Source organism: Roseomonas aerilata DSM 19363, assembly GCF_000711725.1.
In the GTDB taxonomy this organism is placed as follows: domain Bacteria; phylum Pseudomonadota; class Alphaproteobacteria; order Acetobacterales; family Acetobacteraceae; genus Roseomonas; species Roseomonas aerilata.
Genome location: NZ_JONP01000001.1, coordinates 279,540 through 334,123 on the forward strand (window position 1 = coordinate 279,540; position 54,584 = coordinate 334,123).

Below are 54,584 nucleotides of genomic sequence, written 5' to 3' on the forward strand. Positions count from 1 at the left end.
ATCTCAACAGCGGGCGGTCCGAGGTGCTCGGGCAGTTCCCGGGGATGACGCTCTCGCCGCGCTTCAGCCCGGATGGGCGGACGGTCGTGCTCTCCTATGCGCGGAACAACGACGCGAACATCGTGGCGGTGGATGTGGGCTCGCGCTCTCAGCGGCAGCTCACCTCCGGCAACGGGCTGGACGTCTCGCCCTGCTACAACCCGGACGGCACGCAGATCGTGTTCAACTCCGACCGGGGCGGCGACCAGCAGCTCTATGTCATGGACGCGGGCGGCGGCGGGGCGCGGCGCATCTCCTTCGGGCGCGGGCGCTACGCGACGCCGGTCTGGTCGCCGCGCGGGGACCTGATCGCCTTCACGCGCATCTCGGGTGGGCAGTTCGGGATCGGCGTGATGCGGCCGGACGGCTCCGGGGAGCGCATCCTGTCGGAGGGCTGGGGCATGGAGGGGCCGACCTTCGCGCCGAACGGCCGGGTGCTCGCCTTCTATCGGGAGAGTCAGGCGCGCGGGGCGCGGGGCGAGGGCTACTCGGCCCGTCTTTCCCAGATCGACATCACCGGCTTCAACGAGCGGCAGATCGTCACGCCGACGGACGCGACCGACCCGTCCTGGTCGCCGCTGCTTGCCTGATTTTTGCTACACACCCTTAACGATTTTTAGGAGAAGTAGAGAGATGAACGCGAAGATCCTGGGTGCGCTCGGCGCTCTGGCCCTGCTGGCGGCCTGCTCGTCCGACGACGCGAGCAACGCGGCGGCGACGGGTGCGGGCGGCTCCGGCGGGCTGGCCGGCGGCGCCGGCATGGGCAGCGCGCGCCCGGGCAGCCAGGAGGACCTGGTGGCCAGTGTCGGCGACCGCGTGTTCTTCGACACGGACAGCACCCAGGTGCGCGCCGATGGCCGCTCCACGCTCGAGCGGCAGGCCGCCTGGCTCGCCCGCTACCCGCAGGTGAGCGTCTATATGGAAGGCCATGCGGACGAGCGCGGGACCCGCGAGTACAACCTCGCCCTCGGCCAGCGCCGCGCCAACGCGGCGCGCGACCTGCTGGTGGCGAGCGGCGTTTCCGGCCAGCGGATCCAGACCGTGTCCTACGGCAAGGACCGGCCGGCGGCGCTGGGCTCGGACGAGGCGTCCTGGGCGCAGAACCGGCGCGCGGTGACGACGGTCCGCTGACCGCGGTTGGATGGCCTTCGGGCCGGCGCACCCGTTGCGCGCCGGTCCCGGGGGCGATGACACTGGGCCCGGCCATCCGGGCCGTGGAGGGGTGAGGATGCGCGGACGCGGGTCTTGTCGCCGGAGCGGGCTTCTGCCGCTCCTGCTCGCAGGCGTGGCTGTGGCCGGGCTGATGCCCGGCGCCGCCTGGGCGCAGGCGGAGAGCCGGGAGGGCCTCTACCTCCAGAACCAGATCTTGCAGCTTCGGCAGGAGATGGAACTGATGCGGCGCGCCGGACCTGTCGCGCCGCAGGTGGTGGCGCCGTCGCGTGGCGGCGTGCCCGCGGGCGGGGGGGAGCTGGTCGCCCAGCTGCTCGAGCGCGTGGCGGCGCTGGAGGACGAGGTCCGGCGCCAGCGGGGCCTCGCCGAGCAGGCGGAGTTCCGCAACCGCACGCTCCAGCAGCAGGTCGAGAAGCTGCAGGGCGACGTGGAGTACCGCTTCAACCAGATCGAGAGCCGCGGCGCGGCCGGGGCGGCGCCGGCGGGGCGAGCCGGGGGCGGGCAGCAGGGCGCGCTGAACCCGTCGACACCCTCCGCGCCCGCGGCACCGCCAGCACCGGCTGGGCAGCCGGCGGCGCCCACGCCGCGCACGCCGGAGGTGGCGCTGCGCGAGGGGCAGACGGCGCTGGAGCGGCGTGACTACGCGGCGGCCGAGGCGGCGGCGCGGGAGGTGCTGGCCGCGCGCGCGCCGACGCGGGCGCAGGATGCCGGGATTCTTCTCGGCGATTCGCTGATCGGCAAGCGTGACTACCAGAACGCGGCACTCGCCTATGACGAGGCCTATCGGCGCGCGAAGACCTCCGGCCGGGCACCGGAGGCGATGGTGGGGCTGGCGAACGCCTTCAATGGCTTCGGCGCCAAGCGCGAGGCCTGCCAGACGCTCGACGACCTGCGCAGCCAGTTCCCGCGCGTGCCGGCGAGCCTCGCGGAGCGCGTGGCGGGGGCGCGGCAGAGGGCCGGCTGCCGCTGAACGCGGTTGCTGGCCTGCCCGGTGGCTGGCCTGGAGGCCGGTTTCTCGGCTGCCATGGCCGGGCTGGGGCCCTTCGGGGCGGCGCCGGTGCTGGGCATCGGGGTTTCGGGCGGGCCGCACAGCCTGGCGCTGGCGGTGCTGGCGCGTGGCTGGGCAGCGGCGCGCGGCGGGCGGGTGATCGCGCTGGTCGCGGACCATGGCTTGCGGGAGGACAGTGCGGCGGAGGCTAACGGAGTGGTCCGGCGCCTGTGCAGCATGGGCATCGAGGCGCGACTGCTGTCGCTGGGGCTCTCCCCCGGGCCGGGGCTGCACGAGCGGGCGCGGGCTGCGCGGCTGGCGGCTCTGGCCGAGGGCTGCGAGGCGGCGGGGGCGCCCTGGTTGCTGCTGGGTCACCACCGCGCGGACCAGGCGGAGACGGTGGCCTTCCGCGCGCTCCGTGGTTCCGGCGAGGCGGGGCTGGCGGGCATGGCGGCGGCGCGGCCGGCGGGTGGGGTTCTGGTGCTGCGGCCGTTGCTGGGGGTGGGGCCCGGGGGAATCGAGGAATTCCTGTCCGGGCGGGGGCTGGTGCCGGTGCGCGACCCCTCCAACGGCGACCCGCGCTTCGCTCGGGCGCGGCTGCGGGCGGTGCTGGGGGCTCCCGACGGGCCCGGCGTCGCGGCGCTCGCTGAGGCGGGCGCGGGATTCGCGGCGCGTCGGGAGAGGATGCGGCGGCTGGTGGCGGCGCGGCTGGCGGAGGCGGCGCGCTTCGAGCCGGAGGGCTGGGCGCGGCTGGACCGGGGCGCGCTGGGAATGGATGCGGTCGCGGAGGCGGCGCTCTCGACACTGGTTCGGGCAGTTGGCGGGGGCGGGCATCCGCCGGGGCGGGCGGCGGTCGCGGCGATGCTCGCGCGCGGTGGGGGCAGCCTGGGTGGCGCGGTCTGGCGGGGAGCGGTGCTGTGCCGGGAGCCGGCACGCTGCGCGCCGCCCGTGCCCGCTCTGCCCGGTATCGTGTGGGACGGGCGGTGGAGGGTGGTCGCGGCGCCTGAGGGGGCTGTCGTCGGGGCGCTGGGTGAGGGGGCCGGAAGGGGCCGGATGCCCGCTCTGGTGGCGGCGGGGCTGGCGGCGGTCAGGGATACCGCCGGGCGGCTTCTCGCCGCGCCGGGTCTCCCTGACGGGTGCCACGAGGCTGTGAAGGTCGAATTCCGCCCTATTACTGGACCGGTCGCGTGAAACCGGCTTCATCTGGTGGTTCCCTGTTAGCGATCGCATCCCTATCTTGTTGTGCGAGCCGGTTTCGCCGGCCAAGGATCGGGACCTCCAAGTGAACAATTTCGGTCGCAACCTCGCGCTCTGGGTCATCGTGGCCCTGTTGCTCGTGGCGCTGTTCAATCTGTTCCAGCCCTCGGGCACCTCCTCCGCGCGCGGGATGCAGGTGGCCTATTCGGACTTCCTGAACGAGGTTCAGCAAGGGCATGTGCGGGACGCCACCATTCAGGGGCGGATCGTTTCCGGCCAGCTCCAGGACGGGCGGACCTTCAGCACCTACACGCCTGAGGACCCGCAGCTGATCCAGCGGCTGACGGAAAAGGGCGTGCGCGTCGTCGCGCGGCCCGAGGAGAGCGACGTCAACCCGCTCTTCCAGATCCTTATCTCCTGGTTCCCGATGCTGCTGCTGATCGGCGTCTGGGTCTTCTTCATGCGGCAGATGCAGGGCGGCGGAGGCCGGGCCATGGGCTTCGGCAAGTCCAAGGCGAAGCTGCTGACGGAGAAGTCCGGCCGCGTGACCTTCGAGGACGTGGCGGGCATTGAGGAGGCGAAGGGCGAGCTGGAGGAGATCGTGGAGTTCCTCCGCGACCCCCAGAAGTACCAGCGCCTCGGCGGCAAGATCCCGAAGGGCGTTCTGCTGGTCGGACCTCCGGGCACGGGCAAGACGCTGCTGGCGCGCTCCGTCGCGGGTGAGGCCAACGTGCCCTTCTTCACCATCTCGGGCTCCGACTTCGTGGAGATGTTCGTGGGCGTGGGCGCCAGCCGCGTGCGCGACATGTTCGAGCAGGGCAAGAAGAACGCCCCCTGCATCATCTTCATCGACGAGATCGACGCCGTGGGCCGGCATCGCGGCGCGGGCCTCGGCGGCGGCAATGACGAGCGCGAGCAGACGCTGAACCAGATGCTCGTGGAGATGGACGGCTTCGAGTCGAACGAGGGGGTCATCCTCATCGCCGCGACGAACCGGCCGGACGTGCTCGACCCCGCGCTGCTGCGTCCCGGCCGCTTCGACCGTCAGGTCGTCGTGCCGAACCCGGACGTGAACGGGCGGGAGAAGATCCTGCGGGTGCACATGCGCAAGGTGCCGCTGGCCTCCGACGTGGAGCCGAAGGTGATCGCGCGCGGCACGCCGGGCTTCTCGGGCGCGGATCTCGCCAACCTGGTCAACGAGGCGGCGCTGCTCGCGGCCCGCACCGGGCGCCGGACGGTGGGCATGCACGAGTTCGAGCAGGCGAAGGACAAGGTGCTGATGGGTGCCGAGCGGCGCTCCCTGGTGATGTCCGAGGCCGAGAAGCGGATGACCGCCTATCACGAGGCCGGCCACGCGCTGATGGCGATGAGCGAGGAGGAGTGCGACCCCGTCCACAAGGCCACCATCATCCCGCGCGGGCGCGCGCTGGGCCTGGTGATGTCCCTGCCGGAGGGCGATCGCTACTCCAAGCACAAGTCCAAGATGAATGCCGAGCTGGCCATGGCCATGGGCGGCCGTGTCGCGGAGGAGATCATCTTCGGGCCGGACAAGGTGTCCAATGGCGCTTCCGGCGACATCAAGATGGCGACCGACTTGGCGCGCCGGATGGTCACCGAGTGGGGCATGTCGGACAAGATCGGCATGGTCGCTTATGGCTCGAACGACCAGGAGGTCTTCCTCGGGCACTCGGTGACGCAGTCGAAGAACGTCTCCGAGGCGACGGCGCAGGCGATCGACGGGGAGATCCGCTCGATCATCGATACGGCCTATCAGCGGGCGAAGAAGACGCTGACGGACCGGATCGAGGAGCTGCACCTGCTGGCCAAGGGGCTGCTGGAATACGAGACCCTCTCGGGCGACGAGATCCGGCAGGTTCTGCGCGGCGATCCGGTCGTGCGGGATCGTCCGGACGAGCCGGTGAACCAGGGGCGTGGCAGCGTGCCGACCTCCGGCCGGCCCAATCCGCGGCCCGACGCCGGGGGCATGCAGCCGGCTCCCTCCGGAGCCTGAGGCGGGCTTTCCGCCCACGCCCCCTGGCGCTGGGGACCACGAGACGCTTGAATGGAACGGGGGCCCTCAGTGGCCCCCGTTTCCGTGCGTGACCCCCCGATGCGCCGGATGGCACGGGGGAGGGAGGGACCGATGGCGCGCTGGGTCGAACCGATGGGGCTCCTGCACGGGCGGGGCGCCTTCGCCGCCGTGGCCGCCGGGGCTGCCCTGCCGCTGGAGGGCGGGTCGGCGGCCTTCACGCTGGTGCGGCTGATCGAGGACGGGCGCGCGGCCGGGCTGATGCCGGCGGTGGAGACGCCGGAGGACTGGCAGGAGGCGGTGTTGGCCCTGACCCGGCCGCCCCGCCCCTTCGCGGGCCTGCCCGACATGGCCAGCCTCGGGCGGCCGCTGGTCATGGGGGTTCTGAACGTGACTCCCGACAGCTTTTCCGATGGCGGTAAGCATTTCGACCCTCGTGCGGCGCTGATGGCGGCCGATGCCATGCTGACCGCGGGTGCCGACATGATCGATGTGGGCGGGGAGAGCACCCGCCCCGGTGCGCCGCCGGTGGATGCCGAGACGGAGATGGCGCGGGTGCTTCCGGTGATCCGCGCGATCGCCCGTGACGCACCGGTGAGCGTGGACACGCGCCACGCCGCCACCATGCGGGCCGCGCTGGAGGCGGGGGCCGAGGTGGTGAACGACGTCACCGCCCTTCGCCACGACCCGGAGGCGCTGGCGGTGGCGGCGGAGGCCGGCTGCTCGGTGGTGCTGATGCACATGCCCGGCACCGAGCCCGCGACCATGCAGGAGCACGCCCACTACGCTGACGTGACCCTGGAGGTAACCGAGTTCCTGGCCGGACGGATCGCCGCCTGCGAGGCGGCGGGCATCCCGAGGGAGCGGATCGCGGTCGATCCCGGGATCGGCTTCGGCAAGACGATGGAGCACAACCTTGAGTTGCTCGACCGCCTGCCGATCCTGCTGGGGCTGGGCTGCCCGATACTCGTGGGTGCCTCGCGCAAGCGCTTCATCGGCACGCTGTCCGGGCTGAAGGCGCCGGCGGACCGGATGGCGGGCAGCCTCGGTGTGGCGGTCTCGGCCGCGACGCGGGGGGCGGCTATGCTTCGGGTGCACGACGTGGCGGAGACGGTGGCTGCGCTGCGACTTTGGCGCGCGAGCGTCGCAGGGGTGCCGCAATCCTAAGGCAAGGCTCCCACCGCGACGGGGGTGCTAGGGATGGTTTTGGCGCGGCAGCCGGGTTCCTGGCCGGAACGGTAGCGGTACAACCTCTCGTTTCATTGCAGAGCCGTGCTGCCCGTGCCGCGTTATGGTGGCGCGTCGAGTAAGATGAGGTTTTGATGACGAACGCGCAGCGGCGTCTTTTCGGTACCGATGGCATCAGGGGTGTCGCGAACCGCGCGCCGATGGACGCGGCCACCGCCCTCCGGCTGGGCCAGGCGGCAGGCCGCTTCTTCAACCGCGGTCAGCACCGGCACCGGGTGGTGATCGGCAAGGACACGCGGCTTTCGGGCTACATGCTGGAGCCTGCGTTGACCGCGGGCTTCGTGGGCGCGGGGATGGACGTGGTGCTGCTGGGCCCGCTGCCGACGCCGGCCGTGGCCCTGCTGACGCGGAGCCTCCGGGCGGATCTCGGCGTGATGGTCAGCGCCTCCCACAATTCCTACGAGGACAACGGGATCAAGCTCTTCGGGCCGGATGGGCTGAAGCTCTCGGACGAGCAGGAGATCGCGATCGAGGCGATGATGGAGGGTGACCTCACCTCCGCGCTGGCCGCGCCGTCGAAGCTCGGCCGCGCCTCCCGGCTGGAGGGCGCGCAGGGGCGCTACATGGAGGCGGTGAAGGCGAGCTTCCCGCGCGGCCGGAGCCTGGAGGGGCTGCGGATCGTCGTCGATTGCGCGCACGGCGCCGCCTATCGCGTGGCGCCGACCGTGCTGTGGGAACTGGGGGCGGAGGTGGTGTCCGTCGGTGTCGCGCCGGACGGCTTCAACATCAACGACGGCTGCGGCAGCACGGCGCCGGGGCAGCTCTCGGCCCTCGTGCGGGAGAGGCGGGCCGATCTCGGCATCGCGCTCGACGGCGACGCGGACCGGGTGGTGCTGGTGGACGAGACTGGCGTGGTCGTGGACGGGGACCAGCTTCTCGCGGTGGTGGCCGAATCCTGGGCGGCCTCGGGGCGGCTGAACGGGAAGGGCGTGGTGGCGACCGTGATGTCGAATCTCGGGCTTGAACGCTTTCTCAACGGAAAGGGGCTCAATCTGCACCGCACGAAGGTCGGCGACCGCTATGTCGGCGAGGCGATGCGCGAGCGGGGTTGCAACCTCGGCGGCGAGCAGTCGGGGCACCTTATCCTCTCGGACCACGGCACGACCGGGGACGGGCTGGTGGCGGCGCTTCAGGTGCTGGCCGTGCTGGTCGAGGAGGGGCGCCCCGCGAGCGAGGTGCTGCGCCGCTTCCGCCCGCTGCCGCAGAAGCTGGTGAATGTTCGCCACGCCGGCGGCTCGCCACTGGAGGACGAGCGCGTCGTGGAGGCGGTAGCGGCCGCGGAGGCGGAGCTGGGATCGCGCGGGCGGGTGCTCATCCGCCCGAGTGGGACGGAGCCGCTGATCCGGGTAATGGTCGAGGCGGAGGAGAATGCGTTGGTGGAGATGCTGACGGCGCGGCTGGCCGATGTGATCCGGAGGGCAGCGGCCTCGCCCTCTCGGGTGGCGGCGGAATGAAGGGTCGCGTGCTGATCGTCGCCGGGTCCGATTCCGGCGGCGGCGCGGGCATCCAGGCGGATATCAAGGCCGTGACGGCGATGGGGGCCTATGCGGCCACCGCCGTGACGGCCCTGACGGCCCAGGACACGGAGGGTGTCCGGGCCGTGCACCCGGTGCCGCTCGACTTCCTGCAGCTGCAAATCCGCATGTCGCTCGAGGATATCGGGGCGGATTGCATCAAGACGGGGATGCTCGCGGATGCCCCGACCATCGATGCCGTCTGCGACGCGTTGGCGGGCACGGGCCTGCCGCTCGTGGCCGACCCCGTGATGGTGGCCAAGGGCGGGGCGCGGCTGCTCGACCCGGCCGCGGTGGAGACGCTGAAGCGCCGGCTGATGCCGCTGGCGGCCCTGCTGACGCCCAACCTGCCGGAGGCGGAGGTGCTGTCGGGGATGGAGATACGGGACCTTGCGACCATGCATCACGCGGCGGAGGTGCTGATGACCCTCGGCGTGCCGGCCGTGCTGCTGAAGGGCGGACACCTGGAAGGGCCGGTGGTGACGGACGTGCTGGCGACCGAGGATGGGCTGGAGGTCTTCGAGAGCCCCCGGATTGAGACGCGGCACACCCATGGCACCGGCTGCACCCTCGCCTCCGCAATCGCGGCGGGGCTGGCACAGGGGATGGGGCTGCGGGACGCGGTGGTGCGGGCGCGCGCCTATGTGGTGGCGGCAATCCGCGCCGCGCCGGGCTACGGGCGCGGGCACGGGCCGCTGGACCATGGCGTGACGGTGGACCCGGCGCGGCTGGCCGCCCTCTAGGGGCGGATCAGCGTCTGGCGGGTGGCTTCGCCCGGTTCCTCGACCCAGCCCTCGACATAGGCGACGCGCACCGCGGCCAGGCCGGCGGCGGTGATGGGGGCTGCCAACAGGATGCCGAGGATGCCGAAGACGGTGCCCATCAGCGCCTGCATGGCCAGCAGGAGCGCGGGCGGCACCTCGGAGGCCTGCTTCTGGACCATGGGCGTGAGCACGTTGCCCTCGAGGTTCTCGACCACGACGACGAGGGCGAGGACCCAGGGGACCAGGGAAGCATCAGCCGAGGCCGCGATGAGGATCGCGGGCACGGCGCCGATGAAGGGCCCGATATAGGGCATGAAGACGAAGAGGCCGGCGATGATGGCGAGCAGCCCGGCCAGCGGCACGCCCAGCAGCCAGAGGCCGATGAAGGTGAGGCCGCCGCTGACCGCCATGGCGAAGAGCTGGCCGAGCAGCCAGCCGCGCATTGCCTGGGCCATGGCGTTGAGCGTGGCTTCCGCCCGCGGGCGTAGAGCCGGGGAGAGCAGGGCGAGGGCGCCGCGCCGGTAGAGCGTGGGATCGGAACCGATATAGAGGCCGAGCAGGAGGATCAGCAGCGCGTTGCCGAGGGCGCCGAGCGTGCCGCCGACTCCGGCCAGGGCCACGTTCGCGGCGGTCTGGGCGGAGGGCTGCACCTCCTCGAAGGAGAGGTTTTGCTTCAGCCACTCGGCGCCGGGGAGGCCGTTCAGCATCTCCGTGGCCTGGCGCAGCGTGCGCGGCGCGGTCTGGCTGAACTCGCGGGCCTGGGCGGCGATGGTGTCGAAGCCGAGCCAGGCGAGCAGGCCGAGGCCGATGAGGGCGACGAGGGCCACGAGCAGCACGCCCCAGTGCGGCGCGATTCCCAGCCGTTCCGCCAGCGGCTGGCCGGCGGCGTTGAGGGCGACCGCGAGGAGGCAACCGGCGAAGACGATGAGCAGCACGTCCGGCGCGGCCCAGCCGATCAGCGCGGCGGTGGCGAGGGCGATCAGAAGGGTGGCGGTCTGGTGTCGCATCGCGGGCGCAACGGGGCGGGAGGGGGCGAGTTGCCGCCGCCCTCTTTCGCGCGCTTGACCAGCGGAACGGTCGGCGGCAAGCCCTGCCGCGACGAGGGCGCGATCGGCCGCCGAGGGGTGACGAGCATGGTTAGGACCATCGAGCTGGGCACGGCGCGGCCTTCGGTGCGGCCGGCGAACCCTTGCTTCTCTTCCGGCCCCTGCGCCAAGCGGCCGGGCTGGTCGCTCGCGGCGTTGGAGGGGGCGATGCTCGGGCGCAGCCACCGGGCACCGGGGCCGAAGGCGCGCATCAAGGAGGTGATCGACCGGTCGAAGGCGATCCTCGGCATGCCCGCGGACTGGCGGCTGGGGATCGTGCCGGCTTCCGATACCGGGGCGGTGGAGATGGTGCTCTGGTCGGTGCTGGGCGCGCGGGGCGTGGACGTGCTCGTCTGGGAATCCTTCTCGAAGGAATGGGCCACGGACGTCGTCACGCAACTGCGGCTGGCGGATGCGGTGGTGCGGGAGGCGCCCTACGGGCAGCTTCCGGCGCTCGATCCTGTCGCGCCCGATCGGGATGCCGTTTTCGTATGGAACGGCACGACCAGCGGCGTGCGGCTGCCGCATGCGGATTTCATCGCGGATGAGCGTGAGGGGCTGGCGATCTGCGACGCGACCTCGGCGGCTTTCGCGATGCGGCTGCCCTGGGAGCGGCTCGATGTCGTCACCTGGTCCTGGCAGAAGGTGCTGGGCGGGGAGGCGGCGCACGGGATGCTGGCGCTCTCGCCCCGCGCCGTTGCACGGCTGGAGGGCTACGAGTCCGGGCGGCCGCTGCCGAAGATCATGCGGCTGACGAAGGGCGGGAAGCTCATCGAGGGGATCTTCGAGGGGGATACGATCAACACGCCCTCGCTCCTCTGTGTGGAGGACGCGCTGGATGGGCTGCGCTGGGCCGAATCGGTCGGCGGGCTGGACGGGCTGATCGAGCGGTCGGAGGCGAATCTCGCGGCGGTCGACCGCTGGGTTTCGGCCAGCGGCTGGGCGGACTTCCTGGCGGAGGACCCGGCGACGCGGTCCTGCACCTCCATCTGCCTCAAGATCACGGTGCCCTGGTTCCGCGCGCTGGACGGGGCCGCGCAGGCGCGGGTGGCGAAGCGGCTGGCGGCGATCCTGGAGGCGGAGGGGGTGGCGCTCGACATCGCCTCCTATCGCGACGCGCCGCCGGGGCTGCGGATTTGGGGCGGCGCCACGGTCGAGACCGCGGACATCGAGGCGCTGCTGCCCTGGCTCGACTGGGCCTTCGCGGAGGTGGGGGTGGAGATGGCGCACGAGGCGGCGGGCTGACGCCGCTGTAACCTTTTCGCCTTTTTGCGGTTCCGCTCCGGCGTGTCCTTCCGGGGAGGAACCATGTCCAGCAGCCAGAGCACCGCCAGCTTCCAGACGAACGTGCCAAACCGGCTGGACCGGCTGCCCTGGTCCCGCTTCCACTGGCTGGTGGTGGTGGCGCTCGGCGTCACCTGGGTGCTCGACGGGTTGGAGGTGACGCTGGTGGGCTCGCTCGCCGGCGCGATCCGCGAGAGCCCGCGGCTTCAGCTGACGGAAACGCAGGTGGGGCTGACGGCCTCGGCCTATCTGCTCGGCGCCGTCTCGGGGGCGCTGTTCTTCGGCTGGCTGACGGACCGGCTGGGGCGGAAGAAGCTGTTTACGCTGACCGTGCTCGTCTACCTCGTGGCGACGATCGCGACCGGCTTCTCCTGGGATTTCTGGTCCTTCGCGATCTTCCGTTTCTTCACCGGCGCGGGGATCGGGGGGGAGTATTCGGCGGTGAACTCCGCGATCCAGGAGCTGATCCCGGCGCGGCGGCGTGGGACGACGGACCTCGCGGTCAACGGGACCTTCTGGGGAGGGGCGGCGGCCGGTGCCGCATCCTCGCTGCTGCTGCTCGATCCCGCGGTGATCGACCCCGAGCTCGGCTGGCGCCTGGCCTTCGGGGTGGGGGGCGCGCTGTCGCTCTCGGTGCTGCTGCTGCGGCGCTACATCCCCGAGAGCCCGCGCTGGCTGATGACGCATGGGCGGAAGGAGGAAGCGGAGAAGATCGTCGGCGACATCGAGGAGCGGGTGGCGCGCGAGAAGGGGCCGCTGCCGCCGGTGGTCGGGCGGCCGATCACCATCGACCCGCGCACCCACACGACACTGGGGGAGGTGGCGACGACGCTGTTCCGCACTTATCCGCAGCGGGCGGTGCTGGGCATCGTGCTGATGGCGTGTCAGGCCTTCTGCTACAACGCGGTGTTCTTCACCTACGCGCTGGTGTTGACGCGCTTCTACGCCATCCCTTCCGCACATATCGGCTGGTACATGCTGCCCTTCGCGCTGGGGAACCTCGCGGGGCCGCTGACACTCGGGCACTTCTTCGACACGGTGGGTCGGCGGGTGATGATCACCGGCACCTACGCGATTGCCGGCGTGCTGATGGCGGCGACGGGCTTCGCCTTCGCGCAAGGCTGGCTCTCGGCCTGGGAGCAGACGCTGGCCTGGACAGTGATCTTCTTCTTCGCCTCCGCCGCGGCATCCGCGGCCTATCTGACGGTCGGCGAGAGCTTTCCGCTGGAGATGCGGGCGATGGGGATCGCGCTGTTCTACGCCTTCGGCACGCTCGTCGGCGGCGTGGTGGGGCCGGCGCTGTTCGGCGTGCTGATCGAGGGCGGGGAGCGGGTGAACATCATGTGGGGCTACCTGCTGGGCGCCGCGCTGATGCTCATCGCCGCGGGAACCGAGTGGAAGCTCGGCTTCGCGGCGGAGGGCAAGTCGCTGGAGGACGTGGCGCGCCCGCTCTCCCAGGCGGCGGAATAGTCAGGCCGCCAAGCGCCCTTCCGAGGGCAGGGCGGCGGCGATGCGGGCGATGACGTCCTCCCACCGCTCCGACCGGGCGCGGCGATGCAGGCGAAGGCTGGGGTACCAGGGTGTATCCGCGCGGTCGAGCAGCCAGCGCCAGTCCGGCAAGGAGGGGAGGAGGAGGTGGACGGGGCGGCCGAGCGCGCCCGCGAGATGCGCGACGCTCGTGTCCACGCAGATCACGGCATCCATCGCCATGAGGGCGGCGGCGGTTTCGGCGAAGCTGGTCAGGCGCGGGCGGAGATCGGTGAGGCCGGGGGCGGAGGCCAGGAAGGGCTCGTCCGCCGGGCGAACCTGTGTCTGGACGAGGAAGGCCTCGACGCCCGGTTGCAGCAGGGGCGCGAAGAGGGCCAGCGGGATGGAGCGGTGCCGGTCGCCGGCGTGCTCCGGGTTGCCCGAGCAGGCGATGCCCAGGCGGAAGGCCTCGCCCGGCAGGTCATGCGCCCAGGCGGCGGCGCGCGCGGGATCGGCGCGGAGATAGGGGATGGGCGCCGGGATGCTGTCGAGCCGCGTGCCGAAGGCGAGCGGCAGGCTGAGCAGCGGGCATTGTGCGTCGTGCGGCGGGGCCTCCTCGTCGGCGCTGATCAGAGCGGCGATGCCGGGGAGGTCCGCCAGCAATGGATGGAGAGCGCGCTGGGCCTCGAGCACCACGCGTGCGCCGCGCTTGGCCGCCAACGGGATGTAGCGGGCCATCTGGATAGTGTCGCCCAGGCCCTGCTCGGCATGGAGGAGAAGGGTGCGGCCCTCCATCGCCTCGCCGGCCCAGAGGGGGGAGGCGGCGTGGCGATGGGGGCGGCAGCCCTTGCGCTGCCAGCGCCACTCGTAGCCGCGGAAGCCCTCCTCCAGCCGGCCGAGGGCGAGGGCACTGAGGGCGGTGTTCCAGTGGGCGTCGGCGTAGTCCGGGTCGATGGCCAGCGCCTCGCGGTAGAGGGCGATGGCGTCATCGTGCCGGCCGAGCCCGCGGAAAGCGTTGCCGCGGTTGAAGGGAATGCTGCGGTTGCCCGGGTGCAGCTCGGCGGCGCGGTCGAAGCAGCTCATCGCCTCCTCGAAGCGGCCGAGCTCGGTGAGGGCGATGCCGCGGCCATTCCAGGCCTGGCCGGAGGCGGGGTCGGCGTGCAGGACGAGGCGGTCCTCGGCCTCGGCCTCGGCGTGGCGAGAGAGGCGGGTGAGCACCTCAGCGCGGTTGCGGTGGCCGGCCGCGTTGTCGGCCAGCGAGAGGGCGCGCTCGGCGCTCGCCAGCGCCTCCTCATGGCGGCCGAGGTCGCAGAGGGCGGCGGTGCGGTTGGCCAGAGGATCGGCGAGCTGCGGGGCGAGGGCGATGGCGCGATCGAAGCTCGCCAGCGCCTCCTCCGGCCGGCGGAGGGCGCGGAGGACGACGCCCTGGGTGTTCAGGAAGCTCGGATCGTCGGGGCGGAACATGAGGGCGATGCCGATGCTCGCGAAGGCCTCGGTGTCCCGGTGGAGGTCGGCCAGCGCCGTCGCGCGGTTCGCGTGGGCGCTCGCGTAGTCGGGCTTGCGGGCGACGGCCATGTCGTAGGCGGCCAGAGCCTCGGCGGGGCGGTTCAGGGAGCGGAGGGCGTTGCCGCGGTTGTTGTGCAGTTCCGCCATGTCGGCGCCCAGCGCGCGGGCCTCGTCAAGCGCGGCCAGCGCCTCGGCGGGGCGGTTGAGGGCCTGCAGGGAGTTGGCGCGGCCGATGCGGGCCTCGGCGAGCTTCGGGTCGAGGGCGACGGCGCGGTCGAAGGTTTCGAGCGCCTCGGCGGGCTGTCCGGCCTCGACGAGGGCGTTGCCGAGGTTGCTGTGGACGAAGCCATGCCGTGCGTCCTCCGCCAGGGCGCGGCGGAGGAGGGGGATGGCGTCTGCCGGGTCCCCGCGCATGGCGCGGAGCAGGCCCAGCAGGTGTAGGGCCTGGAAGTGGCGCGGGTGCTCCGCCACCACCGCGCGGTAGAGGGGCTCCGCGGCCGCGAGGTCTCCCGCGCGGTGCAGGGCGAGCGCTTGGGCGGTGCGGCGCTCGGCCTCCGCCGGGCTGCTGTGCTGGGGCAAGTTCTTCGCTCCGACCATCCTGGCGGGGCGGAGTTTGCACCGGCGATGGTGAAGGTCCGGTTACCCGCGGCCCTGCCGGCCAGGCTGGTTCGACTCGATGGCGACGGCCTGCGCCGCCTCCTCGACGCGCGGCAGGCGGGGGAGGTTCGAGAGGCGGGCGAGGGTGGCGGCGCCGCCGACCGGGGCCAGTGCCTGGGCCGCGGCGGCGGTGTCGGCCCGATCGAGCGCGAGGGCCGCGCCGCTGAAGGCCCTCACGGCGACGGTCGAGGGCGTGGCGGCGGGGATGCCGAGGGCCTCGCGGAACTCGCGCCGGGCGATCTGGAGTTGCGGCAGGAGGAGGGCGTTGCGCGGGTGGGTCCAGAGGGGATCGGTTTCGGCGGCGTTGGCGAAGGCCTCGATCTGGGCGGCTGCGGTGGCGGCCGCGGCGGGGCGGCCGGCGAGCTTCGTGGTGTCGCCGTACTCGAAGGGCGCGGCGCGGGCGGGGCCGCGCAGCGGATCGGCGAGGCCGATATTGCTTACGAGGCTGCCTCCGCCGCAGGCCGTGAGGAGGAGCGGAAGGGCGAGGAGGGCGCGGTTCATGGGATCCTCTCCGGCGGGGAAGGGGCGATCAGGCTGGCGCATCGTGCTTACAACGCGCTGGCATGCGGGGAAGGGGCGGGGCTTGCGGCGCGGGGCCCCGGCTGGCATCCACCCCGCGCAAGAAAGCGCGGGCGATCCCCCCTCCAGCCGATGATCCCTTTCCGTGACTGACGACCCTCCGAACCCGGCCCTGCTGCCGGTTGGCCTCTCCGACCTGCTGCCGCCCGAGGCGGCGCGGGAGGCGGCGCTGGTGGAGGCCATGATGGCGGTCTTCGCGAGCCACGGTTACGAGCGGGTGAAGCCGCCCCTGCTGGAGTTCGAGGAGGGGCTGCTGCAGGGCTCCGGCGCGGCGCTGGCCGACCAGACTTTCCGGCTAATGGACCCCGAGAGCCAGCGGATGATGGGGCTTCGCGCTGACACCACGCCGCAGGTGGCGCGGATCGCGGCGACGAGGCTGCGGGATGCGCCGCGGCCGCTGCGGCTCTCCTATGCCGGGCAGGTGCTGCGGGTGCGCGGCACGCAGATCGCGCCGGGGCGGCAATTGCCGCAGCTGGGCGTGGAGCTGATCGGCGTGGACAGCGCCGAAGCGGATGCCGAGGCCGCGGCGCTGGGGGTGGAGGCGCTGGCGGCGGTGGGGATCGAGGATGTCGGGCTCGACATCACCCTGCCGCAGATGTCGCCGGCGCTGCTGGATGCGGCGGGGCTGGAAGGGGCGGCGCGCAACCGCCTGGCGCGCGCGCTGGACCGCAAGGACGCGGCCGAGGTCGCGCGGCTGGCCGAGGAGGCGGGGCCGCCCGCGATCTTCCTGGTGGGCCTGCTGGCGGCGGCGGGGCCGGCGGATGGCGCGCTGGCCGCGCTGCGGGCGGCGCCGCTGCCCGAGGGGCCGCGGCGGATCGCCGACAACGCGGCGGAGGTGGTCGCGGCGCTGCGGCGCCGGCTGCCGGGGCTTCGCATCACGCTCGACCCCGTGGAGTTCCGGGGGTTCCGCTATCACACGGGCGTGGCCTTCACGCTTTACGGGCCCGGGCGCACCGGGGAACTCGGGCGCGGCGGGCGCTATGTGAGCGGCGAGGAGCCGGCGACGGGGCTGAGCCTCTATCCGGACGCGGCGATGCGGGCGGCGCCTGCCGTGGCCGCGCCGCGCCGGGTCTTCCTGCCGGCGGGGCATGATCCCGCGCGCGCGGCGGCGCTGCGGCGTCAGGGGATGGTGACGGTCGCGGCGCTCTCGCCGGCGGACGGGGCGCAGGCGCTCGGCTGCACGCACGAGCTGCGCGGCAGGGACGTGGTTGAACTGGATGGCGCGGGTGCCGCGCTGGCTGTGAAGGAGTAGGGCCGTGGCCAATGTCGCCATCATCGGCGCCCAGTGGGGCGACGAGGGCAAGGGCAAGGTGGTGGACTGGCTGGCCAGCCGCGCCGACATCGTCGTGCGGTTCCAGGGCGGGCACAACGCGGGCCACACGCTCGTGGTCGGGAACCAGACCTACAAGCTGAGCCTGCTGCCCTCGGGCGTGGTGCGCGGGAAGCTCGGGATCATCGGCAACGGCGTGGTGCTGGATCCGGACGCGCTGCTCTCCGAGATCGATAAGGTGACGGCGCAAGGGCTGAGCGTGACGCCGGAGAACCTGCGGATCGCCGAGAACACGCCGCTGATCCTGCCGCTGCACCCCGCGCTGGACAAGGCACGCGAGGCGGCGCGCGGGGGCGACAAGATCGGCACCACCGGGCGCGGCATCGGCCCTGCCTATGAGGACAAGGTGGGGCGGCGCTCCATCCGGCTGTGCGATCTCGCGGAGCCGGACACGCTCTCGAAGAAGCTCGACGAGCTGCTGCTGCACCACAACTCGCTGCTCCGCGGGCTGGGCGCGCCGGAGTTCGAGAAGGCGGCGCTGATGGAGAAGCTGCTTGGCTGGGCGCCGAAGCTGCTGCCCTTCATGGAGGCGGTGTGGGAGCGGCTGGATGCCGCGCGGGCCGAGGGCAAGCGCGTGCTCTTCGAGGGCGCGCAGGCCGTGATGCTCGATGTCGATCACGGCACCTTTCCCTATGTCACCAGCAGCAACACGGTGGCCGGCAATGCCGCGGCAGGCGCGGGCGTCGGGCCGCACACGGTCGGCAACGTGCTCGGCATCGCCAAGGCCTACACGACGCGCGTCGGCTCCGGCCCCTTCCCGACGGAGCTGCTCGATGACACCGGCAAGCTGCTGGGGGAGCGCGGGCATGAGTTCGGCACCGTCACGGGCCGTCCGCGCCGCTGCGGCTGGTTCGATGCCTGCCTCGTTCGGCAGGCCGTGAAGGTCGGCGGCGTGCAGGGGCTGGTGCTGACGAAGCTCGACGTGCTCGACGGGCTGCCGGAGCTGAAGATCTGCACGGGCTACGAGATCGGCGGCGAGCGCGTGCGGCGGCTGCCGGCGGGGATGCAGGCGCAGGCGGCGGCAAAGCCGGTCTATGAGACGATCGAGGGCTGGTCGGGCAGCACGCGCGGCGCGCGTTCCTGGGGTGAGCTGCCGGCGCAGGCGATCAAGTATGTCCGACGCATCGAAGAACTGGTGGAGGCGCCGGTAACGCTGCTCTCCACCAGCCCGGAGCGGGATGACACGATCACGGTGAGCGACCCGTTCGCCGGGTAGGGGGCGCTGGTTAGCGCCTCCGTTCAGCCTTTCCGCGGGGCGCTCCCCGCAGGGGGCAGGGCGCAGCCGCCGTCACCGGGGAAGCGGCCGGGGCGGCCGGTGGGCCTGTCCATCAGCATCGCCTGACGCTCTGCCTCGGTCCGGCCGAGGCGGTGCGCGTCCGCGCGCACGGGGCGGGCCTGGGTGTTCGGCAGGGTCGGCATGCTGGGCTCCCGTTCTGTTTTCTGGCGGGGGCCTTGCATCCTGGCCCCCGAATGTTCTCTTTGTGGGCCAACGGCGCGGGCCGGGAAGAGTTACCGCCGGCCCGGGGGCGATGCCAGGGGGAATGGATGCGCACCGAGTTTACCGCGGAGCAGCTCGCCGATCCCGAGATCCGGGAGTCGAACAAGATCCTGCGGACCTGCGTGCATTGTGGGTTCTGCACGGCCACCTGCCCCACCTTCGTCCTGCTGGGCGACGAGCTGGATAGCCCGCGCGGGCGCATCTACCTCATCAAGGACATGCTGGAATCCGGCCGTGCGGCCTCTGAGCAGGAGGTGCGGCACGTGGACCGCTGCCTCTCCTGTCTCTCCTGCATGACGACCTGTCCGAGCGGGGTGCACTACATGCACCTCGTCGACCACGCGCGACACCATATCGAGGAAACCTACCAGCGGCCGCTCATGGAGCGGGCGATCCGGGGCGTGCTGGCGCTGGTGCTGCCGCGGCCAGGGCTGTTCCGGGCGGCGCTGATCGGCGCGCGGCTGGCGCGGCCGCTGCGCGGGCTGTTCGGCGGCGCCTCGATGACGGCGAAGCGGCTGCGGGCGATGCTGGACCTGGCGCCGGCCGCGCTGCCGCCCGCGGGCAATTCAGCGCGGGCGACGGTGCATCGGGCGGAGGGCCACCGCCGCGGGCGGGTCGCTCTACTGACGGGCTGCGCGCAGACGGTGCTCGCGCCCTCCATCAACGAGGCGACGATCCGGCTGCTGACGCGAATGGGCCTCGACGTGGTGGTGACCGCCGGTCAGGGCTGCTGCGGCGCGCTGACGCACCACATGGGACGGCAGGAGGGTTCCCACGCGCAGGCACGGGCCAATATCGAGGCCTGGGCAGCGGAAGCGGAAGGCGAGGGGCTGGACGCGGTGGTGATCAACGCCTCGGGCTGCGGGACCACGGTGAAGGATTACGGCCATATGTTTCGCGAGGCCGAGCCGGTGCTGCGCGACCGCGCGGCGCGCATCGCGGGGCTGGCGAAGGATGTTTCCGAGGTGCTGGCGCGCTTCGACTACGCGCCGCTGCGGGACCGGCCGGGGCTGGCCGTCGCGTATCACGCCGCCTGCTCGCTCCAGCACGGGCAGGGGATCACGGCGGTGCCGAAGACGCTGCTGGAACGCGCGGGCTTCGAGGTTCGCACCCCGGCCGAGGCGCATCTCTGCTGCGGCAGCGCGGGCACCTACAACATCCTCCAGCCGGAAATCGCGGGGCGGTTGCGGGAGCGGAAGCTGGAGAACCTGCAGCGCACGGGAGCGGACCTTGTGGCGTCCGGGAATATCGGCTGCCTGACGCAGCTCGGCGGCGACGGGCTGCCGCTGGCGCACACGGTGGAACTGCTGGACTGGATGGCCGGAGGGCCGGCTCCGCCCGCGGTGGAGGCGGCGCGGGCGCGGCGGGCCGCCGCACGAGTGGCGGCGGAATGAGGCGGCTGGTCCTTCTCGCGGTCCTTGCGGCGGGCGGGGCTGGCGCGCAGGTGCTGCCGACGCCCGGCGCGGGGCCGGGGATTGGGCCGGCCGTGCCGCCGCTCGCCAGTCCGATGCCACGCGCGGGGGCGGCCGAAGCGCGGCGGGCAGAGTTGGACCGGCTGCTGGACGCGCTCGTCCAGGCGCCGGACGAGGCCGCGGCGGCGCCGATCCAGGCGCGCATCCAGGCGCTGTGGGCCGAGGGCGGTTCCCCGGCCGTGGGGCTGCTGCTGCGGAAGGGACTGCGGGCGCTCGGCGCGAACGAGGCGGGCGACGCGGTGGAGGATCTCGACGCCGCGATCACGCTGCAACCGCACTTTCCGGAATCCTGGGTGCTGCGGGGCCAGGCCCAGGCGGCGGCGGGGGACCGGGCGGCGGCGGCCTCGGACCTGCGGGAGGCGCTGCGGCTGGAGCCGCGGCACTTCGGCGCGCTGGTGGCGCTCTCCGAGTTGCAGGAAGAGGCTGGGGATTTGGCCGGCGCGCTGCGGAGCCTCGATGCGGCGCTCGCGATCAATCCGTGGTTGCCGGGCGGGGCGCAGCGGCGGCGGGAGCTGTCACGCCGGGCCCTGGGGGATCAGACCTGAGGCATACGGGCGCAACGGCCGGATGGCCCTGTGCCCGCCCGGCGCGCGAGATGGCGGCATGAGCAACGCAGCCGAACCCCTGATCGACCATGACCCTGGCGAGGAGGCGCTGTGGGCGGCCCTGCTTCGACGGGAGCCCCTGCCCGGGCGCTTCTACGCGGTGACGACGCAGGGGGTGGTCTGCCGCCTCGGCTGCCCCGCCCGGCCGCCCCTGCGGCGGAACGTGCGCTTCTTCGGCAGCGTGGCGGAGGCGGTCTCGGCGGGTTTCCGCCCCTGCCTGCGCTGCGACCCGCAGGGGGAGAGGGCGCGGATCCATGCCGCCGCCGCCCGCGCGGCCTGCGCCGATATCGAAGCGGCCCTTGCGGAGAGCGAGGCGGTGCCGCCGCTTGCCGCCCTGGCCGCGCGCGCCGGCTATGCGCGCCACCACTTCCTGCGGCTGTTCCGCGAGATGACGGGGGTGACGCCCGCTTCCTACGCGGCGGCGCTGCGGGCCCGGCGGCTCGGCGAGGCGCTGGCCTCGGGGGAGCGCGTGGCCGATGCCGTCGCTGATGCCGGATTCGGTAGCGAGAGCCGGGTTTACGAGGACGGCGCGCGGGTGCTGGGGATGACGCCGGGCGCCGTGCGGCGCGGGGGCGCGGGCGAGGTGATCCGCACGGCCTTCGGGAGGAGCGCGCTCGGCCCCCTGATGGTGGGGATGACCGACCGCGGGGTTTGCTCGATCGAGTTCGGGGAGGACGAGGCCGCACTCCGGGAAGGGCTGGCCGCGCGCTTCCCGGCGGCGCGGATCGAGCCGGCGGACGAGACGGCGTCCGAGGCGGTGGCGCGCGTGCTGGCCTGGGTGGAGGAGCCGCGCGGGGCGCTGGACCTGCCGCTCGACCTGCGCGGCACCGCTTTCCAGAAGCGGGTCTGGGAGGCGCTCCGCCTCATCCCCACTGGCGGCACGGTGGACTACGCGGAGCTGGCGGCGCGGCTGGGGATGGCGCGAGGGGCGCGGGCCGTGGCGCGTGCCTGTGCGGGCAACGGAGTCGCGCTCGCCGTTCCATGCCACCGCGTTGTCGGGCGGGACGGGGCCCTACGGGGCTATCGCTGGGGCATAGCGCGGAAGGCGGCGCTACTTCGCCGGGAAGGGACGGGACGGGGCTGAGCTCCCGCTTTCTATTGCAGGTTAAATCTACGAGTCTCTGCGGCTGCGCTGGCTTCTCGCGCCCCCGCGCGCAGGGTTGTCCGTCTGGCGGACGAGGTCCCCTTTCGCGCTTGTTAGCCTGCCCGCCCCAAAGCTGATGCGAGTGCGCAACAGTATGAACGCAACTTAAAGAGGAAGGTGCCCGAGACGGGGTTGTAGGCGGAAAAACGTTTGGGCCTTATCACCAAGCGATCGATAAAGAGGCGTCATTACAAGGTTCTGAGTGGGCTTGGTGGCATCACGCGTTCTTGAAATGCAATTGTCGCGTGCACGAAACAGGCTCTCTCGGGGAACGTTGAACACGCGCCCGCTGCCGGGGTTCTTCCCGGCCGGTGGAGGAGGAGGAGGCGCCGGTGCTTCGGCATTCGACCTATGACGACCCGTTCCGCAGGCGCGCGGCACGGCCGAGGCGTGAGGCAGCGATCGATCGCTTCCCCGACCTCGAACTGGAGCCCTATGATCCGACCCTTCCCTGGGAACAATGGACGGAGGAGCAGCGCATGGGCGCCGCCGTCCTCAATGCCGTCCGGGCGCTGCTCCTGGTCACGGTCTTCGGCTGCGCGGCGGCCTTCGCCGTGATGCTCTGGCGGATTTTCATGACCGCCTGAGCCAGGGCCAACCGAATCTCGGTGGACGCCTCAGCGCGGCGTCAGGTTCTCAGTACCGATCGCGCTGCTGCCGACCAGGGTCCACTGGCCGGACATGCCACCATCAGGGGCAACCTCGTAGATGCTCATGCCCGGGCGGTCTCCGATGACGAAGCCGACGGAGAAGATGGGGCCGACGGACATGGCGTAGCCCTCGACCTGCGCCTGCCCGATCTGCCAGCGCACGCGCCAGGAAGCGAGGCCGACCTGCTGGATGGTCATCATGCCCGTATAGCTGGAGCCGTCCGGGTTCGTGCCGTTCACCTCGTAGCTGCCGTTCCGCTGGGCCTTGGCCGGAGAGGCCAGGCCGGCCAGGAGAAGCAGCCCGAGGGCCGGGGCCAGGAGCGCGGAGCGGAGGGAGGGCGCGAGGCGCTTCATCGGGAATTCCGTCGTTTTCAGGGCAGGCGCGCCTCTTAGCCCTCCTGCGCCGCTCATTCCACTATCGCCACGCGGAGCGCGTTGGTGGTGCCGGGGGTGCCGAAGGGGACGCCGGCGACGACCACCACCTCATCGCCGCGCGTGGCGAAGCCTTCCGCGGCGGCGGCGCGGACGCCCTTGGCGACCATGTCGCTCATGCTCGCAGGTTCCTTGCCCGGCACGGGATGCACGCCCCAGACGAGGGCGAGGCGGCGGGCGGTCTCCTCGCTGGCGGTCAGGCCGATGATCGGCGGCGTTGGACGCTCCCGTGCCACGCGCAGCACGGTGCTCCCCGTCGAGGTGAAGCAGGCGATGGCCTCGGCCTCAATTGTGGTGGCCACCTGGCGGGCGGCGGCGGCGATGGCGTCCGAGGAGGTGTGGCGCGGCTCGGGGCGGGCGGCGTCGGTCATGGAGCGCCAGCCCGGGTCCTGCTCGGTGCGGGCGATGATGCGGTCCATGATGTTCACGGCCTCGTAGGGGTACTGGCCGGCGGCCGTCTCGGCGGAGAGCATCACGGCGTCGGCGCCGTCGAAGACCGCCGTGGCCACGTCGCTCGCCTCGGCGCGAGTGGGCGTGGGGGCGCTGATCATGCTCTCGAGCATCTGCGTCGCGACCACGACGGGAATGCCGCGGGTCCGGGCGCCGCGGATGATGCGCTTCTGGATGAGGGGCACCTCCTCGGGCGGGCATTCCACGCCAAGGTCGCCGCGGGCGACCATGACGGCGTCGGCGAGGTCCAGGATCTCGTCCATGTGCTCGACGGCCTGGGGCTTCTCCATCTTCACCATGATCCAGGCGCGGCCGGCGGCGATCTCCTTCGCCTCCGCCACGTCCTCGGGGCGCTGGACGAAGGAAAGGCCGATGAACTCGACGCCCTGCTCCAGCACGAAGGCGAGGTCGGCGCGGTCCTTCTCGGTCAGCGCGGGGATGGGGAGTGCGACGTCCGGCACGTTCACGCCCTTCCGGTCCGAGAGGGCGCCGCCGACGAGCACCTCGGTTTCCAGATGGTCCTCCCGCTGACGGGTGACGCCTAGGCGGAGCTTGCCGTCGTCCAGCAGGAGGCTGGTGCCGATACGGGCGGCGGAGATGATCTCGGGGTGGGGGAGCTGGACGCGGCGGACGTCGCCGGGAACGGGGGAGAGGTCGAGGCGGAAGGGCTGCCCGGGCTGGAGCTGCACGCGCCCGCCCGCGAACTTACCGACGCGGAGCTTGGGCCCCTGCACGTCCGCGAGGATGCCGATCGGGCGGCCGGTGCGGCGCTCGAGGTCTCGGATGGTCGCGATCCGCGCCGCGTGGTCGTCATGCGAGCCGTGCGAGAAGTTGAGGCGGAAGATGTCGGCGCCGGCGCGGAAGAGGCGTTCGATCACCTCCGGGCTGCTGCTGGCGGGACCGAGGGTCGCGATCATCTTCGTGCGGCGGCGGCGGCGGATGGCGATCTTGGGGGCCAAGCGGGGCGCTCCTGCAGGGGCGGCGGTCGGGAGAAGGGTGTCGGGGGCGACCTCCATGATGCGGGCCACCTCCTCCACCCGTTCGGGCGGGATGCGACGCCACTGCGAAACGGCGGCGGTGGAGATGCCGAGGCCGGTGGCGATGCGGGTGACCGCACCGCGCCGGGCGAGAAGGGTTTCGAGAGCTTGGTCGCGCATGCCACGAAGTTAGTGATGTTAAGCTGTCTGCGCGAGGGAGTGGATGACCTTAGTTTTGTTAAGGATTTGGGAAGGCGGGCATTTCCCTGCGCGCTGGGAGCCGGGAGAAAGCCCCACGGCTCCCAGGCTCTTTCTTCAGGCGGCGGATGCGCCCGACCGGCGCTTGCGCACCATGGCCAGGCCGAGAAGCCCCAGACCGAACAGCGCCATTGAGGCGGGTTCCGGCACGGCGACCGGGCCAATGCTGCCGAAGGCGATATCGCTGACCGCGTTCGACCCGAAGCCACCCAGGAAGGTGGCCGCACCGGTGGCCAGGTTGATCGTGTAGAGGCCGGTTCCACCGGTCAGGCTGGTGAGCGAGGCGAGGGCCTGGCCGGAGAGGCCGTCGATGTCGAAGCCGATGCCGCTGGAGGAGAAGCTCAGGCCGAGCGAGCCGATGGTGCTGAGCGTGCCGTTGTTCGGCGGATTCTGGAGGACCAGGGAACCCGTCGCCGCGTCGATGCCGTAGAGCATGGTGGCGGTGACCGTGCCCGGAACCTGGTTCGTATAGGCGACTGCCGTCATGTTCGGGTTGGCGCCGGCATTGGCGTCGGCTGGCGCGTAGGCGAGCGTCCCGTCGATGGTGGTGGCGCCGGTCGTTGGGTTCACGCGCAGGTTCTGGTCGGTGGCGGTGACGACGCGGATCGCGTCGGGCACCGGGTTGAAGGCCATGCCGAAGTCGAGGTTGCCGCTGTTCACGGGAATGCCGGGCCCCGCCACGCGCGTCGCCGCCCCGCTGGCGGTATCGATGGTGAAGAGGCCACCGGACTGGCCGATCGCGTAGAGCTGCCCGTTGGAAGGGCGCACATCGATGCCGCGGATGGCCTCACCATTCAGGCCGCTGATGCTCAGCGTTGAGGTGACGGCGGATGGGGCAGCCGAATCGAAGCCGATGAGGGTGTTCGACCCGGCCAGGCCGATGATCGGCGCGGCGGTGGCGGCGGAACCGGTCGCTGTCAGGACGAGGAAGGATCCGAGGGTCAGCGCATGGCGGAAGGAGGGTGCCCGGACGGAACGCGTGAGTCTCGACGGATGCATGGTGGTGCCTCTCGGTTGTCGGCAGCCGGGTTCGGCCCAGGCTGCTCGGCAGGCCTTGCAGCAAACACTGTGCCTGAAATTAAAAAACTGTAATTGCGTGATATAATCATTCATCTCCTGCGAGGTGTTAATTTTCCTGACAGAAAAGAAAACATTGAATGCGCCGGCGTTACGTCCGGATGCGACACGAAATTATCAAATTGGTGCGGAATTAGCGAGTTGTAGCAGGAATTTCCGGAAATTCTTCGGCCTGGCTGCTTGGTATCTTTTCCGTGCAGCGAAGATCTGATGGGAATGCAGCACGGTTTTTACAAAAAGCTATCTGTGCTGCGAAAATTGCAGCTCGTTCATGTTTCGAGCGGGCGGAACCCTTGCGCGTGGGTCGGAAACAATCTTCCGTGCAGGGGCGTTCCGAGCAGGAATGGCCCCGCGCAACAGGCTGGCTCAGGGACGGGCTGCGGCCGGGGTTCCGGCGATGATAACGGCGCGGAAGTCGTTCACGTTGGTCAGGGTCGGGCCGGTGACCACGAGGTCGTCCAGGCCGGAAAAGACGTCATGGCTGCGATGGGCGAGGAGCGCCCCGCGTGGATCGATGCCGGCGGCGGTGCTGCGGGCGAGGGTGTCGGGGCCGGCAACGGCGCCCGCGTTGCTCTCCGAACCGTCGATGCCGTCCGTGTCCGCCATGAGGGACCAGATGCCGGGGTGGCCGGCGAGCGCCACGGCGAGGCCGAGCAGGCATTCGCCGTTGCGGCCACCGGCGCCCTTCGCCTCGCCGAGGGTGACGGTGGTTTCGCCGCCGGAGAGGAGGACGGCCGGGGCGCGCAGCGGGTGGCCGTGGGCCGCGACGGAGCGGGCGATGCCGGCGAGAAGGGTGCCGGCCTCCCGCGCCTCGCCTTCCAGGGCATCGCCGAGGATGAGGGGGGTGAGGCCGATGGCCTCCGCCTCCTTCGCGGCGGCCTGGAGGGCCATGAGGGGGGTGGCGATGAGGCGGTACTCGGCGCGGGCGAGGCGGGCGTCGCCGGGCTTGGGGGTTTCCTCGGCGGCGGCGTCGAGATGGGCACGGACATGGTCCGCCAGCGGGATGGCGTAGCGGGCGACGATCCTCTGCGCGTCGGCGAAGCTGGTGGGGTCGGCCACGGTGGGGCCCGAGGCGATGGCGATGGGGTCGTCGCCAGGTACGTCGGAGATGGCGAGGGTCACCACGCGCGCGGGGTGGGCGGCGGCGGCGAGGCGGCCACCCTTGATGGCCGAGAGGTGCCGGCGCACCGCGTTCATCTCGTTGATCGTGGCGCCGCAGGAGAGGAGGGCGCGGTTGACGGCCTGCTTGTCCGCCAGCGTCAGCCCGGGGGCGGCCAGGGGCATGAGGGCGGAGCCGCCGCCGGAGATGAGGGCGAGGACGAGGTCGTTCTCGGTCAGGCCCTGCACCATGGCCAGGATGCGGGCGGCGGCGGCCTCCCCGGCGGCGTCGGGCACGGGGTGGGAGGCCTCGACCACCTCGATGCGTGCGGTGCGGACGGCGTGCCCGTACCGGGTGACGACGAGGCCGGTGAGGGGGGTGTCGGGCCAGGCGGCCTCCACCGCCGCGGCCATGACGGCGGCAGATTTTCCGGCGCCGACGACGATCACGCGGCCGCCGGAGCCGAGGGCGGGTGGCTCGGGCAGGTGGGCGGCAAGGATGGTGCGGGGATCGGCGCTGGCGATGGCGGCGTCGAGCAGGCGGCGGAGCGCGGCGCGCGCCGCGGTGTCGTCCCAGTTCCCGGGTTGCGCGTCCATGCTCTCTCTCCTGGCGTCGGCGGCATCTTCACCGGGCGGGCGGTGCGGGCAAGCCCACCGGGTGAAATGGCCCGCGGGCTTGCCGCGAGGGCGGGGCTGTGGAATTCGCTGGGGGAAGCGGCCCCGCCGCGCCGAACAGGAAGAGGAAGGCCCAGGAACCATGCGACGCCACCGGATCGCCGCCATCCCCGCTGACGGCATCGGCAAGGAGGTCATCCCCGCCGGGTTGCGCGTGCTGGAGGCTCTGGCCAAACGGGACGGCGGCTTCGCCTTCGATGTCGAGACGCTGCCCTGGGGCAGCGACTACTACCGCCAGACCGGCGCGATGATGCCGGAGGACGGGCTGGAGACGCTGCGCGGCTTCGACGCCATCTATTTCGGCGCGGTGGGCGACCCGGACCTGCCGGACAGCATCACGCTCTGGGGTTTGCGCCTGAAGATCTGCCAGGGCTTCGACCAGTACGCGAACATCCGCCCGACACGGGTGCTGCCGGGGCTGACGAGCCCGCTGCGCGCGGTGGAGCCCGGCGACATCGACTGGGTGATCGTGCGGGAGAACTCCGAGGGCGAGTATGCCGGCCACGGCGGCCGGGCCCATCGCGGGCATCCGGAAGAGGTGGCGACCGAGACCTCCATCTTCACCCGCGCGGGGGTGGAGCGGATCATGCGGGTGGCCTTCGACATCGCGCGCGCGCGGCCGCGGAAGCTGCTGACGGTGGTGACGAAGTCCAACGCCCAGCGCCACGGCATGGTCATGTGGGACGACATCGCGGCCGAGGTGGCGAAGAACTACCCGGACGTGACCGTGGAGAAGGAGCTGGTGGACGCGATGGCCGCGCGGATGGTGAGGAAGCCCGCGAGCATCGACACGGTGGTGGCGACCAACCTGCACGCGGACATCCTCTCGGACCTCGCGGGGGCGGTGGCAGGGTCGCTCGGCGTGGCGCCGACGGCGAATCTCGATCCCTCCCGCCGCGCACCCTCGATGTTCGAGCCGATTCACGGCTCGGCCTTCGACATCATGGGCAAGGGCATCGCCAATCCCGTCGCGACCTTCTGGACGGGGGCGATGATGCTCGAGCACCTCGGGGAGCCCGCGGCGGCGGCGGCGCTGATGACCGCCGTGGAGCGCGTCTGCGCCGACGGCGTGTTCACGGCGGATCTCGGCGGCACGGCGGATACCGAGACGGTGACGCGGGCCGTCGTCGCGGCGATCGAGGGCGCGAACAAGGCGGGGTGAGCGGGCGCGGATGGGGCTGACGCCCGGCGCGGGGCGGTCCACACTCCCCGGTAACGAAGAACCGGGAGAGACCATGTCCAAGCTGCCCCGCCGCGCGATCTTCGCGGCACCGCTGGTGCTGGCGCCGCCGGCCGTCCGCGCGCAGGCCCAGGCGTTTCCTAACCGGCCGATCACCGTCACCGTGCCCTTCACGGCGGGCGGGCCGACCGATGTCATCTCGCGCCTCGTGGCGGAGGGGATGGCAAAGGACCTCGGCCAGACCGTCGTGGTGGAGAACGTGACGGGGGCGGGCGGCACGATCGCCGCCGCCCGCGTCGCTAATGCCCGGCCGGATGGCTACACGCTGCTTTCGCACCACATCGGGCACGCGACGAGCGCGACGCTTTACCGGACGCTGCCCTACAACGTGGAGACCTCCTTCGCGCCGCTCGGCCTCGTCTCGGACGCCGCGATGACGATCGTGGCGCGGCCGGATTTCCCGGCGAACGACCTCGTGGGCTTCATGGCCGAGGTGAAGCGGCAGGGCGACAAGCTGAACCTCGCGCATTCCGGGCTGGGCGGCGCGAACCAGCTCTGCGGGATGCTTCTTCAGCATGCGGCGGGGACGGCGCTGACCACCGTGGTGTTCCGCGGCTCCGCGCCCGTACTGACGGAGATGATGGCGGGGCGCATCGACGTGTTCTGCGATCAGGCGACGAACACGGCGCCCTTTATCCGCGACAACCGGGTGAAGTCCTACGCGGTGACGCTCGACCGCCGGGCGGAGGGGCTGGACCTTCCGACGACCGCGGAGGCCGGGCAGCCGGCGATCGCGATGAGCACCTGGCACGGGCTCTATGCGCCGGCGGGCACGCCGGAGCCGGTCCAGGAGCGGCTATCGGCGGCGATCCGCGCGGCGCTGCGGGAGGAGCGGCTGAAGCAGCGCTTCGCGGAGCTGGTGACGGAGGTGGCGACGCCCGAGCAGGCGACGCCGGCCTTCCACCGACGGCACCTGGCGGCGGAGGTTGCGCGGTGGCGGCCGATCATTCAGGCGGCGAATGTCTATGCCGACTGAGGCGCGGCCGCTCACGGGCGGCTGCCATTGCGCGGATTGCCGGCGGGCGGCCGGGGCGCCGATGGTCGCCTGGTTCAGCGTGGCGCCGGAGGATTTCCGCGTGGTGGCCGGCGAGATGCGGCGCTACGCCTCAAGCGCGCGGGCTGAACGCGGGTTCTGCGGGGATTGCGGCACGGCGCTGACCTATGCCGCGCATGATTCGCCGGGCGAGATCGACGTGACGACCGCGAGCCTGGATGATCCGGCGCTGATGCCACCGGAGGACCATGTGCAGTTCGGTTCGCACCTGCCCTGGGTGGTGCCGGGGGATGGGCTGCCGAGGTTCCGGGGGAGCCGGGCCGAGGGGCAGCGCGAGGAGTAGCGCGAGCGCGGCCGCGTCCCCATTTCGATGCGGACCGAGGAGGTTCCGACATGACCGAGATCGACGACAAGACGCGCACGGAGCTTGAGGCCGCGGCCTTCCGTCGGCTGGTGGAGCACCTGCGCGAGCGGACCGACGTGCAGAACATCGACCTGATGAACCTCGCCGGTTTCTGCCGGAACTGCCTCTCGCGCTGGTACCGCGAGGCGGCGGAGGGGCAGGGGATCGCGCTGCCCGATCCGGAGGCGCGGGAGATCGTCTACGGCATGCCCTACAAGGAGTGGCAGGCGAAGCACCAGCGCGAGGCGACGGCCGAGCAGAAGGCGGCTTTTGCCGCGGCAAATCCGGGGCACTGAGCGCGCGTGACAGCGGTGATCGCGAGCCTGACGCTGCCTTTCGATCAGGTCTTTGACCGCGGGTTCCGCGGGCCGCTCATCAAAGGGCTGCTCGGTGCGGTGCTCGCGCTGGCGGGACTCATCTGGCTGTCCTCCTGGGGCGTGGCGGCGCTGGCGGGCGGGACAGGGTGGCTGGCGACCGCCGCGGAGGTGCTGGGGGGCGTGGCCGCGCTGTTCGCCGCCTTCTGGCTCTTCGTGCCCTTCGCGCTGGCCATAGCCGGGCTGTTCCTCGACGAGACGGCAGCGGCGGTAGAGCGGCGGCACTATCCGGGGCTGCCGCCGCCGCACGGGGCCTCGCTGGCGGCGCAGGGCGTGTTCAACGTGACGCTGGCGCTGAAGGTGCTCGCGCTGAACATCGTACTGTTGCCGCTCGCGCTGCTGGTGCCGTTCGTGGGCGGCGTGCTGCTCTGGCTCGTGGCGGCGATCTCGCTTGGGCACGGGCTGTTTGAGGGGGTGGCGCAGCGGCGGCTGACGGTCGCGCAGGCGCGGGTGCTGCGGAAGCGGCGCGAGTTCTCCGTCCTCGCGGTGGGTGCCGTGATGGCGGCGCTGGCGGTGGTGCCCTTCGCAAACCTGCTCGTGCCGGTGCTCGGGACCGCCGCGATGACGCATCTGCTGCACCGGGGGGCGGATGGGCCCGTGGCCTGAGCGCCACGCCGTTCCCGAAGGGTTCCCTCCGCGCGCCGGGGGGCATTGAGGCGGGCAGGGAGGAAGGGGTAAGACCCCCCGCTCCACCCGAGGGGGGAATGGTGGATCGGCGGAATACCGCCGGCAGCCCCGCCGCGCCGGCTCGCGACCGAACCCCCTTATCGCCTTCCGACCAGAAGCACCGAGAGATCCATGTCCGACGTACCCTTCGACATCGACGATGAGGCTGCCGCGAGCCGTGAGAGGCAGAAGGCCGATCCGGACCCCGACGTGGGCGGCATCGCGGCCGACCGGCTACGCTCGATCATCGAGCGGGTGGAGCGGCTGGAAGAGGAGCGCAAGGCGCTCGCCGACGACATCAAGGACATCTTCATGGAGGGCAAGAGCGCCGGCTTCGACGTGAAGGTGATCCGGCAGATCATCCGCATTCGGAAGCAGGAGCCGGCGGAGGTGGAGGAGCAGGAGACGCTGCTCGACCTCTACCGCCGCGCGCTCGGCATGTGAGACGGCCGCTGCTCCGGTCATCTCGCCGGGGCAGCGATCCGCGCGGAGGGCGATGCCTGGAAAGGCGGCGAGTCCTTCGCCCAGCGCCGGTGCGCTGATCATCATACAAGGTTCATGGCGTTATTTTTCAGGGGCTTGGCGTCCAGATCGGCCGTCGCGGTCCTGATCCCCGTGTGGTGCAACGATCCCGCGTCTGTCACCTCTCCGCCCCATCGCTGATCGGGCGATAACGGCCTCCGGGCCGCGAGCGAGGTGCTGATATGCGATTGATTTCACTCCACACTGCTCTGCTGGCCCTTGGCGGCCTGGCCTGCGCCACCTCGGCCGGCGCGGCGCCGCTGCTGCTGGCGACGGGCACGCTGACCGGAAGCGCGGCAGGCGCGAACGCCGACCTTTCGGGGCTGACGGGGACGCTCGAGAACGGCCTGCCCGCCAATATCCTGGGCGGCACGGGCTCGGGCATCGCCTATGCCGGCGGGAACACCTTCATCGCGGTTCCGGACCGCGGGCCGAACGCCACGCCCTATGCCTCCGGCGTGGACGACACCGTTTCCTACGTCCCGCGGTTCAACACGATCACCATGAACCTCGCGCCGGCGACGAGCGGGAGCCTGCCTTTCGCGCTGACGCCGACGCTGCAGTCTACGACGCTGCTCTCGAGCCGCACGCCCCTCGCCTACGGCACCGGCGCGGGCATCGCCACGAACAGCGGCGCGCCGCTCGGCTCGGGCGTGCCGGCCGGGAACACGCCGACGGTGAACTACTTCAGCGGGCGGTCGGACAATTTCGATCCGGCGGTGCCGAATTCGGGGAACCCCAACAACGCGCGACTTGATCCCGAGGGCGTGCGTGTTTCGAACGATGGCCGGAGCGTCTTCGTCTCGGACGAGTACGGCCCCTATGTCTATCAGTTCGACCGGCAGACCGGCGAGCGGATCCGGTCCTACGCGCTGCCGGCCAATCTCGACGTGTCCAACCTCAGCCCGGTCGGGCAGACGGAGATCGATGGCAACCCCGTCGGGCGCGTCGCCAACAAGGGGATGGAGGGGCTGGCGATCACGCCCGATGGCAAGACCCTCGTCGGCATCATGCAGGCGGGGCTGGAGCAGGACACCGCCAGCCCCAAGCTGCTCCGCATCGTCACCGTGGACGTCGCCACCGGCGCGACGCACGAGTACGGCTATCTTCTCCACGGCGGCAGCGGGGTGAGCGAGATCGTCGCGATCAACGACCACCAGTTCCTGGTGGACGAGCGCGACGGGAAGGGGCTGGGCGACAACTCGAATGCCAAGGTGAAGACGGCCTACGAGATCGATCTCGCGGGCGCGCAGGACATCACGGGCCTGACGGGGAACGCGGCCGCGGCTCTTGCGGTGCCGTCGCGGCAGGTGGCGGACTTCGTGTCGCTGCTCTCGAGCCAGCTCGGGCTCACGCCCGCGCAGATCCCGTCGAAGATCGAGGGCTTCGCCTTCGGGAGCGACGTTTCCTACAACGGCTCGACCCTGCACACGCTCTATGTCGCGAACGACAACGACTTCCTGCCGGGAAGCTCGGGGCCGAACACGTTCTACGTCTTCGGCCCGACGGACGCGGACCTGTTCGGCAACTTCGTCCAGCAGGGCTTCACCGCCGTACCCGAGCCGGCCTCGCTGGGGCTTTTCGGGATCGGTCTGGCGACGCTGCTGACCACGCGCCGCCGGCAGCGTCGGGAGGGCTGAACCGGGCCTCGCCGCCGCCCGCACAGGGCGGCGGCCCAAGGGCTTAGGAGTTCAGGGGCTCAGGAGTAGAGCCCGGCGATATCGGCCGCGTGGCGCTCCAGCACTACGCGGCGCTTCACCTTCATCGTGGGGGTCAGCATACCGTTCTCCACGGTGAAAGGTTCAACGACGGCGCATTTGCGCACCCGCTCGATGCCTGAAAGCTTGCCGTTGATCCGCTGGACCGCGCGCTCGGCGGCGCCGGGGGCGGCGTTCTCGGCGGGGACGACGAGGGCGACGATGCTGGGCCGGCCCTCACCGGCGATGACGGCCTGGGCGATCTCGGGCTCGGCCATCAGCAGGCCCTCGATGCGCGCTGGGCTAACCATGTCGCCGCCGAGCGTCTTGATGAAGTCCCGCTTGCGGTCGGTGATGGTCAGGCGGCCGGTCTCGTCGATGGTGCCGACATCGCCCGTGTGGAGCCAGGGCTCGCTCTCGCCGGGGGGGATGGCGAGGGTGCGGGCGGTGGAGGCGGGGTCGGCCCAGTAGCCATCCATGACGAGGCCGCCGCGGACGAGCAGCTCGCCGTCCTCGGCGATGCGGGCTTCGACGCCCGTGACGGGCAGGCCGACGGTGCGGCGGCGGTTCTCCCAGGGGAGGTTGACGGCGATGACGGGGCCGGCCTCGGTCTGGCCGTAGCCCTGCAGCACATTGATGCCGAGGGCGAGGAAGAAGCCCGAGAGGTCCGGGTCCAGCCTTGCACCGCCGGAGACGATGGCGACGAGGCGCTTGCCGAAGCGGGCGCGGATCTTGGCGCGGACGAGGCGGTCCAGCACCGCGTCCTGCAGGCGTTCGAGGATGTTCAGTGGCGGGCCGTCCATCTTGCGGAGGCCGAGGGCGAGGGTGCGCTCGAAGAGGGCGCGGTTGAGGGGCTTCGCCTTCTCCAACCCTGCCAGGATGCGGCCGCGCAGCACCTCGAAGAGGCGGGGGACGGCGGTGACGAGGGCGGGCTCGATCTCCTGGAACTCGGCGGCGATGCGGTCGGCCCCGCGGGAGAAGACGATCTCGATCCCGTAGGAGGGGAGGAGGGAGCCGCCGACCGTGTGCTCGTAGGCGTGGGAGAGGGGCAGGAAGGAGAGGTAGCAGGCGCCGGACCATTCGAGGCCGAGCTGCTGGATGAGCGGAAGGACGCCCTTGCGGTTGGCGAGCATGGCGCGGTGGGGGAGCATGACGCCCTTAGGCGCGCCGCCGGTGCCGGAGGTGTAGATCAGGCAGGCAAGGCGGCCTTCCGGGATGTGCTGCACCTCCGCAACCAGCATGGCGAGGTCGCCGGGATCGGCCGAGAGGGCGGCCCAGGAGACGGTGTCCGGCGCCTCCTCTATGCAGATGAGGAGGTCGAGGCCGTCGGGCCCCGCGGCCTCGCGCAGGCGCGCAGCGAGGCGGGCGGAGGAGACGATGGCGGCCCGCGCGCCACTATCGCGCAGGATATGGGCGTGGTCGGCCACCGTGTTGGTCGTGTAGGTCGGCACCGTGACGGCGCCGATCGCCATGATGGCGTTGTCGGCGATGAGGAATTCTGGGCGGCTGTCGCTGACGAGCGCCACGCGGTCCCCGGGCGAGACGCCGCGGGCGCGGAGTCCGGCGGCGATGCTGGCAACCGCGAGGGCGAAGTCGCGCCAGGTCGTGCTTCGCCACGCGCCGCCGGACCAGTGGCGGATCATGGGGCGGGTGGGGTTGCGGGCGGCCAGGCCCAGCATCATCCCGGGCAGGCTGGTCCAGGCGGGCGCTTCCTGAATCGTCTCTCTCCTGGTGTCGTGCTTGGGGCTCGACGCGCCGTGACCTTGGCTCGCACGGCCCGGGGCATATATCGGCAGGGAGCACACCGAATCCACAAGGCGCCCCGTCCGAATGAAGTCGCATCCGTCCGTTTTCCCTGGCGACCCCCCTCCGCGCGACACGGAGGCCCGCCTGGGGGCGGCGCCCATGGCCGAGGCCCTGCCGGAATGGGACCTCCGCGACCTCTATGAGCGCCCGGACGACCCACGGTTGGTGGCGGACCTTGAGGGGGCGGAGCGGGCGGCCCGCGCCTTCGAGGCGGCCCATGCCGGGCGGCTCGGCTCGCTTTCCGGGGATGCGCTGGAGGCGGCGCTGCGCGAGTACGAGCGGCTGGAGGAGGTGCTGGGGCGGGTGATGTCCTACGCGCAGCTGCTGTTCAGCGCGGACGCGCAGGATGCCGGGAACGGGCGCTTCTACCAGACCATGCAGGAGCGGGTGACGGTCATCGGCAGCCACCTGCTGTTCTTCACGCTGGAGCTGAACCGGCTGGACGACACCTTCCTCGAGGGGCGGATGGCCGGTTCCCGCGCGCTGGCGCGCTGGCGGCCCTGGCTGCGGGACCTTCGCGTGTTCCGCCCGCACCAGCTCTCGGACGAGGCGGAGAAGCTGCTGCACGAGAAGGAGGTGACCGGGCGATCCGCCTGGAACCGGCTTTTCGACGAGACGATCGCGCATATGCGGGTGCCGGTGACGCGCGTGGGGCGGGAGGAGGAGCTGACGGTCTCGGCCGCGCTGAACCTTCTCTCGGACGGGGACCGTTCGGTCCGCGAGGCGGCGGCGGCGGGGATCTCGAAGGGCTTCGGGGATAATATCCGGCTCTTCTCCCTCATCACGAACACGCTCGCCAAGGACAAGGAGATCGTGGACGGCTGGCGGAACTATCCGCGGCCGGGCACCTCGCGCAACCGCGCGAACATGGTCGAGGACGAGGTGGTGGACGCCCTCGTCGGCGCCGTGGTGGAGAGCTTCCCTCGGCTGTCGCATCGCTACTACGCGATGAAGGCGAAGTGGCTCGGCCTTGAGAAGATGAAGCACTGGGACCGCAACGCGCCGCTGCCGGGCGACGTGGACCGGAACATCCCGTGGTCTGCCGCGCGGGATCAGGTGCTGGGTGCCTATGCCGCCTTCAGCCCGGATCTCGCGGAGATGGGGCGGGACTTCTTCGAGAAGCCCTGGATCGACGCGGCGCTGCGGCCGGGCAAGGCCTCGGGCGCCTTCGCCCACCCGACCGTGCCCTCGGCGCATCCCTACCTGCTGCTGAACTACCACGGGAAGTCGCGGGACGTGATGACGCTGGCCCATGAGCTGGGCCATGGCGTGCACCAGCGGCTGGCGGCGAAGCAGGGCTACCTTATGTCCGGCACGCCGCTGACGCTGGCCGAGACCGCGAGCGTGTTCGGGGAGATGCTGACCTTCCGCGCGATGCTGGACGCGGAGACGAACCCCGCGCGGCGGCGACTGATGCTGGCCTCCAAGGTGGAGGACATGCTGAACACGGTGGTGCGGCAGATCGCCTTCTACCGCTTCGAGACGCTGGTGCATGACGAGCGGCGGAAGGGCGAGGTTTCCTCCGAGCGGCTGGCCGAGATCTGGATGTCGGTGCAGCACGAAAGCCTCGGGCCGGCCTTCGATTTCACGCCGGATTACGGCGTGTACTGGTCCTACATCCCGCACTTCGTGCACACGCCCTTCTACGTGTACGCCTATGCTTTTGGGGACTGCCTCGTGAACGCGCTCTACGGCGTCTACCAGGACGGGCAGGTGCCGGACTTCGCGCGGAAGTACCTCGACCTGCTGCGCGCGGGCGGCACGCTTCGGCACAAGGAGCTGCTGGCGCCGTTCGGGCTGGATGCCTCCGATCCCGCTTTCTGGAAGCGCGGGCTGGACGTGATCGCGGGCTTCATCGACGAGCTCGAGCGCGCCGATGGCTGATAACCGCGAGAACACGCTGTTCGGCGAGATCCGCCGGATGGCCCGCACCTCGGGTGCGGTGGGCGGCATTGCGGCGCGCGTGGCGGGGGAGCGGTTCCTTGGCCTCAAGACCGACAAGTCCGCCCATGCTGAGGACCTGAAGGCCGTTCTCGGCGGCCTGAAGGGGCCGCTGATGAAGGTGGCGCAGTTCCTCTCGACCGTGCCGAACGCGCTGCCGGAGGAGTACGCGCAGCAGCTTGCTTCCCTGCAGGCGAACGCGCCGCCGATGGGCTGGGCCTTCGTGCGCCGGCGCATGGGCACGGAGCTCGGCCCGGCCTGGGAAACGAAGTTCCGCGAATTCGAGCGGGAGGCGGCGGCCGCGGCCTCGCTCGGGCAGGTTCACCGCGCGACGCTGCCCGACGGGCGCCGCGTGGCCTGCAAGCTGCAGTACCCGGATATGCCGAGCGTGGTGGAGGCCGATCTCCGCCAGCTGCGGATGGCGATGGGCCTTTACGCGCGGATGGACAACACCATCCAGCACGACGAGGTCTATGACGAGTTGCGCGACCGGCTGCGCGAGGAGCTGGACTACGAGCGCGAGGCCGCGCAGATGGCCATGTACGGCATCATGCTGCGCGACACGCCGAGCGTGCACGTGCCGACGCCCGTGCGCGAGCTGACGACGAAGCGCCTGCTGACGATGAGCTGGCTGGACGGGCGCTCCATCCTCACGCGGCTGGAGGAGAATCCGTCGCTCGAGGAGCGGAATGCCTACGCCTCCGCGCTCTTCCACGCTTGGTACGTGCCGCTCTACCGCTACGGTGTGATCCATGGCGACCCGCATCTCGGGAACTACCAGGTGCGGCCGGACGAGGGCGGGATCAACCTGCTGGACTTCGGGGCCATCCGGGTGTTTCCGCCCCGCTTCATCACGGGGACGCTGGCCCTGTATGAAGCAGTGCGGGACGGAGACAACGACAAGGCCGCGCATGCTTTCGAGCTATGGGGTTTCAAGGACCTCAAGCGCGAGACGATGGAGGTGCTGCTGCACTGGGCCAAGTTCCTCTACGAGCCGCTGCTGCAGGACCGGGTGCGGCCCGTGCAGGAGACGAACGACCCGCAATACGGCCGCAAGGTGGCCGAGGAGGTCCATGCGGGACTTAAGCGCGTGGGCGGGGTGCGTCCGCCGCGGGAGTTCGTGCTGATGGACCGTGCGGCGGTGGGGCTAGGCAGCGTGTTCCTGCGCCTCAAGGCCGAGATGAACTGGCACGACATGTTCCACAAGCTGATCGACGACTATCGCGAGGCGGATCTTGCCGCGCGGCAGGCGGCGGCGCTGGCGGATGCGGGCGTGCCGGCGGTGGCCTCGACCTCGGGGTGAGCGCGCGCGGGGGCGGGCGCATCGAGCGCGTCCGCTCCGCCGAGGACCTGCGCGCGGCGGCGGCGCTGATGGCGGCTTATGGCGCCTCGCTCGGGATCGACCTCTCCTTCCAGGATTTTGAAGCGGAGCTCGCGGCGCTGCCGGGGAAGTATGCGCCGCCCCGCGGCGCCATCCTTCTCGCCCGCGGCGGGGGCGGGGAGGCGCTGGGCTGCGTCGCGCTCCGGCCGATGGAAGGATCGGCGTTTTGCGAGATGAAGCGACTTTTTGTCGCGCCGGAGGGGCGGGGCATGGGGCTCGGGCGCGCGCTGGTGGAGGCGGCGCTGCGGGAGGCCGGGCGGATGGGCTACGCGGGCGTGCGGCTGGACACGCTGCCGTTCATGACGGAGGCGATCGCCCTCTATCGCCGCTGCGGCTTTGAGCCGGTGGAGCCTTATTACGAGACATCGGTAGCGGGGACGATCTTCCTCGGGCGCACCCTCAACCGGGGGTGAGCGTCTCCACAAGGTTCATGCGCGGGGCGGTGCGGAGGTCGCGGTGCATGGTCGCCTCGTCGGTCCAGCGCGTTTCGGCGGGCAGGCGGATCACCTCGCAGCGGAGGGTCAGCGAACCCTCGCGGAAGGGCCAGGGGCTGAGGGTCCACTGCGCGGCGCCACGCTTGGCCAGCGTGAGGGGGGCGAGGGTTCCGTCCTCCATCGGCGCCTCCCCGGCCGGGCCAGGGCGGGCGAAGCAGAGGGTGAGAGAGATGGCGTCAGCCACCGCGACCAGGGCGGCGTTGCGGTCCACCTTCTCAGGCGGTGCAGCCAGGGCCGCGGCCCAGGCGCGCTGCAGGGCGCCCTGTTCCTCGAGGTAGCGGGCGGCGGCCGCTTTGTCCTCCGCCGTGTCGCGGGCCGGGTTGGCGTAGCGCGTGTAGATGAGCGTGCCATGACGCGAGATGAGCAGCGCGGGCCAGAGGCCCCAGGCGGCGCGGGCCATCTCGACCGCCGCCGCCCAGCGCGGGGCGTGGATGGCCGCGCCGAAATCGGTGAACTGATAGGGGCGACCTGTCCCGGGATCGAGGGTCGGCGCGGCCTCCCAGGCCATCCAGGCAAGGTCGTGCTGGCCGGCAGCGAGGATGACCTCGGTGGGTGGATCGGGGCGCGCGAAGCCGGGGGCGCCCCAGGCCGCCATCATCTGCCCCGCCAGCAGGGCGTGGGCGGGTTGGGGGATGAAGAGGCGGGTGGCACCGGGCGCGTCGCGGAAGATCATGGCGGCCTCGTGCACGGTCCTCGGCCAGGAGAGCACCCGCCGCCAACGCAGTCCAGCCCGGGCCATGGCAGCAACCGCAGTCGATTGTGGACAGGTGAGCAACGAGTTTCGGGGCGGGCTTGCGCCTTTCTCGCCGTCCCGCAATGTTGCGTCCACGAGTGTCGACGGGATTGTGAACATGCGGCTTGCCGTTCTGAAGGAGCGCCGGGCGGACGAGGTCCGCGTGGCCGCGGTTCCGGACACCGTGCGGAAATTCATCGCGCTGGGGCTGACGGTGGCGGTGGAGTCCGGTGCGGGCTTGGCGGCCGGCGTGCCGGACGCGGCTTATGCCGAGGCGGGCGCCGAGGTGGCGCCGGACGCCGCCGCCGCGCTGGCCGGGGCCGGGATCGTGCTGAAGGTGCGCGCGCCGCTCGCGGCCGGGGAGGGCGAGCTGGACGAGCTGGCGCTGATCCCGCGCGGGGCGCTGCTGATCGGCACGCTGGGCGCGGACAAGGATGCGGCGGGCCGGTATGCGGCAGCGGGCGTCGATGCGGCCTCGATGGAGATGCTGCCGCGCATCACGCGGGCGCAGAGCATGGACGTGCTCTCCTCCCAGGCGAATCTTGCGGGGTATCGCGCGGTGGTGGAGGCCGCAGGGGCCTTCGACCGCGGCTTCCCGATGCTGATGACGGCGGCCGGCACCATCCCGGCGGCCAATGTCATGGTGATGGGGGCGGGCGTCGCCGGGTTGCAGGCGATCGCGACGGCGCGGCGGCTCGGCGGGCGGGTTTCGGCGACCGACGTGCGGCCGGCAGCGAAGGAGGAGATCAAGTCCCTCGGCGCCAGCTTCGTCGGCTACGAGGACGAGGAGAGCCGCGCGGCCCAGACCGCCGGCGGCTACGCCAAGCCGATGAGCGCGGAGTTCCTGGCCAAGCAGGCCGAGGTGGTCGCGGCCGCGATCGGGAAGATGGACATCGTGGTCTGCACGGCACTGGTGCAGGGCCGGAAGGCACCGATCCTCGTGACGGAGGCGATGGTCGCCTCGATGAAGCCAGGCTCAGTGATCGTGGACATTGCCTCCGATGCCGGCGGCAACTGTGCGCTGACGCAGCCGGGCGAGATGGTGGTAACGCCCAACGGGGTGAAGGTGCTCGGCTACCGCAACTGGCCGGCGCGCATCCCGGCGGCGGCGAGCAGCCTCTATGCCCGCAACCTGCTGACCTTCCTGACGACCTTCTGGGACAAGGACGCCTCCGCGCCGAAGCTGCCGGCGGAGGATGATCTCGTGCGCGGCGTGATGCTGACCCGGGGCGGGCAGGTCGTTCACGCCAACTTCGCGGCTGGCTGAGGGGGATACAGGATGCACGCCGAGGAACTCGCGATCCGCGCCCAGGCCATGGCCGAGCGCGCCCTTTCCCTCGCCATGGAAGCGCGGGCAGCGGCCAGCGAGGCCATGCCGATGATCGAGCACGGGGCGGCCGCGGCCGAGCCCTTCCTGCTGTTGCTGACGATCTTCATGCTCGCCTGCTTCGTCGGCTACCACGTGGTGTGGTCGGTGACGCCGGCGCTGCACTCCCCGCTGATGGGCGTGACCAACGCCATCTCCTCCGTGATCGTGGTGGGCGCGATGCTGGCGACGGGACTGGGTGAATCCTGGCTGGCCCAGGCCTTCGGCTTCATCGCCGTGACGCTGGCGGCCGTGAACATCTTCGGTGGCTTCCTCGTGACCCGGCGGATGCTCGCCATGTTCCAGCGGAAGGGCTGAGACGATGGCGCATACGCTCTCGACCCTCGCCTATCTCGTCGCCTCCGTCCTGTTCATCCTCGCGCTGAAGGGGCTCTCGCACCCCAGCACGAGCCGGCGCGGCAACATCATGGGCATGGTGGGCATGGGGATCGCGATCGTCGCGACCCTCGCCCAGCCCGGCATGCGCGTGGGCGGGATCGGGCTGATCATCGCCGGGCTCGCCATCGGCGGCGGGATCGGCGCGGTGGTGGCGAACCGGATCCAGATGACCTCGCTGCCGCAGCTGGTCGCGGCCTTCCACTCGCTGGTGGGCCTGGCCGCCGTGTTCGTCGCGGCGGCCGCGCTCTACGCGCCGCAGAGCTTCGGCATCGGCGTGCCGGGGAACATCCACGGGCAGTCGCTGGTGGAGATGTCGCTCGGGCTGGCCATCGGCGCCATCACTTTCTCCGGCTCGGTCATCGCCTTCGCCAAGCTCGACGGGCGGATGTCGGGCGCGCCCATCCTGTTCAACGGGCAGCACTATCTGAACGCCGCGCTCGGCATCCTGCTGATCGTGTTGATCGCGGCCTTCGTCATGACCGGCGGCAACCTCGCGCTGTTCTGGCTGATCGCGCTACTGGCCTTCGGGCTGGGCTTCCTGCTGATCATCCCGATCGGCGGCGCGGACATGCCGGTGGTGGTGTCCATGCTGAACAGCTACTCGGGCTGGGCGGCGGCGGGGATCGGCTTCACGATCGGCAACCTGCTGCTGATCGTGACAGGCGCGCTGGTCGGCGCCTCCGGTGCCATTCTCTCGTACATCATGTGCAAGGGGATGAACCGCTCCATCCTCAACGTGCTGCTGGGCGGCTTCGGCTCGGATGCCGGCGGCGCGGCGGCGGCCGGTGGTGCGGCGCAGCCCGCGCGGCCGGTGAAGTCCGGCAGCCCGGAGGACGCGGCCTACATCATGAAGAACGCCGGCAAGGTCATCATCGTGCCCGGCTACGGCATGGCGGTGGCGCAGGCGCAGCAGGTGGTGCGGGAGATGGCGGACCTCCTCAAGAAGGAGGGGGCAACGGTGGAGTACGCCATTCACCCCGTGGCCGGCCGTATGCCCGGGCACATGAACGTGCTGCTGGCCGAGGCGAACGTGCCGTACGACGACGTGCACGAGCTGGAGGAGATCAACCCCGAGTTCGCGGAAGCGGACGTCGCCTACGTCATCGGGGCGAACGACGTGACGAACCCGGCGGCCAAGACCGACAAGTCCTCGGCGATTTACGGGATGCCGATCCTGGAGGTGGAGCGAGCGAAGACGGTGTTCTTCGTCAAGCGCGGCATGGCCAGCGGCTATGCGGGCGTGGAGAACGAGCTGTTCTTCCGCGACAACACGATGATGCTCTTCGGCGACGCGAAGAAGGTGACGCAGCAGATCGTCCAGGCGCTGCAGAAGTAGCGGCGGCGCGGGCGCTGATCGTGGGAAGGGCCGGGGAGGGATCCCCGGCCCTTCTCGTTCGTGGGGCTCAGCCGGGTGCGGCGCTGCGTGCGGCCCTGGCGCGGCCGGCCTCGATCGGCGGACCACCGGCTGAGGCGCGGAGGGTTGGCGGCGCGAGGCGCTGGGCGACCTCGGCCTCAAGGCTCTCCAGCAGGGCGTCGCGCATGCCGTGGCGGCGCAAAGTCTCCGCCGCGTCCAGCAGGTAGGCGGCGGCGGTGCCGTTCTTGCCGCGCGCGTGGGCGAGGGTGTCGGCCACCGCGCTGAGAGGCTTCTCACCCGCATAAAGCGCGTGCTCGTGCCGGGCGACGAAGGCGAGGGCGCGGATCGGGGCGCCGCCACCGTCATGGGTGCGGGAGAGGACGGCGTCGCGCCATTGCGGTTCGTAGAAGCCGCCGCTCATCTCCTGCTGCCAGACGGGCCAGAAACGGTCTTCGACCTTCGGGCCAGGCAGGTGCATCAGCAGGCCCGCGCAGGCGAGGGCCGGGACTTCCTCCAGGGCGAGGGTGAGGCCTGGCGAATCGGGCGTGCCGCGGTCCTGGATGTCGCTGATGGTGTACCGGCGCGCGAGGCCGGGCAGGCGGGCAGGGGCGACGATGTCCGGCGCGGCTTCGGCGAACTGCCACATCAGGGCACCGTAGGCGAAGACCCAAAGGCCGAGTGCGGGATCGCGGCCGTGCAGGAAGACGAGCATTTCCGCGCGCAGGCGGTATTCGTCGGGCAAGGGCGCCTCGCGGCCCGGCTGGAGCGGCGGGACGGCGCGTTCGATCAGGTCGTGCGTCAGCTTGGGCATGGGGTGGTCCGGGGATGTCGCGGGCGCAACGCCGGAGCGGGGCAGGGGTTCGCGGGGCGGATCAGGAAGGATTTTGCGGAAACGGGTTGCCGTGCTGCCATGGGCGCCCCTCCGTGAGGCGAATCCTCCCATGAAGCGTCGCTCGCTCCTTCTCGGCACGGCTGCCGCCCTTTCCCTGTCGGCCCCTCGGCTAGGGGCCGCACAGGGGCCGCGGGTGCTGCGCTTCATCCCGCAGGCGGATCTCTCGACGCTGGATCCTCATTGGAACACCGCCTACGTCACCCGCAACCACGGGTTCATGGTCTTCGACACGCTCTACGGCACCGACACCAGCTACGAGCCGCGGCCGCAGATGGTGGAGGGGCACACCGTCGAGGAGGACGGGCGGCGCTGGACGCTGACGCTGCGCGAGGGGCTGCTCTGGCACGATGGGACGCCGGTGCTGGCGCGGGACTGTGTCGCTTCCATCCGGCGCTGGGGCAGCCGGGACGGGTTCGGTGGCACGCTGCTGGCCGCGACCGACGAGCTGTCGGCGCCCGATGACCGGCGGATCGTCTTCCGGCTGAAGCGGCCATTTCCCATGCTGCCGAACGCGCTGGGCAAGTTCGGGGTCTTCATGCCCGCGATGATGCCGGAGCGGCTGGCCAGCATCCCCGCGACGACGCAGGTGCCGGAGATGGTCGGCTCCGGCCCCTATCGCTTCGTGGCGGGGGAGCGGGTGCCGGGCGCGCGGGCGGTCTATGCGCGGAACGAGCGCTACGTGCCGGCCCCGGGCGCGCCGAGTGGCACAGCGGGGGCGAAGGTGGTGAACTTCGACCGCGTGGAGTGGCTGACGACGCCCGACCCCGCGACCGCCGCCGCCGCGCTGCAGGCCGGCGAGGTAGATTGGTGGGACTTCGCGACGCCGGACCTGCTGCCCCTGCTGCGGCGGAACCGCAACCTGACCGTAGGGGTGCTGGACCGCGCAGGCTATGCCGCGAGCTTCCGGATGAACCACCTGCACCCGCCCTTCGACAATCAGGGGGTGCGGCACGCGGTGCTGGGAGCGATCGACCAGTCCGACCTGATGATCGCCTGCGCCGGCAGCGACCCCGCGATGTGGAAGGTGCCCTGCGGCGTCTTCACGCCGGGCACGCCGCTCGCGAACGACGTGGCGCTGGACGTGCTGAGCCGGCCGCGGGACCTGGAGCGCTCGAAGCGCGAGCTGATGGCGGCCGGCTACAAGGGGGAGCCGGTGGTCTTCATCGTGCCCACCGACCTGCCCCACGTGAACGCCATGAGCGAGGTGATGGCGGACACGCTGCGCAAGATCGGCATGAACGTGGATTACCAGGCGACGGACTGGGGGACGGTGCTGTCCCGCCGCGGCAGCAGGGCCGCGCCGGGGCAGGGCGGATGGAGCGCCTTCGTGACCTTCAGCGCCGGGGCGGACAACGCGACGCCGGCCGCGCATACGCTGCTTCGGGCGAATGGTGGGACCGGCTGGTTTGGCTGGCCCGACGACCCCGACCTGGAGACGCTGCGGGACGAGTGGTTCAACGCGCCCGACGCGACCGCGCAACGGATGGTGGCGGGGCGGATCCAGCGGCGCGCCTTCGAGACGGTGCCTTATGTGCCGCTTGGGCAGTACTTCCAGGCGACAGCCTATCGGAACACGCTGACCGACGTGCTGCCGAGCTTCGCGACCTTCTGGAATCTTAAGAAGTCGGCCTGAAGACGCACCAAAGCCGCGGACCGCGGGGTGTTCCCCGCGCCGCGGCATCCGGCGTCTTCGGTGTTCCCCTCCGTGCGGGAGGGGAGAGGGCTCAGAAGCCCTCGCGCTCCAGGCGCTTGCGCTCGACCTTGCGGGCACGGCGGACGGCCTCGGCGGCCTCGCGCGCGCGGCGCTCGGAGGGCTTCTCGAAGTGGCGGCGGAGCTTCATCTCGCGGAAGACGCCCTCGCGCTGCAGCTTCTTCTTGAGCGCCTTCAGCGCCTGGTCAATGTTGTTGTCCCGAACGACGACTTGCACGCGGCAACGTCCTCCTTGCCTGAGGATGGATGATAAGGATGGCCGAACGGCCGGACGGACGAATCCGACCAGCGAAGGTTCGGCGGTCTAGCACGTGGCCGGTTCCGGGTGGAAGCCCGAAAGCCGCGGTCCCTGGTGACGAATCCGGGTCGTGCCCCAACATGCGGGCGGGCGCGGGGTTTCACCGGGCCGACGGAAGGTAGGACCAGCGGAATTGATATGGCCATTCTGAAGATTGCCCGGCTGGGCCATCCGGTGCTGCTGCAGCGGGCGGAGCCGGTGCCGGACCCGACGGCGCCGGCCATGCGGCGCCTGGTAACGGACATGGCCGAGACGATGCTCGACGCCAGCGGGCTTGGGCTGGCGGCGCCCCAGGTGCACGTGCCGCTGCGCGTCTTCGTCATGCGGGACGGCAAGCGCGTCTTCGCGCTGTTCAACCCTGAGATCACGCCCCTGACCGAGGAGCGGGAGGCGGCCTGGGAGGGGTGCCTTTCCATCCCCGGGTTGAGGGGAGAGGTGACGCGGCCGACCCGGATCGCCTGGCGGGGATTGGACGCCGAGGGGGCGGCGGTCTCGGGCGAGGCGGACGGGCTGGCCGCGCGAGTGATGCAGCACGAGTTCGACCACCTGGAGGGGATGCTCTACCCCATGCGCATGGAAGACCTGTCGCGCCTCGGCTTCGTCGAGGAACTGTCGCGCTTCCAGGCGAAGCCGGCGGCGACGGACGCGAAGGAGGTGGCGCCGTGATCGAGCGAAGCGAGGAGCGGGACGCGGCCGTGATGGCGGCCCTGCCGCATGTGCCGCGCCTGGGCTGGACGGTAGCGGCCCTGGAGGCGGGCCTGCGCGACCTCGGCGAGGAGCCGGCGGCGCATCGCTGGCTGTTTCCCCGCGGGCCTGTCGAGGCCGTGGAGGTCTGGATCGACCTCGCCGATCGCCGGATGGAGGAGGAAGCGCAGGGGGAGGAGCTGGAAGCGCTGCGGATCCCCGCCCGCATCCGCCGCCTGATCGGCATCCGGCTGCGGCAGGCGGCTGGCGAGCGGGAGGCGCTGCGCCGGGCCCTGGCGCTGATGGCGCTGCCCTGGAACGCCGTTGCGGCGGCGCGGAGCCTGGCGCGGAGCGCGGACGCGATCTGGGCGGCAGCCGGCGACCGCTCGGCCGACTTCTCCTGGTACACGCGGCGGGCGACGCTGGGGGTGGTCTATGCGGCGACGCTTGCCTACTGGCTACGCGAACCCGTCGGCGTGGAAGCGGCGCTGGAGTTCCTCGACCGGCGGCTGGCGGGCTTGGCGCGGCTCCGGCGGCCGGTCCCGGCGGGAGGTTCCTGAGCGCCCGCCGCGGCCTTCCGGCCTTGCCATGGCATTTCCGCCACGGGCCCTAAGCCTCTGAGAGATTTAATACGTTGCCGTGAACTTGCCGCGTGCATCGCCGGTCGCGACTGGCTAGATGTGCGGCAGGGGCGGGGTCGCCGCCTCGAATGCTTTCGGGAGAACCCGGTTAAGATGTCGTCTCGCTTCCTTGCCGCGGGTCTCGCGGCTGCCCTCCTGGCCTCGCCGGCCGTCGCGCAGACCTGCATGCGCCCCGCCGAGAAGACCGCCTTCGACGTGCGCGCCCTGCAGAGCCAGCTCATGGTCGCCGCCCTGCTGTGCAAGCAGGACGAGCAGTACAACAACTTCGTGCGCCAGTATCAGGGCCAGCTCTCGGGCGCCTGGGAGGGCATGTCCACCTATTACCGCCGCGCCAACGGCGCCGTGGGTGTCCGCTCGCGCGACAACTTCGTGACCGAGCTGGCGAACGTGCAGCAGATGGACAGCGGCCGCCAGGGCTCGAACTTCTGCCAGAACGTCGCGCCGCTGTTCACCGCCGCGATGTCCGTGCCGCGCACCTCCGAGGCGCTCGCGACGCTGGCGGTGCAGAACAACATCTCCAACCCGCATGGCAGCAGCGAGTGCAGCGCCACGACGACGGCGGCCGCGACCCCGTCCCGTTCGGCGCCGGAGCGCCGCCCGACCGCCGTGCGCCAGGTCTCGACCCGCTCGCGCTGAAGCCTTCTTCCCCCTCTCCCCCCCGAAGCATCCCGAAGGGCGCCGCAAGGCGCCCTTCTTCGTTTCTGGCGCCCTGGCTGGCGTGCCCCAAAGAAGAAGGGGCGGGACCCTGCGGTCCCGCCCCCTCCTGTTCTCCCCGTGAGGGATCGCCTGCTCAGCGCAGGACGATCTCCACGCGGCGGTTCTGCGGCTCACGCACGCCATCGGCCGTCGGGACCAGCGGACGGCTCTCGCCGAAGGCCTGGATCGACATCTGGTTGCGGGCGATGCCACGGCGCGACAGCTCGGCCGCAACGGCCTCGGCGCGGCGCTGGGACAGGCGCTGGTTGTACTGCGGGGTGCCCGAGCGGTCGGCGTGGCCGGCCACCTCGATGCGGGTGGTGCCGGTGGTGTTCACGGCCTGGGCGGCCTCACCGATGATCTGGCGGGCGCGGTCCGTCAGGTCGGCGCGGTCGAAGTCGAAGAACACGAGGTAGGTCCGGGCCGGAGCCGGCTGCACGGCAGGCGCCTGGGGGACGACAACCGGCGCGACCGGGCGCGGCGCGTTGAACGCGTAGCGGAGGCCAACGAGGATGGAGTGGTTGAAGTTGTCGGCCTCAAGGCGGCTGTTGGCCGCGATGTTGGTCCGCTGGCCGAGCGCGGCCTGAGCGTTCGTCTGCGTCTGCAGGCGAGCGTCGAACTGCGGGGACAGCGTGCCGAGGAAGCGGTACTCGGCGGTCAGCGCGAGGCCGGGGACGCCGAGCGGGAAGGCCACGCCCGCGATGCCCTGGTAGGCAAAGCGGCTGTCGACGTCGTCGACGAGCAGGCGGCGGCCGTTCGGGCCGGTGTAGTCGACGCCGCTCACGCCGTCGTACTCGGACCAGGCGTAGCCGGCGCCGGCACCGACATACGGCATCACGGGCACGCCCGGGATGACGAAGTCGTACAGCACGTTGCCCATCACGCCGTAGGTGCGGCTGCGGCCGGACTGGAGGCGCGGGTTGACGTTGCCGAAGCGGAAGTCGGAGACGTCGTTCTCGCGGAAGTTGCCCTCGACCTCGAGGCGCAGGCCGTTGCCGAAGCCGTAGCCGATGCTGGCCACGCCGGCCCAGCCGGGCTCGAACTTCGTGACGACGCGGTCGCCACCGGGGTTACCGGCGCGCAGGAAGGCACCAGCGGCGCCGCCGACGGTGTCCTTGGACTCCTGCTTCAGGTTAACGCCGGCACCAGCGGCGATGTAGATGCCGCTGACAGGCTGGGCCTGCGCGGCAAGCGGCAGCGACAGGATTGTCGCGGCCAGAAGGGCCTTCTTCAGGCTCATGATGTGAACTCCTGATCCACCAGGGCGGCGCTGCGCGAGGATCAGGTGACTCCCGATTCCGGCGCCGCGTCGACCCTATGTATCATCCGGGTCGCTCTCGTGCAGTGCGCAGACGGGCGTTGCGGCAGGGTTTCAGGGCACTGTGGCGAGACAGCCACAGCGGACCCTGGCATTTCGGTCACAGATGGGAGAGCAGGATCGATTCGGGGCTGGACGAGAGAGTCCCGCGCGCGAAGAGCCGCGTCGCGTGGCCCATCTTCCGCCCCGGCCGGGCTTCAGCTTTGCCATAGAGATGCAGCGATACGCCCGGCGCCGCAGCCAAGGCCGGCCAGAGGGCCATGCCCTCCGGCCCGACGAGATTGCGCATCACCGCATCCGCGTGGCGCTCGGTGGGAGCGAGCGGCAGGCCGGCGACCGCGCGGGCGTGCTGGTCGAACTGGCTCGCCTGGCAGGCGTCGATCGTCCAGTGTCCGGAATTGTGCGGGCGGGGCGCCACCTCGTTGCCGAGCAGGCTTCCATCCGGGAGGAGGAAGAACTCGACGGCCAGCACGCCCACCAGGTCCAGCGCCCCGGCGACGGCAGCGGCATGGCGGCGGGCTGCCTCTGCAGCCCCTTCTGGCAAGCGGGCGGGGGCGAAGGAGAGGTCGAGGATGTGGTGGGCATGGCGGTTCTCGACCGCGTCGTAGGTGACGGTGGTGCCGTCCGCCCCGCGCGCCGCGACGGCGGAGATCTCCGCCACGAAGGGGATGAAGGCCTCGGCGATCAGCGGATGGGGTGAGAGGCGGGCGAGGGCGGCCTCCGCTTCCTCGGCCGTGCGGACGATGGCTTGGCCGCGGCCGTCGTAGCCGAGGCGGGTCGTTTTCAGGACCGCGGGCAGGCCGACCCTGGCGAGGGCAGCGGGGAGGTCGGCGGCGGAGTGGATGGCGGCCCAGGGGCCGACCGGGACGCCGGCGCGCTCGAGGAAGGCCTTCTCCACCAGGCGGTCCTGGCAGGTGGAGAGGGCGCGGATGCCCGGGCGGCAGGGGCGGCGCGCGGCGAGGCGCTCGACAGTCGCGGCGGGGACGTTCTCGAACTCGAAGGTGACGACGTCCACGGCCTCGGCGAAGCGGTCGAGGGCGGCGGCGTCCTCGTAGGGGGCGATGGTGCTGGTGGCGGCGACGAGAGTGCCTGGCTCCCCCGGCGAGGGGGAGAAGACGTGGCAGCGGTAGCCGAGCCGGGCGGCGGCAAGCGCCGTCATGCGGCCGAGCTGTCCGCCGCCGAGGATGCCGATGGTCGCGCCGGGCGGGAGCGGCCCGGTGGGGGCGGCGGTCACGCCGGGAGGTCCGGCACCGATTCGGTCTGCGCCGTGCGGTAGGCGTCCAGGCGTTCCGCGAGGGCGGGATCGGAGAGGGCGAGGATAGCGGCGGCGAGAAGGGCCGCGTTCACCGCCCCGGCGCGGCCGATGGCCAGCGTGCCGACGGGGATGCCGGCGGGCATCTGGACGATGGAGAGAAGGGAGTCCTGCCCGCGCAGCGCGTGGCTCTCGACGGGTACGCCGAGAACGGGGAGGCGAGTGAGGCTGGCTGTCATGCCCGGCAGGTGGGCGGCGCCGCCGGCCCCCGCGATGATGACCTTCAGCCCGCGCCCGGCGGCCGCGCCGGCGTAGTCCACCATGCGGTTTGGGGTTCGATGGGCGGAGACGACGCGGCACTCGTGCGGGATGCCGAGGGCGGAGAGGGTCTCGTCCGCGTGGCGCATCGTCTCCCAGTCGGAGCGCGAGCCCATGATGATGCCGACGAGGGGCGGGGCTTCGGTCGCGCTCAAGCGATGATATCCGGGACGAGGCGGCTCTCGAGCCAGGAGATCTCGTCCTTCAGCTTCAGCTTGCGCTTCTTCAGCCGCTGGAGCTGAAGCTGATCGTGCCGGCTGTCCTCAAGGCGCGCGATCACCGTGTCGAGGTCGCGGTGCTCGCTCCGCAGCTCGGTGAGGCGGCGGAAAAGGCTGTCGCGTTCGGCCAGCATGGTCCCCCGGATCGGTCGGGTGGCCCGGCCCCGGCAGGAAGGGGCAGGCGGGTTGATAAGGGCGTGAGAATTCTCGTGCCCCCTTGGCGGATTGCCATATCATCTCCCGCGCGGCGGTGACAGACGCCGCGCGTCAACGACCGAAACTGGCAGGAATAGGATAAAGCGCATGCTGAACCCGCACCGGCTCCAGTCGCTCAAGGACCGTCACAACGCGCTCGACGCGCGGATTTCGGAGGAGGATGCGCGGCCGATGCCGAACAGCCTCGAGCTGGCCCGGCTGAAGCGCGAGAAGCTGCGACTGAAGGAGGAGATGGAGCGGTTCGAGGCGCAGAGGGCGAGGCCGCAGTAGCGCCGCCGGCCCGGGCGGTGCCGCGCCGGCCCCTTTAGGGGGTCAGGCCCGCCGGATGGGCAAAGAAAGGGCGGGTCCCGAGGGGCCCGCCCTTTTTCATGCCCGGCAGGCGGTGCGGCTCAGGCCGCGTCGTCCTCCACCGCCGTCGGCACCGGCTGGGCGCCGATGGAGATGATGAGGGCGTTCAGGTCGCCCTGGGTGCAGAGGCCGAGGATGACGGGGTCGCGCGGCTTGATATTGGCCGAGTTCCAGTGGCTGCGGTCGCGCACCTTGGCGATCGTCTCCTTCGTGGTGCCGAGGAGCTTGCCCACCTGGGCGTCGGTCAGCTGCGGGTAGTTGCGGAGCAGCCAGGCGATGCCGTCCGGGCGGTCGTTGCGCTTGGCAACCGGCGTGTACTTCGCGCCCTTGCCGCGCATCTTCGGCTGGGGAAGGCTGGACTGCATCATCACGAGGCGGGCGTTGGGATCAGCCTCGCAGCGGGCGATCTCCTCGCGGGTGAGCTGGGCATTGGCGACGGGGTCGTAGCCGACGATGCCCTGCGCCACCTCTCCGTCAGCGATGGCCTGGACCTCGAGGGGGTGCATGCCCACGAAATCGGCCACCTGGTCGAAGGTGAGGGAAGTTTTGTCGATCAGCCACACGGCGGTGGCCTTGGGCATCAGGGGCGTGGACATCTGGGGCCTCGTCGCGCCCCGGAGGGGCGATCGTCGCGGAGGGGGGCGGCGGGGGAGCGGGTCCCCTGCCGGGTTGGGCGGGATATAGAGACGGGGATGAGGCCGGTCAAAGCCGGAAGAGAGGAAGATGATGTTCGAGGACGAGGGGCGCCCGCGGGCAACACCGGGAAGCTTTGCCCCCGCCGCGCTGGCGGAATGGTCGGAAGAGACATTGCGCGCCTATATCGAGGCGCTGCGGACGGAGATCGGGCGGGCGGAGGCGGCGATCGCGGCCCGGGCGGCGCAGCGGGCGGCGGCGGACTCGTTCTTCCGGAAGCCTCCGGGAGCATAGAGAAAGGACCGGCGGATCGCTCCGCCGGCCCCTCCGTCACTCACGCAACCTGAGTATCTACCGAGGTATCTACCCTGGGGTCAGGCCGCCTGGACCTGGCCCTCCTGGGTGTTGGCAGCCTCGGCACGGCCCTCGAGCGCGGGCTGCTGCGGACGGCCACCGATCGCGATGCGGCGCGGCTTCAGGGCCTCGGGCACCTCGCGGCGGAGCGCGACGTGGAGGAGGCCGTTCTCGAGGTTCGCACCCTCAACGCGGATGTGGTCCGCGAGGACGAAGCGGCGCTCGAAGGCGCGGCCGGCGATGCCGCGGTGCAGGTAGCGACCCTCATCGGTGGCCTGCGGAGCGCGGCCGGCGATGAGAAGGACGTTGTCCTGCGCCGTGATCTCGATGTCGTCCTGGCCGAAGCCGGCGACCGCCATCGTCAGCGTGTAGGCGTCGTCCGCCGTGCGCTCGATGTTGTAGGGCGGGTAGGATGGGGCATCGGCGGCAACGCGGGCCGTGTCGACGAGCCGCGCGAGGCGGTCGAAGCCGATGGCGGTGCGGAAGAGGGGGGAAAAGTCGAAGCTGTTCACGAGAAACCTCCTGCTGGAGCAAGGTCATCGATGGACAATGCGTGGCATTCCAGCGCTTGCACCCCCGAGCGGGCCGTGCGTGCCGTTCTGCCTCACGCCGGCGACCCCGTTGGGCATCACCGACAACCATGAAATGGGAAAAGGGCCCCGGCGCTTCAAGCGCCGAGGCCCCCTCCGATATGCATCCCGTGCAAGCCAGCCTTTCGGCCGCTGCAGATCAGCCCTTGCGGGCGCCGATGCCCGCGAACTTCTTGTTGAACTTGGCGATCTGTCCGCCCGTGTCCATCACGCGCTGCACGCCGGTCCAGGCCGGGTGGGACTTCGGGTCGATGTCCAGGCGCAGCGTGTCGCCGGCCGCGCCCATGCAGGAGCGGGTCTTGTAGGTGGTGCCATCGGTCATGATGACCGTGATCTCGTGGTAGTCGGGGTGGATGTCGGGCTTCATCGGGCGGGTTCCATGACTTGTGGCGCCGCCGATGCCGACCGGAAGCGCGAGGGGCGGCGTTTAGCGGGCGCGGGCAGAGCGCGCAACCATTCCTCGCATCGTCGGCCAACCCGGACCGCGCAGGAAAGGCGCAAGCGTTAAATCCGGCGGAGCTTCGCGTGGGAAGGCAGCGATCCGGCCGCCCGACGCGTTGAATTCGGTGAATTAACCTATGAGGCGATGCAATGACGCTCCGCCCGCGACCCCCGCGCGCCGAGGAGCCCTCGGCCGATCCCTTCGACCTCTGGCTCCGCCGGAGCGTCCACCAAGCCTATGACGCGGTGCTCGAGGAGCAGGTGCCCGAGGACCTGCTGCGGCTGTGCAGCGACAGCCGGACGGAATGGGTGGCCATGAAGGAGCGGTGGCTGAAGGACCCCCCCATGGCCAAGCCGCGCGCCCGGCAGCGTTGACCCGCCGCCCGCCGGTTTCCAGACTGCCGGAAATCAGCGGACCGGTCGCAGGGACCGCGGGCGGAGGGAACTAAGGCATGCGGCTTCAGGGCAAGGTCGCGCTCGTCACGGGCGCGGCGTCGGGCTTCGGCGAGGGGATCGCCAGGGAATACGCGGCGCAGGGGGCGAAGGTCGCGGTGGCGGACCTGAACCTGGAGGGCGCGCGGCGGGTAGCTGGCGAGATCGGCGGGGTGGCCTTCGGCGGCGACGTTTCCCGGGCTGCGGATATCGAAGCGATGGTGAAGGGGACGGTGGAGGCCTTCGGGGGCCTCGACATCGTCGTGAACAACGCCGGCTGGACCTACAAGAACGGGGACTCGCTGGGAGTGAGCGAGGAGGAGTTCGACCGGGTCTTCGACACCAACGTGAAGTCGGTGTTCCTGATGGCGCGGGCGGCGCATCCCGTGCTGGTGGCGCGGGGCGGCGGGTCCTTCATCACCATCTCCTCCACCGCGGGGCTCAGGCCGCGGCCGGGGCTGACCTGGTACAACGGCACCAAGGGGGCGGTGAACGTGTTCACCCAGTCGCTCGCGCAGGAATGGGCGCGGGGGAACATCAGGGTGAACGCGGTCTGCCCCGTGATGGGGGTGACGGGGCTGACCTCGGCCTTCATGGGGATGGAGGACACGCCGGAGAACCGGCAGCGCTTCCTTGCGACCATTCCGCTCGGGCGGCTCTCGACGCCCGATGACATCGCCAATGCCTGCGTGTGGCTGGCGGAGGATTCCTCATCCTTCATCACCGGCGTGCTGCTGCCGGTGGATGGCGGGCGCTGCGCCTGACCGCTTTCCGGGCAAGCGAGGCGGGTCTAGGGAGGACGCGCCGCCCCGGCCCGCGCGGGCGGTGATTCGAGGCAGCGCGGGCGGGGTGCGGCGATGAACATCCTCTCGATCCAGTCCTGGGTCTCCTACGGGCATGTCGGCAATGCGAGCGCGGTGTTCCCGCTCCAGCGGCTGGGCGCGGAGGTCTGGGCGCTGAACACCGTGCAGTTCTCCAA

At 71.3% G+C, this 54,584-nt stretch carries 57 protein-coding genes (2 of these 57 cut by a window edge); 38 read left to right on the plus strand and 19 right to left on the minus strand.

Features of this window, described 5'->3' with window-relative positions; translation table 11 throughout:
* From tolB to thiD, 8 genes are all read left to right on the plus strand, one after another.
* Positions 1–629, plus strand: the end of a protein-coding gene (gene tolB, locus BO39_RS01305; protein ID WP_043829206.1) for a Tol-Pal system beta propeller repeat protein TolB. The gene continues 706 nt to the left of window position 1, outside the view; the window shows 629 of its 1,335 coding nt (coding positions 707–1,335); the start codon falls outside the window, past its left edge; the stop codon is at positions 627–629.
* Between the two features lie 43 nt (positions 630–672).
* Positions 673–1,170: a peptidoglycan-associated lipoprotein Pal gene (pal, locus tag BO39_RS01310; RefSeq protein WP_043829208.1), complete on the plus strand. Its 498-nt coding sequence runs from the start codon at positions 673–675 to the stop codon at positions 1,168–1,170.
* A 160-nt stretch (positions 1,171–1,330) separates the two neighbouring features.
* Positions 1,331–2,179 carry a tol-pal system YbgF family protein gene (locus BO39_RS01315; RefSeq protein ID WP_211257344.1) on the plus strand — a complete coding sequence of 283 codons (849 nt, stop codon included), beginning with the start codon at positions 1,331–1,333 and terminating at the stop codon, positions 2,177–2,179.
* 6 nt (positions 2,180–2,185) lie between these two features.
* Positions 2,186–3,388 (plus strand): tRNA lysidine(34) synthetase TilS, encoded by a 1,203-nt coding sequence (gene tilS / locus BO39_RS01320; RefSeq protein ID WP_052401284.1) that lies wholly within the window; start codon positions 2,186–2,188, stop codon positions 3,386–3,388.
* Positions 3,389–3,479: 91 nt separating this feature from the next.
* Positions 3,480–5,405: an ATP-dependent zinc metalloprotease FtsH gene (ftsH, locus tag BO39_RS01325; RefSeq protein ID WP_043829210.1), complete on the plus strand. Its 1,926-nt coding sequence runs from the start codon at positions 3,480–3,482 to the stop codon at positions 5,403–5,405.
* Between the two features lie 132 nt (positions 5,406–5,537).
* Positions 5,538–6,590, plus strand: coding sequence for a dihydropteroate synthase (gene folP / locus BO39_RS01330; RefSeq protein WP_043829212.1), 1,053 nt, complete (start codon positions 5,538–5,540; stop codon positions 6,588–6,590).
* A 155-nt stretch (positions 6,591–6,745) separates the two neighbouring features.
* A complete protein-coding gene (gene glmM, locus BO39_RS01335; RefSeq protein WP_043829214.1) occupies positions 6,746–8,125 on the plus strand; it encodes a phosphoglucosamine mutase in 1,380 nt (459 codons plus the stop codon).
* Positions 8,122–8,928, plus strand: a complete 807-nt coding sequence (thiD, locus tag BO39_RS01340; RefSeq protein ID WP_043829216.1) for a bifunctional hydroxymethylpyrimidine kinase/phosphomethylpyrimidine kinase — start codon at positions 8,122–8,124, stop codon at positions 8,926–8,928. The genes glmM and thiD overlap by 4 nt, the downstream gene beginning before the upstream one ends.
* On the opposite strand, the gene BO39_RS01345 is transcribed toward thiD, so the two are convergent.
* The gene (locus tag BO39_RS01345; RefSeq protein ID WP_043829218.1) at positions 8,925–9,956 is read right to left on the minus strand and encodes an AI-2E family transporter; all 1,032 of its coding nucleotides are present in this window, start codon (positions 9,954–9,956) and stop codon (positions 8,925–8,927) included. The two genes, thiD and BO39_RS01345, sit on opposite strands and share 4 nt — an antisense overlap.
* Before the next feature lie 126 nt (positions 9,957–10,082).
* On the opposite strand from BO39_RS01345, the gene BO39_RS01350 reads away from it, so the two are divergent.
* Together BO39_RS01350 and BO39_RS01355 are read left to right on the plus strand one after the other, a co-directional pair.
* The gene (locus tag BO39_RS01350) at positions 10,083–11,279 is read left to right on the plus strand and encodes a phosphoserine transaminase (RefSeq protein WP_043829751.1); all 1,197 of its coding nucleotides are present in this window, start codon (positions 10,083–10,085) and stop codon (positions 11,277–11,279) included.
* Between the two features lie 63 nt (positions 11,280–11,342).
* Entirely contained in the window at positions 11,343–12,788 is a 1,446-nt protein-coding gene (locus BO39_RS01355) for an MFS transporter (RefSeq protein WP_043829220.1), read from the plus strand.
* Here BO39_RS01355 and BO39_RS01360 read toward each other — a convergent pair whose 3' ends face one another.
* Together BO39_RS01360 and BO39_RS01365 are read right to left on the minus strand one after the other, a co-directional pair.
* Positions 12,789–14,870: a tetratricopeptide repeat protein gene (locus tag BO39_RS01360; RefSeq protein WP_052401286.1), complete on the minus strand. Its 2,082-nt coding sequence runs from the start codon at positions 14,868–14,870 to the stop codon at positions 12,789–12,791.
* A 60-nt stretch (positions 14,871–14,930) separates the two neighbouring features.
* The gene (locus BO39_RS01365) at positions 14,931–15,449 is read right to left on the minus strand and encodes a hypothetical protein (RefSeq protein WP_043829222.1); all 519 of its coding nucleotides are present in this window, start codon (positions 15,447–15,449) and stop codon (positions 14,931–14,933) included.
* Between the two features lie 163 nt (positions 15,450–15,612).
* On the opposite strand from BO39_RS01365, the gene BO39_RS01370 reads away from it, so the two are divergent.
* The gene (locus BO39_RS01370; RefSeq protein ID WP_043829224.1) at positions 15,613–16,779 is read left to right on the plus strand and encodes an ATP phosphoribosyltransferase regulatory subunit; all 1,167 of its coding nucleotides are present in this window, start codon (positions 15,613–15,615) and stop codon (positions 16,777–16,779) included.
* 4 nt (positions 16,780–16,783) lie between these two features.
* Positions 16,784–18,073, plus strand: coding sequence for an adenylosuccinate synthase (locus BO39_RS01375; protein WP_043829226.1), 1,290 nt, complete (start codon positions 16,784–16,786; stop codon positions 18,071–18,073).
* Between the two features lie 23 nt (positions 18,074–18,096).
* On the opposite strand, the gene BO39_RS01380 is transcribed toward BO39_RS01375, so the two are convergent.
* Positions 18,097–18,276 carry a hypothetical protein gene (locus tag BO39_RS01380; protein WP_043829228.1) on the minus strand — a complete coding sequence of 60 codons (180 nt, stop codon included), beginning with the start codon at positions 18,274–18,276 and terminating at the stop codon, positions 18,097–18,099.
* 126 nt (positions 18,277–18,402) lie between these two features.
* Between BO39_RS01380 and glcF the strand changes: the two genes are divergently transcribed.
* The 4 genes from glcF (at position 18,403) to BO39_RS01400 (ending at position 22,163) form a co-directional block, all read left to right on the plus strand.
* Positions 18,403–19,749 (plus strand): glycolate oxidase subunit GlcF, encoded by a 1,347-nt coding sequence (glcF, locus tag BO39_RS01385; protein WP_043829230.1) that lies wholly within the window; start codon positions 18,403–18,405, stop codon positions 19,747–19,749.
* Entirely contained in the window at positions 19,746–20,372 is a 627-nt protein-coding gene (locus tag BO39_RS01390; RefSeq protein ID WP_052401287.1) for a tetratricopeptide repeat protein, read from the plus strand. The genes glcF and BO39_RS01390 overlap by 4 nt, the downstream gene beginning before the upstream one ends.
* A 58-nt stretch (positions 20,373–20,430) precedes the next feature.
* Complete coding sequence (locus BO39_RS01395) at positions 20,431–21,516, plus strand: methylated-DNA--[protein]-cysteine S-methyltransferase (protein WP_043829232.1); 1,086 nt, start codon at positions 20,431–20,433, stop codon at positions 21,514–21,516.
* Between the two features lie 392 nt (positions 21,517–21,908).
* A complete protein-coding gene (locus BO39_RS01400) occupies positions 21,909–22,163 on the plus strand; it encodes a hypothetical protein (RefSeq protein ID WP_156963368.1) in 255 nt (84 codons plus the stop codon).
* A gap of 30 nt (positions 22,164–22,193) precedes the next feature.
* On the opposite strand, the gene BO39_RS01405 is transcribed toward BO39_RS01400, so the two are convergent.
* The 4 genes from BO39_RS01405 to BO39_RS01420 all read right to left on the minus strand — a co-directional run bounded on the left by BO39_RS01405 (position 22,194) and on the right by BO39_RS01420 (position 27,115).
* The gene (locus BO39_RS01405; RefSeq protein ID WP_052401288.1) at positions 22,194–22,580 is read right to left on the minus strand and encodes a hypothetical protein; all 387 of its coding nucleotides are present in this window, start codon (positions 22,578–22,580) and stop codon (positions 22,194–22,196) included.
* A 53-nt stretch (positions 22,581–22,633) separates the two neighbouring features.
* Positions 22,634–24,265, minus strand: a complete 1,632-nt coding sequence (gene pyk, locus BO39_RS01410) for a pyruvate kinase (protein WP_408735152.1) — start codon at positions 24,263–24,265, stop codon at positions 22,634–22,636.
* Between the two features lie 135 nt (positions 24,266–24,400).
* Complete coding sequence (locus tag BO39_RS01415; protein WP_052401289.1) at positions 24,401–25,342, minus strand: DUF4394 domain-containing protein; 942 nt, start codon at positions 25,340–25,342, stop codon at positions 24,401–24,403.
* A 444-nt stretch (positions 25,343–25,786) separates the two neighbouring features.
* On the minus strand, positions 25,787–27,115 hold the full coding sequence (locus BO39_RS01420; protein WP_043829236.1) for a glycerate kinase type-2 family protein: 1,329 nt from the start codon (positions 27,113–27,115) through the stop codon (positions 25,787–25,789).
* A gap of 160 nt (positions 27,116–27,275) precedes the next feature.
* Between BO39_RS01420 and BO39_RS01425 the strand changes: the two genes are divergently transcribed.
* From BO39_RS01425 to BO39_RS01455, 7 genes are all read left to right on the plus strand, one after another.
* Positions 27,276–28,355 carry a tartrate dehydrogenase gene (locus BO39_RS01425; RefSeq protein ID WP_043829238.1) on the plus strand — a complete coding sequence of 360 codons (1,080 nt, stop codon included), beginning with the start codon at positions 27,276–27,278 and terminating at the stop codon, positions 28,353–28,355.
* A gap of 73 nt (positions 28,356–28,428) precedes the next feature.
* Positions 28,429–29,409, plus strand: coding sequence for a tripartite tricarboxylate transporter substrate-binding protein (locus tag BO39_RS01430; protein WP_043829240.1), 981 nt, complete (start codon positions 28,429–28,431; stop codon positions 29,407–29,409).
* Complete coding sequence (locus BO39_RS01435) at positions 29,393–29,770, plus strand: GFA family protein (RefSeq protein ID WP_084697748.1); 378 nt, start codon at positions 29,393–29,395, stop codon at positions 29,768–29,770. Before BO39_RS01430 ends, BO39_RS01435 begins: the two co-directional genes overlap by 17 nt.
* Before the next feature lie 50 nt (positions 29,771–29,820).
* Positions 29,821–30,126 (plus strand): DUF1244 domain-containing protein, encoded by a 306-nt coding sequence (locus tag BO39_RS01440; protein WP_043829244.1) that lies wholly within the window; start codon positions 29,821–29,823, stop codon positions 30,124–30,126.
* Between the two features lie 6 nt (positions 30,127–30,132).
* Positions 30,133–30,810, plus strand: a complete 678-nt coding sequence (locus BO39_RS01445; protein WP_043829246.1) for an EI24 domain-containing protein — start codon at positions 30,133–30,135, stop codon at positions 30,808–30,810.
* A 192-nt stretch (positions 30,811–31,002) separates the two neighbouring features.
* Positions 31,003–31,314 carry a DUF2312 domain-containing protein gene (locus tag BO39_RS01450; RefSeq protein ID WP_043829248.1) on the plus strand — a complete coding sequence of 104 codons (312 nt, stop codon included), beginning with the start codon at positions 31,003–31,005 and terminating at the stop codon, positions 31,312–31,314.
* Between the two features lie 260 nt (positions 31,315–31,574).
* Complete coding sequence (locus BO39_RS01455; RefSeq protein ID WP_043829250.1) at positions 31,575–33,032, plus strand: esterase-like activity of phytase family protein; 1,458 nt, start codon at positions 31,575–31,577, stop codon at positions 33,030–33,032.
* A 59-nt stretch (positions 33,033–33,091) separates the two neighbouring features.
* Here the strand turns inward: BO39_RS01455 and BO39_RS01460 are convergent, their stop codons facing one another.
* Positions 33,092–34,771: an AMP-dependent synthetase/ligase gene (locus BO39_RS01460; protein WP_052401290.1), complete on the minus strand. Its 1,680-nt coding sequence runs from the start codon at positions 34,769–34,771 to the stop codon at positions 33,092–33,094.
* 223 nt (positions 34,772–34,994) lie between these two features.
* Between BO39_RS01460 and BO39_RS01465 the strand changes: the two genes are divergently transcribed.
* Genes BO39_RS01465 through BO39_RS01475 form a run of 3 tightly spaced genes read left to right on the plus strand, consistent with a single transcriptional unit; the run spans position 34,995 to position 38,630 of the window.
* Complete coding sequence (locus tag BO39_RS01465) at positions 34,995–36,779, plus strand: M3 family oligoendopeptidase (RefSeq protein ID WP_043829252.1); 1,785 nt, start codon at positions 34,995–34,997, stop codon at positions 36,777–36,779.
* Positions 36,772–38,139: an ABC1 kinase family protein gene (locus tag BO39_RS01470; RefSeq protein WP_043829254.1), complete on the plus strand. Its 1,368-nt coding sequence runs from the start codon at positions 36,772–36,774 to the stop codon at positions 38,137–38,139. The genes BO39_RS01465 and BO39_RS01470 overlap by 8 nt, the downstream gene beginning before the upstream one ends.
* Positions 38,136–38,630 (plus strand): GNAT family N-acetyltransferase, encoded by a 495-nt coding sequence (locus BO39_RS01475; RefSeq protein ID WP_052401292.1) that lies wholly within the window; start codon positions 38,136–38,138, stop codon positions 38,628–38,630. The genes BO39_RS01470 and BO39_RS01475 overlap by 4 nt, the downstream gene beginning before the upstream one ends.
* Here the strand turns inward: BO39_RS01475 and BO39_RS01480 are convergent.
* On the minus strand, positions 38,617–39,384 hold the full coding sequence (locus BO39_RS01480) for a DUF3891 family protein (protein WP_169742713.1): 768 nt from the start codon (positions 39,382–39,384) through the stop codon (positions 38,617–38,619). The genes BO39_RS01475 and BO39_RS01480 overlap by 14 nt on opposite strands.
* Positions 39,385–39,562: 178 nt before the next feature.
* Between BO39_RS01480 and BO39_RS01485 the strand changes: the two genes are divergently transcribed.
* From BO39_RS01485 to BO39_RS01495, 3 genes are read left to right on the plus strand one after another with little or no spacing between them, the layout of a single operon-like run.
* Positions 39,563–40,711, plus strand: a complete 1,149-nt coding sequence (locus BO39_RS01485) for a Re/Si-specific NAD(P)(+) transhydrogenase subunit alpha (RefSeq protein WP_043829258.1) — start codon at positions 39,563–39,565, stop codon at positions 40,709–40,711.
* A 12-nt stretch (positions 40,712–40,723) separates the two neighbouring features.
* Positions 40,724–41,128, plus strand: a complete 405-nt coding sequence (locus BO39_RS01490) for an NAD(P) transhydrogenase subunit alpha part 2 (RefSeq protein WP_043829260.1) — start codon at positions 40,724–40,726, stop codon at positions 41,126–41,128.
* Positions 41,129–41,132: 4 nt separating this feature from the next.
* Complete coding sequence (locus tag BO39_RS01495; RefSeq protein ID WP_043829263.1) at positions 41,133–42,545, plus strand: NAD(P)(+) transhydrogenase (Re/Si-specific) subunit beta; 1,413 nt, start codon at positions 41,133–41,135, stop codon at positions 42,543–42,545.
* A gap of 67 nt (positions 42,546–42,612) precedes the next feature.
* Here BO39_RS01495 and BO39_RS01500 read toward each other — a convergent pair whose 3' ends face one another.
* A complete protein-coding gene (locus BO39_RS01500; protein WP_052401293.1) occupies positions 42,613–43,374 on the minus strand; it encodes a gamma-glutamylcyclotransferase in 762 nt (253 codons plus the stop codon).
* Positions 43,375–43,504: 130 nt separating this feature from the next.
* Here BO39_RS01500 and BO39_RS01505 point away from each other — a divergent pair, with 130 nt between their 5' ends.
* On the plus strand, positions 43,505–45,088 hold the full coding sequence (locus BO39_RS01505; RefSeq protein WP_043829266.1) for an ABC transporter substrate-binding protein: 1,584 nt from the start codon (positions 43,505–43,507) through the stop codon (positions 45,086–45,088).
* 91 nt (positions 45,089–45,179) lie between these two features.
* Here the strand turns inward: BO39_RS01505 and rpsU are convergent, their stop codons facing one another.
* Complete coding sequence (gene rpsU / locus BO39_RS01510) at positions 45,180–45,383, minus strand: 30S ribosomal protein S21 (RefSeq protein WP_043829268.1); 204 nt, start codon at positions 45,381–45,383, stop codon at positions 45,180–45,182.
* 219 nt (positions 45,384–45,602) lie between these two features.
* On the opposite strand from rpsU, the gene def reads away from it, so the two are divergent.
* The 3 genes from def (at position 45,603) to BO39_RS01525 (ending at position 47,425) form a co-directional block, all read left to right on the plus strand.
* A complete protein-coding gene (gene def / locus BO39_RS01515; protein ID WP_043829270.1) occupies positions 45,603–46,130 on the plus strand; it encodes a peptide deformylase in 528 nt (175 codons plus the stop codon).
* On the plus strand, positions 46,127–46,708 hold the full coding sequence (locus tag BO39_RS01520) for a COQ9 family protein (RefSeq protein ID WP_245614885.1): 582 nt from the start codon (positions 46,127–46,129) through the stop codon (positions 46,706–46,708). Before def ends, BO39_RS01520 begins: the two co-directional genes overlap by 4 nt.
* Before the next feature lie 174 nt (positions 46,709–46,882).
* Positions 46,883–47,425, plus strand: coding sequence for a hypothetical protein (locus BO39_RS01525; protein WP_043829272.1), 543 nt, complete (start codon positions 46,883–46,885; stop codon positions 47,423–47,425).
* A 154-nt stretch (positions 47,426–47,579) separates the two neighbouring features.
* Here BO39_RS01525 and BO39_RS01530 read toward each other — a convergent pair whose 3' ends face one another.
* The 4 genes from BO39_RS01530 to BO39_RS01545 form a co-directional block, all read right to left on the minus strand.
* Positions 47,580–48,725: an OmpA family protein gene (locus BO39_RS01530; protein ID WP_043829274.1), complete on the minus strand. Its 1,146-nt coding sequence runs from the start codon at positions 48,723–48,725 to the stop codon at positions 47,580–47,582.
* A gap of 178 nt (positions 48,726–48,903) precedes the next feature.
* A complete protein-coding gene (locus BO39_RS01535; protein ID WP_043829275.1) occupies positions 48,904–50,037 on the minus strand; it encodes a 5-(carboxyamino)imidazole ribonucleotide synthase in 1,134 nt (377 codons plus the stop codon).
* A complete protein-coding gene (purE, locus tag BO39_RS01540; RefSeq protein WP_043829772.1) occupies positions 50,034–50,489 on the minus strand; it encodes a 5-(carboxyamino)imidazole ribonucleotide mutase in 456 nt (151 codons plus the stop codon). Before purE ends, BO39_RS01535 begins: the two co-directional genes overlap by 4 nt.
* A 35-nt stretch (positions 50,490–50,524) precedes the next feature.
* Positions 50,525–50,725: a YdcH family protein gene (locus BO39_RS01545; protein ID WP_043829277.1), complete on the minus strand. Its 201-nt coding sequence runs from the start codon at positions 50,723–50,725 to the stop codon at positions 50,525–50,527.
* A gap of 169 nt (positions 50,726–50,894) precedes the next feature.
* Here BO39_RS01545 and BO39_RS01550 point away from each other — a divergent pair, with 169 nt between their 5' ends.
* On the plus strand, positions 50,895–51,077 hold the full coding sequence (locus BO39_RS01550; RefSeq protein ID WP_043829279.1) for a YdcH family protein: 183 nt from the start codon (positions 50,895–50,897) through the stop codon (positions 51,075–51,077).
* A 119-nt stretch (positions 51,078–51,196) separates the two neighbouring features.
* On the opposite strand, the gene BO39_RS01555 is transcribed toward BO39_RS01550, so the two are convergent.
* Entirely contained in the window at positions 51,197–51,751 is a 555-nt protein-coding gene (locus BO39_RS01555) for a DUF1013 domain-containing protein (RefSeq protein WP_043829281.1), read from the minus strand.
* A 127-nt stretch (positions 51,752–51,878) separates the two neighbouring features.
* On the opposite strand from BO39_RS01555, the gene BO39_RS01560 reads away from it, so the two are divergent.
* A complete protein-coding gene (locus BO39_RS01560) occupies positions 51,879–52,082 on the plus strand; it encodes a DUF1192 family protein (protein ID WP_084697751.1) in 204 nt (67 codons plus the stop codon).
* An 80-nt stretch (positions 52,083–52,162) separates the two neighbouring features.
* Here BO39_RS01560 and BO39_RS01565 read toward each other — a convergent pair whose 3' ends face one another.
* Together BO39_RS01565 and rpmE are read right to left on the minus strand one after the other, a co-directional pair.
* Positions 52,163–52,654, minus strand: a complete 492-nt coding sequence (locus BO39_RS01565) for an Hsp20 family protein (RefSeq protein ID WP_043829285.1) — start codon at positions 52,652–52,654, stop codon at positions 52,163–52,165.
* Positions 52,655–52,871: 217 nt separating this feature from the next.
* A complete protein-coding gene (rpmE, locus tag BO39_RS01570) occupies positions 52,872–53,099 on the minus strand; it encodes a 50S ribosomal protein L31 (RefSeq protein ID WP_043829287.1) in 228 nt (75 codons plus the stop codon).
* Positions 53,100–53,323: 224 nt separating this feature from the next.
* On the opposite strand from rpmE, the gene BO39_RS01575 reads away from it, so the two are divergent.
* The 3 genes from BO39_RS01575 to pdxY form a co-directional block, all read left to right on the plus strand.
* Positions 53,324–53,548: a hypothetical protein gene (locus BO39_RS01575; RefSeq protein ID WP_043829289.1), complete on the plus strand. Its 225-nt coding sequence runs from the start codon at positions 53,324–53,326 to the stop codon at positions 53,546–53,548.
* A 77-nt stretch (positions 53,549–53,625) separates the two neighbouring features.
* Positions 53,626–54,369, plus strand: a complete 744-nt coding sequence (locus BO39_RS01580; RefSeq protein ID WP_043829291.1) for a glucose 1-dehydrogenase — start codon at positions 53,626–53,628, stop codon at positions 54,367–54,369.
* Between the two features lie 93 nt (positions 54,370–54,462).
* Positions 54,463–54,584, plus strand: the start of a protein-coding gene (gene pdxY, locus BO39_RS01585) for a pyridoxal kinase PdxY (protein WP_043829293.1). It continues 727 nt past the right edge of the window; 122 of the gene's 849 nt are visible here — the first part of the coding sequence; its start codon is at positions 54,463–54,465; its stop codon lies off the right edge, out of view.

What these genes read in the sequence shown, in the direction of transcription:
- pal (WP_043829208.1), top strand. Translation starts at nt 673, where the DNA reads ATGAACGCGAAGATCCTGGGTGCGCTCGGCGCTCTGGCCCTGCTGGCG.
- folP (WP_043829212.1), top strand. Translation starts at nt 5,538, where the DNA reads ATGGCGCGCTGGGTCGAACCGATGGGGCTCCTGCACGGGCGGGGCGCC.
- glmM (WP_043829214.1), top strand. Translation starts at nt 6,746, where the DNA reads ATGACGAACGCGCAGCGGCGTCTTTTCGGTACCGATGGCATCAGGGGT.
- thiD (WP_043829216.1), top strand. Translation starts at nt 8,122, where the DNA reads ATGAAGGGTCGCGTGCTGATCGTCGCCGGGTCCGATTCCGGCGGCGGC.
- BO39_RS01345 (WP_043829218.1), bottom strand. Translation starts at nt 9,956, where the DNA reads ATGCGACACCAGACCGCCACCCTTCTGATCGCCCTCGCCACCGCCGCG.
- BO39_RS01350 (WP_043829751.1), top strand. Translation starts at nt 10,083, where the DNA reads ATGGTTAGGACCATCGAGCTGGGCACGGCGCGGCCTTCGGTGCGGCCG.
- BO39_RS01355 (WP_043829220.1), top strand. Translation starts at nt 11,343, where the DNA reads ATGTCCAGCAGCCAGAGCACCGCCAGCTTCCAGACGAACGTGCCAAAC.
- BO39_RS01365 (WP_043829222.1), bottom strand. Translation starts at nt 15,449, where the DNA reads ATGAACCGCGCCCTCCTCGCCCTTCCGCTCCTCCTCACGGCCTGCGGC.
- BO39_RS01380 (WP_043829228.1), bottom strand. Translation starts at nt 18,276, where the DNA reads ATGCCGACCCTGCCGAACACCCAGGCCCGCCCCGTGCGCGCGGACGCG.
- glcF (WP_043829230.1), top strand. Translation starts at nt 18,403, where the DNA reads ATGCGCACCGAGTTTACCGCGGAGCAGCTCGCCGATCCCGAGATCCGG.
- BO39_RS01390 (WP_052401287.1), top strand. Translation starts at nt 19,746, where the DNA reads ATGAGGCGGCTGGTCCTTCTCGCGGTCCTTGCGGCGGGCGGGGCTGGC.
- BO39_RS01395 (WP_043829232.1), top strand. Translation starts at nt 20,431, where the DNA reads ATGAGCAACGCAGCCGAACCCCTGATCGACCATGACCCTGGCGAGGAG.
- BO39_RS01405 (WP_052401288.1), bottom strand. Translation starts at nt 22,580, where the DNA reads ATGAAGCGCCTCGCGCCCTCCCTCCGCTCCGCGCTCCTGGCCCCGGCC.
- pyk (WP_408735152.1), bottom strand. Translation starts at nt 24,265, where the DNA reads ATGCGCGACCAAGCTCTCGAAACCCTTCTCGCCCGGCGCGGTGCGGTC.
- BO39_RS01415 (WP_052401289.1), bottom strand. Translation starts at nt 25,342, where the DNA reads ATGCATCCGTCGAGACTCACGCGTTCCGTCCGGGCACCCTCCTTCCGC.
- BO39_RS01420 (WP_043829236.1), bottom strand. Translation starts at nt 27,115, where the DNA reads ATGGACGCGCAACCCGGGAACTGGGACGACACCGCGGCGCGCGCCGCG.
- BO39_RS01425 (WP_043829238.1), top strand. Translation starts at nt 27,276, where the DNA reads ATGCGACGCCACCGGATCGCCGCCATCCCCGCTGACGGCATCGGCAAG.
- BO39_RS01430 (WP_043829240.1), top strand. Translation starts at nt 28,429, where the DNA reads ATGTCCAAGCTGCCCCGCCGCGCGATCTTCGCGGCACCGCTGGTGCTG.
- BO39_RS01435 (WP_084697748.1), top strand. Translation starts at nt 29,393, where the DNA reads ATGTCTATGCCGACTGAGGCGCGGCCGCTCACGGGCGGCTGCCATTGC.
- BO39_RS01440 (WP_043829244.1), top strand. Translation starts at nt 29,821, where the DNA reads ATGACCGAGATCGACGACAAGACGCGCACGGAGCTTGAGGCCGCGGCC.
- BO39_RS01450 (WP_043829248.1), top strand. Translation starts at nt 31,003, where the DNA reads ATGTCCGACGTACCCTTCGACATCGACGATGAGGCTGCCGCGAGCCGT.
- BO39_RS01455 (WP_043829250.1), top strand. Translation starts at nt 31,575, where the DNA reads ATGCGATTGATTTCACTCCACACTGCTCTGCTGGCCCTTGGCGGCCTG.
- BO39_RS01460 (WP_052401290.1), bottom strand. Translation starts at nt 34,771, where the DNA reads ATGATGCTGGGCCTGGCCGCCCGCAACCCCACCCGCCCCATGATCCGC.
- BO39_RS01465 (WP_043829252.1), top strand. Translation starts at nt 34,995, where the DNA reads ATGGCCGAGGCCCTGCCGGAATGGGACCTCCGCGACCTCTATGAGCGC.
- BO39_RS01470 (WP_043829254.1), top strand. Translation starts at nt 36,772, where the DNA reads ATGGCTGATAACCGCGAGAACACGCTGTTCGGCGAGATCCGCCGGATG.
- BO39_RS01480 (WP_169742713.1), bottom strand. Translation starts at nt 39,384, where the DNA reads ATGATCTTCCGCGACGCGCCCGGTGCCACCCGCCTCTTCATCCCCCAA.
- BO39_RS01485 (WP_043829258.1), top strand. Translation starts at nt 39,563, where the DNA reads ATGCGGCTTGCCGTTCTGAAGGAGCGCCGGGCGGACGAGGTCCGCGTG.
- BO39_RS01490 (WP_043829260.1), top strand. Translation starts at nt 40,724, where the DNA reads ATGCACGCCGAGGAACTCGCGATCCGCGCCCAGGCCATGGCCGAGCGC.
- BO39_RS01495 (WP_043829263.1), top strand. Translation starts at nt 41,133, where the DNA reads ATGGCGCATACGCTCTCGACCCTCGCCTATCTCGTCGCCTCCGTCCTG.
- BO39_RS01500 (WP_052401293.1), bottom strand. Translation starts at nt 43,374, where the DNA reads ATGCCCAAGCTGACGCACGACCTGATCGAACGCGCCGTCCCGCCGCTC.
- BO39_RS01505 (WP_043829266.1), top strand. Translation starts at nt 43,505, where the DNA reads ATGAAGCGTCGCTCGCTCCTTCTCGGCACGGCTGCCGCCCTTTCCCTG.
- def (WP_043829270.1), top strand. Translation starts at nt 45,603, where the DNA reads ATGGCCATTCTGAAGATTGCCCGGCTGGGCCATCCGGTGCTGCTGCAG.
- BO39_RS01525 (WP_043829272.1), top strand. Translation starts at nt 46,883, where the DNA reads ATGTCGTCTCGCTTCCTTGCCGCGGGTCTCGCGGCTGCCCTCCTGGCC.
- BO39_RS01530 (WP_043829274.1), bottom strand. Translation starts at nt 48,725, where the DNA reads ATGAGCCTGAAGAAGGCCCTTCTGGCCGCGACAATCCTGTCGCTGCCG.
- purE (WP_043829772.1), bottom strand. Translation starts at nt 50,489, where the DNA reads ATGGGCTCGCGCTCCGACTGGGAGACGATGCGCCACGCGGACGAGACC.
- BO39_RS01545 (WP_043829277.1), bottom strand. Translation starts at nt 50,725, where the DNA reads ATGCTGGCCGAACGCGACAGCCTTTTCCGCCGCCTCACCGAGCTGCGG.
- BO39_RS01550 (WP_043829279.1), top strand. Translation starts at nt 50,895, where the DNA reads ATGCTGAACCCGCACCGGCTCCAGTCGCTCAAGGACCGTCACAACGCG.
- BO39_RS01555 (WP_043829281.1), bottom strand. Translation starts at nt 51,751, where the DNA reads ATGTCCACGCCCCTGATGCCCAAGGCCACCGCCGTGTGGCTGATCGAC.
- BO39_RS01560 (WP_084697751.1), top strand. Translation starts at nt 51,879, where the DNA reads ATGATGTTCGAGGACGAGGGGCGCCCGCGGGCAACACCGGGAAGCTTT.
- rpmE (WP_043829287.1), bottom strand. Translation starts at nt 53,099, where the DNA reads ATGAAGCCCGACATCCACCCCGACTACCACGAGATCACGGTCATCATG.
- BO39_RS01575 (WP_043829289.1), top strand. Translation starts at nt 53,324, where the DNA reads ATGACGCTCCGCCCGCGACCCCCGCGCGCCGAGGAGCCCTCGGCCGAT.
- BO39_RS01580 (WP_043829291.1), top strand. Translation starts at nt 53,626, where the DNA reads ATGCGGCTTCAGGGCAAGGTCGCGCTCGTCACGGGCGCGGCGTCGGGC.